This window comes from Sphingomonas sp. ID0503, from assembly GCF_048565625.1.
Lineage (GTDB): Bacteria > Pseudomonadota > Alphaproteobacteria > Sphingomonadales > Sphingomonadaceae > JBLZUR01.
Genome location: NZ_JBLZUR010000002.1, coordinates 1,302,132 through 1,358,517 on the forward strand (window position 1 = coordinate 1,302,132; position 56,386 = coordinate 1,358,517).

General features: G+C 66.9%; 52 protein-coding genes, 1 tRNA gene and 1 pseudogene (2 of these 54 only partly in view). 28 read left to right on the plus strand and 26 right to left on the minus strand.

Translation table 11 applies throughout. From position 1 onward, the window contains the following. The 3 genes in view from ACM608_RS07270 to ACM608_RS07280 are tightly spaced (at most 10 nt apart) and all read left to right on the plus strand, a layout consistent with a single transcriptional unit that may run on beyond the window. Positions 1–262: the end of a hypothetical protein gene (locus ACM608_RS07270; RefSeq protein ID WP_419682577.1), read on the plus strand. 1,517 nt of this gene lie to the left of the window's left edge; 262 of the gene's 1,779 nt are visible here — the last part of the coding sequence; its start codon lies off the left edge, out of view; it ends in the stop codon at positions 260–262. Continuing rightward, positions 259–1,161 (plus strand): tyrosine-type recombinase/integrase, encoded by a 903-nt coding sequence (locus ACM608_RS07275; protein ID WP_419682578.1) that lies wholly within the window; start codon positions 259–261, stop codon positions 1,159–1,161. Before ACM608_RS07270 ends, ACM608_RS07275 begins: the two co-directional genes overlap by 4 nt. Positions 1,162–1,171: 10 nt before the next feature. Next, the gene (locus tag ACM608_RS07280; protein ID WP_419682579.1) at positions 1,172–2,113 is read left to right on the plus strand and encodes an acetyl-CoA carboxylase carboxyltransferase subunit alpha; all 942 of its coding nucleotides are present in this window, start codon (positions 1,172–1,174) and stop codon (positions 2,111–2,113) included. 144 nt (positions 2,114–2,257) lie between these two features. On the opposite strand, the gene ACM608_RS07285 is transcribed toward ACM608_RS07280, so the two are convergent. Beyond that, on the minus strand, positions 2,258–2,425 hold the full coding sequence (locus ACM608_RS07285) for a Flp family type IVb pilin (RefSeq protein WP_419682580.1): 168 nt from the start codon (positions 2,423–2,425) through the stop codon (positions 2,258–2,260). A 108-nt stretch (positions 2,426–2,533) separates the two neighbouring features. Then, on the minus strand, positions 2,534–2,704 hold the full coding sequence (locus ACM608_RS07290; RefSeq protein ID WP_419682581.1) for a Flp family type IVb pilin: 171 nt from the start codon (positions 2,702–2,704) through the stop codon (positions 2,534–2,536). Positions 2,705–2,772: 68 nt separating this feature from the next. On the opposite strand from ACM608_RS07290, the gene ACM608_RS07295 reads away from it, so the two are divergent. Beyond that, a complete protein-coding gene (locus tag ACM608_RS07295; RefSeq protein WP_419682582.1) occupies positions 2,773–3,171 on the plus strand; it encodes a (deoxy)nucleoside triphosphate pyrophosphohydrolase in 399 nt (132 codons plus the stop codon). A gap of 125 nt (positions 3,172–3,296) precedes the next feature. Here ACM608_RS07295 and ACM608_RS07300 read toward each other — a convergent pair whose 3' ends face one another. After that, entirely contained in the window at positions 3,297–4,145 is an 849-nt protein-coding gene (locus ACM608_RS07300) for a class I SAM-dependent DNA methyltransferase (protein WP_419682583.1), read from the minus strand. A gap of 42 nt (positions 4,146–4,187) precedes the next feature. Between ACM608_RS07300 and ACM608_RS07305 the strand changes: the two genes are divergently transcribed. From ACM608_RS07305 to ACM608_RS07325, 5 genes are all read left to right on the plus strand, one after another. Continuing rightward, positions 4,188–4,931 (plus strand): double zinc ribbon domain-containing protein, encoded by a 744-nt coding sequence (locus ACM608_RS07305; protein ID WP_419682584.1) that lies wholly within the window; start codon positions 4,188–4,190, stop codon positions 4,929–4,931. Positions 4,932–5,000: 69 nt separating this feature from the next. Next, positions 5,001–5,258: a glutaredoxin 3 gene (grxC, locus tag ACM608_RS07310; protein ID WP_419682585.1), complete on the plus strand. Its 258-nt coding sequence runs from the start codon at positions 5,001–5,003 to the stop codon at positions 5,256–5,258. A gap of 2 nt (positions 5,259–5,260) precedes the next feature. After that, positions 5,261–6,082, plus strand: a complete 822-nt coding sequence (locus ACM608_RS07315) for a carbon-nitrogen hydrolase family protein (RefSeq protein WP_419682586.1) — start codon at positions 5,261–5,263, stop codon at positions 6,080–6,082. Further along, positions 6,079–6,501, plus strand: coding sequence for a DUF1178 family protein (locus tag ACM608_RS07320; RefSeq protein WP_419682587.1), 423 nt, complete (start codon positions 6,079–6,081; stop codon positions 6,499–6,501). The genes ACM608_RS07315 and ACM608_RS07320 overlap by 4 nt, the downstream gene beginning before the upstream one ends. A gap of 34 nt (positions 6,502–6,535) precedes the next feature. Beyond that, a tRNA-Arg gene (locus ACM608_RS07325) sits at positions 6,536–6,612 on the plus strand. A 6-nt stretch (positions 6,613–6,618) separates the two neighbouring features. Here the strand turns inward: ACM608_RS07325 and ACM608_RS07330 are convergent. The 6 genes from ACM608_RS07330 to ACM608_RS07355 all read right to left on the minus strand — a co-directional run bounded on the left by ACM608_RS07330 (position 6,619) and on the right by ACM608_RS07355 (position 15,432). Continuing rightward, the gene (locus ACM608_RS07330) at positions 6,619–8,622 is read right to left on the minus strand and encodes an autotransporter outer membrane beta-barrel domain-containing protein (protein ID WP_419682588.1); all 2,004 of its coding nucleotides are present in this window, start codon (positions 8,620–8,622) and stop codon (positions 6,619–6,621) included. A gap of 104 nt (positions 8,623–8,726) precedes the next feature. Next, a complete protein-coding gene (locus ACM608_RS07335) occupies positions 8,727–11,126 on the minus strand; it encodes a TonB-dependent receptor (RefSeq protein ID WP_419682589.1) in 2,400 nt (799 codons plus the stop codon). Position 11,127: 1 nt separating this feature from the next. Beyond that, entirely contained in the window at positions 11,128–12,051 is a 924-nt protein-coding gene (locus ACM608_RS07340) for a FecR family protein (RefSeq protein WP_419682590.1), read from the minus strand. A 48-nt stretch (positions 12,052–12,099) separates the two neighbouring features. Continuing rightward, entirely contained in the window at positions 12,100–12,609 is a 510-nt protein-coding gene (locus ACM608_RS07345) for a sigma-70 family RNA polymerase sigma factor (protein ID WP_419682591.1), read from the minus strand. Positions 12,610–12,634: 25 nt separating this feature from the next. Next, positions 12,635–13,834, minus strand: coding sequence for an NAD(P)/FAD-dependent oxidoreductase (locus tag ACM608_RS07350; RefSeq protein ID WP_419682592.1), 1,200 nt, complete (start codon positions 13,832–13,834; stop codon positions 12,635–12,637). After that, positions 13,831–15,432, minus strand: coding sequence for an NAD(P)/FAD-dependent oxidoreductase (locus ACM608_RS07355; RefSeq protein ID WP_419682593.1), 1,602 nt, complete (start codon positions 15,430–15,432; stop codon positions 13,831–13,833). Before ACM608_RS07355 ends, ACM608_RS07350 begins: the two co-directional genes overlap by 4 nt. An 84-nt stretch (positions 15,433–15,516) precedes the next feature. Between ACM608_RS07355 and proS the strand changes: the two genes are divergently transcribed. From proS to dnaE, 5 genes are all read left to right on the plus strand, one after another. After that, positions 15,517–16,833 carry a proline--tRNA ligase gene (gene proS / locus ACM608_RS07360; protein WP_419682595.1) on the plus strand — a complete coding sequence of 439 codons (1,317 nt, stop codon included), beginning with the start codon at positions 15,517–15,519 and terminating at the stop codon, positions 16,831–16,833. A gap of 115 nt (positions 16,834–16,948) precedes the next feature. After that, positions 16,949–18,199: a lipoprotein-releasing ABC transporter permease subunit gene (locus ACM608_RS07365; RefSeq protein WP_419682596.1), complete on the plus strand. Its 1,251-nt coding sequence runs from the start codon at positions 16,949–16,951 to the stop codon at positions 18,197–18,199. Between the two features lie 153 nt (positions 18,200–18,352). After that, positions 18,353–19,021 (plus strand): ABC transporter ATP-binding protein, encoded by a 669-nt coding sequence (locus ACM608_RS07370; protein WP_419682597.1) that lies wholly within the window; start codon positions 18,353–18,355, stop codon positions 19,019–19,021. Then, positions 19,018–19,530, plus strand: coding sequence for a hypothetical protein (locus ACM608_RS07375; protein ID WP_419682598.1), 513 nt, complete (start codon positions 19,018–19,020; stop codon positions 19,528–19,530). Before ACM608_RS07370 ends, ACM608_RS07375 begins: the two co-directional genes overlap by 4 nt. A 71-nt stretch (positions 19,531–19,601) precedes the next feature. Next, complete coding sequence (gene dnaE / locus ACM608_RS07380; protein ID WP_419682599.1) at positions 19,602–23,072, plus strand: DNA polymerase III subunit alpha; 3,471 nt, start codon at positions 19,602–19,604, stop codon at positions 23,070–23,072. Positions 23,073–23,084: 12 nt separating this feature from the next. Here the strand turns inward: dnaE and ACM608_RS07385 are convergent, their stop codons facing one another. Beyond that, positions 23,085–23,621, minus strand: a complete 537-nt coding sequence (locus ACM608_RS07385) for a GNAT family N-acetyltransferase (RefSeq protein ID WP_419682600.1) — start codon at positions 23,619–23,621, stop codon at positions 23,085–23,087. A gap of 59 nt (positions 23,622–23,680) precedes the next feature. Further along, on the minus strand, positions 23,681–24,760 hold the full coding sequence (locus ACM608_RS07390) for a PA0069 family radical SAM protein (RefSeq protein ID WP_419682601.1): 1,080 nt from the start codon (positions 24,758–24,760) through the stop codon (positions 23,681–23,683). 53 nt (positions 24,761–24,813) lie between these two features. Here ACM608_RS07390 and ACM608_RS07395 point away from each other — a divergent pair, with 53 nt between their 5' ends. Then, the gene (locus ACM608_RS07395; protein ID WP_419682602.1) at positions 24,814–25,155 is read left to right on the plus strand and encodes a VOC family protein; all 342 of its coding nucleotides are present in this window, start codon (positions 24,814–24,816) and stop codon (positions 25,153–25,155) included. Positions 25,156–25,233: 78 nt separating this feature from the next. Here ACM608_RS07395 and ACM608_RS07400 read toward each other — a convergent pair whose 3' ends face one another. Together ACM608_RS07400 and ACM608_RS07405 are read right to left on the minus strand one after the other, a co-directional pair. Continuing rightward, entirely contained in the window at positions 25,234–27,003 is a 1,770-nt protein-coding gene (locus tag ACM608_RS07400; RefSeq protein WP_419685127.1) for a transglycosylase SLT domain-containing protein, read from the minus strand. Positions 27,004–27,005: 2 nt separating this feature from the next. After that, positions 27,006–27,686 carry a uracil-DNA glycosylase gene (locus tag ACM608_RS07405; protein WP_419682603.1) on the minus strand — a complete coding sequence of 227 codons (681 nt, stop codon included), beginning with the start codon at positions 27,684–27,686 and terminating at the stop codon, positions 27,006–27,008. Positions 27,687–27,788: 102 nt separating this feature from the next. On the opposite strand from ACM608_RS07405, the gene ACM608_RS07410 reads away from it, so the two are divergent. After that, positions 27,789–29,462 (plus strand): hypothetical protein, encoded by a 1,674-nt coding sequence (locus ACM608_RS07410; RefSeq protein WP_419682604.1) that lies wholly within the window; start codon positions 27,789–27,791, stop codon positions 29,460–29,462. Then, positions 29,459–30,265, plus strand: a complete 807-nt coding sequence (locus ACM608_RS07415) for a 4-(cytidine 5'-diphospho)-2-C-methyl-D-erythritol kinase (RefSeq protein ID WP_419682605.1) — start codon at positions 29,459–29,461, stop codon at positions 30,263–30,265. The genes ACM608_RS07410 and ACM608_RS07415 overlap by 4 nt, the downstream gene beginning before the upstream one ends. Here the strand turns inward: ACM608_RS07415 and ACM608_RS07420 are convergent. The 6 genes from ACM608_RS07420 to ACM608_RS07445 form a co-directional block, all read right to left on the minus strand. Then, positions 30,262–31,455, minus strand: coding sequence for a class I SAM-dependent RNA methyltransferase (locus tag ACM608_RS07420; RefSeq protein WP_419682606.1), 1,194 nt, complete (start codon positions 31,453–31,455; stop codon positions 30,262–30,264). The genes ACM608_RS07415 and ACM608_RS07420 overlap by 4 nt on opposite strands. Continuing rightward, positions 31,452–32,822: an NAD(P)H-hydrate dehydratase gene (locus ACM608_RS07425; protein ID WP_419682607.1), complete on the minus strand. Its 1,371-nt coding sequence runs from the start codon at positions 32,820–32,822 to the stop codon at positions 31,452–31,454. Before ACM608_RS07425 ends, ACM608_RS07420 begins: the two co-directional genes overlap by 4 nt. Before the next feature lie 6 nt (positions 32,823–32,828). Further along, positions 32,829–34,550: a dihydroxy-acid dehydratase gene (gene ilvD, locus ACM608_RS07430; protein ID WP_419682608.1), complete on the minus strand. Its 1,722-nt coding sequence runs from the start codon at positions 34,548–34,550 to the stop codon at positions 32,829–32,831. Positions 34,551–34,581: 31 nt separating this feature from the next. Then, positions 34,582–35,304, minus strand: coding sequence for an N-formylglutamate amidohydrolase (locus ACM608_RS07435; protein WP_419682609.1), 723 nt, complete (start codon positions 35,302–35,304; stop codon positions 34,582–34,584). Positions 35,305–35,475: 171 nt separating this feature from the next. After that, positions 35,476–36,540, minus strand: a complete 1,065-nt coding sequence (locus ACM608_RS07440) for a 1,9-bis(guanidino)-5-aza-nonane synthase (protein WP_419682610.1) — start codon at positions 36,538–36,540, stop codon at positions 35,476–35,478. Between the two features lie 120 nt (positions 36,541–36,660). Further along, complete coding sequence (locus ACM608_RS07445) at positions 36,661–37,884, minus strand: type III PLP-dependent enzyme (protein WP_419682611.1); 1,224 nt, start codon at positions 37,882–37,884, stop codon at positions 36,661–36,663. 187 nt (positions 37,885–38,071) lie between these two features. Here ACM608_RS07445 and ACM608_RS07450 point away from each other — a divergent pair, with 187 nt between their 5' ends. Together ACM608_RS07450 and ACM608_RS07455 are read left to right on the plus strand one after the other, a co-directional pair. Beyond that, positions 38,072–39,025 carry a threonine ammonia-lyase gene (locus ACM608_RS07450; RefSeq protein ID WP_419685129.1) on the plus strand — a complete coding sequence of 318 codons (954 nt, stop codon included), beginning with the start codon at positions 38,072–38,074 and terminating at the stop codon, positions 39,023–39,025. Next, positions 39,022–39,195, plus strand: a complete 174-nt coding sequence (locus ACM608_RS07455) for a hypothetical protein (protein WP_419682612.1) — start codon at positions 39,022–39,024, stop codon at positions 39,193–39,195. The genes ACM608_RS07450 and ACM608_RS07455 overlap by 4 nt, the downstream gene beginning before the upstream one ends. Here the strand turns inward: ACM608_RS07455 and ACM608_RS07460 are convergent. Together ACM608_RS07460 and ACM608_RS07465 are read right to left on the minus strand one after the other, a co-directional pair. Next, positions 39,192–40,214, minus strand: a complete 1,023-nt coding sequence (locus ACM608_RS07460) for a phytanoyl-CoA dioxygenase family protein (protein WP_419682613.1) — start codon at positions 40,212–40,214, stop codon at positions 39,192–39,194. The two genes, ACM608_RS07455 and ACM608_RS07460, sit on opposite strands and share 4 nt — an antisense overlap. Before the next feature lie 68 nt (positions 40,215–40,282). Further along, the gene (locus tag ACM608_RS07465) at positions 40,283–40,939 is read right to left on the minus strand and encodes a GcrA family cell cycle regulator (protein WP_419682614.1); all 657 of its coding nucleotides are present in this window, start codon (positions 40,937–40,939) and stop codon (positions 40,283–40,285) included. A gap of 57 nt (positions 40,940–40,996) precedes the next feature. Here ACM608_RS07465 and ACM608_RS07470 point away from each other — a divergent pair, with 57 nt between their 5' ends. Next, positions 40,997–41,824 carry an ABC transporter permease gene (locus ACM608_RS07470; protein WP_419682616.1) on the plus strand — a complete coding sequence of 276 codons (828 nt, stop codon included), beginning with the start codon at positions 40,997–40,999 and terminating at the stop codon, positions 41,822–41,824. On the opposite strand, the gene ACM608_RS07475 is transcribed toward ACM608_RS07470, so the two are convergent. Both ACM608_RS07475 and ACM608_RS07480 read right to left on the minus strand, forming a co-directional pair. Next, the gene (locus ACM608_RS07475) at positions 41,814–42,752 is read right to left on the minus strand and encodes a cation transporter (protein ID WP_419682617.1); all 939 of its coding nucleotides are present in this window, start codon (positions 42,750–42,752) and stop codon (positions 41,814–41,816) included. The two genes, ACM608_RS07470 and ACM608_RS07475, sit on opposite strands and share 11 nt — an antisense overlap. Next, positions 42,749–43,195 (minus strand): hypothetical protein, encoded by a 447-nt coding sequence (locus ACM608_RS07480; protein WP_419682618.1) that lies wholly within the window; start codon positions 43,193–43,195, stop codon positions 42,749–42,751. Before ACM608_RS07480 ends, ACM608_RS07475 begins: the two co-directional genes overlap by 4 nt. A gap of 97 nt (positions 43,196–43,292) precedes the next feature. Between ACM608_RS07480 and ACM608_RS07485 the strand changes: the two genes are divergently transcribed. Beyond that, on the plus strand, positions 43,293–43,556 hold the full coding sequence (locus tag ACM608_RS07485) for a type IV toxin-antitoxin system AbiEi family antitoxin domain-containing protein (RefSeq protein ID WP_419685130.1): 264 nt from the start codon (positions 43,293–43,295) through the stop codon (positions 43,554–43,556). An 11-nt stretch (positions 43,557–43,567) separates the two neighbouring features. On the opposite strand, the gene ACM608_RS07490 is transcribed toward ACM608_RS07485, so the two are convergent. Both ACM608_RS07490 and ACM608_RS07495 read right to left on the minus strand, forming a co-directional pair. After that, a complete protein-coding gene (locus ACM608_RS07490; RefSeq protein WP_419682619.1) occupies positions 43,568–43,741 on the minus strand; it encodes a hypothetical protein in 174 nt (57 codons plus the stop codon). Between the two features lie 193 nt (positions 43,742–43,934). Further along, positions 43,935–44,227: pseudogene (locus ACM608_RS07495) on the minus strand (helix-turn-helix transcriptional regulator). Positions 44,228–44,601: 374 nt separating this feature from the next. Here ACM608_RS07495 and ACM608_RS07500 point away from each other — a divergent pair. The 6 genes from ACM608_RS07500 to ACM608_RS07525 are packed head-to-tail and all read left to right on the plus strand — an operon-like array spanning position 44,602 to position 53,635. Then, a complete protein-coding gene (locus ACM608_RS07500) occupies positions 44,602–45,198 on the plus strand; it encodes a hypothetical protein (RefSeq protein WP_419682620.1) in 597 nt (198 codons plus the stop codon). Positions 45,199–45,200: 2 nt separating this feature from the next. Then, a complete protein-coding gene (locus ACM608_RS07505) occupies positions 45,201–46,706 on the plus strand; it encodes a type I restriction-modification system subunit M (RefSeq protein ID WP_419682621.1) in 1,506 nt (501 codons plus the stop codon). After that, positions 46,706–47,992: a restriction endonuclease subunit S gene (locus ACM608_RS07510; RefSeq protein ID WP_419682622.1), complete on the plus strand. Its 1,287-nt coding sequence runs from the start codon at positions 46,706–46,708 to the stop codon at positions 47,990–47,992. The genes ACM608_RS07505 and ACM608_RS07510 overlap by 1 nt, the downstream gene beginning before the upstream one ends. Further along, positions 47,989–49,641, plus strand: coding sequence for a DUF6119 family protein (locus ACM608_RS07515; protein ID WP_419682623.1), 1,653 nt, complete (start codon positions 47,989–47,991; stop codon positions 49,639–49,641). Before ACM608_RS07510 ends, ACM608_RS07515 begins: the two co-directional genes overlap by 4 nt. After that, the gene (locus ACM608_RS07520) at positions 49,638–52,910 is read left to right on the plus strand and encodes a type I restriction endonuclease subunit R (RefSeq protein ID WP_419682624.1); all 3,273 of its coding nucleotides are present in this window, start codon (positions 49,638–49,640) and stop codon (positions 52,908–52,910) included. The genes ACM608_RS07515 and ACM608_RS07520 overlap by 4 nt, the downstream gene beginning before the upstream one ends. After that, the gene (locus tag ACM608_RS07525) at positions 52,910–53,635 is read left to right on the plus strand and encodes a M48 family metallopeptidase (protein WP_419682625.1); all 726 of its coding nucleotides are present in this window, start codon (positions 52,910–52,912) and stop codon (positions 53,633–53,635) included. Before ACM608_RS07520 ends, ACM608_RS07525 begins: the two co-directional genes overlap by 1 nt. Before the next feature lie 110 nt (positions 53,636–53,745). Here the strand turns inward: ACM608_RS07525 and ACM608_RS07530 are convergent, their stop codons facing one another. After that, positions 53,746–54,342, minus strand: a complete 597-nt coding sequence (locus ACM608_RS07530) for a TetR/AcrR family transcriptional regulator (protein WP_419682626.1) — start codon at positions 54,340–54,342, stop codon at positions 53,746–53,748. A gap of 122 nt (positions 54,343–54,464) precedes the next feature. On the opposite strand from ACM608_RS07530, the gene ACM608_RS07535 reads away from it, so the two are divergent. After that, on the plus strand, positions 54,465–56,386 hold the 5' portion of the coding sequence (locus ACM608_RS07535; protein ID WP_419682627.1) for a phosphoenolpyruvate synthase. Its footprint extends 586 nt past the window's final position; the window shows 1,922 of its 2,508 coding nt (coding positions 1–1,922); it begins with the start codon at positions 54,465–54,467; the stop codon falls past the right edge of the window.

Sequence of the window (56,386 nt, forward strand, 5' to 3'; positions counted from 1 at the left end):
CCGCTTGCCCGTCGCGGAGGTGCAGCGCTTTGACACAATCGGCCCGATCGTCGCCAGGAACCGCTGGACCGACGCGATCGACCTCGCCGCCGCGCGCGGCCAGCCGGGCACCGTCGCGATCCTCGCCGCCACCGGCCTGCAGGGGCGCAGTTGGGCGAGCATCCCGGCCGGCCATCTCTACCACATCGTTGCCGCCTTGCGCCGCACCGGGCAGGAGGGCGCCGCCCGGATGATCGCGGCGGAGGCGGTCGCCCGGTCATGACCGGCGGAGAGGATGGCGCGCTGATCGGCCGCTTCCTCGAAATGCTGTCCTCAGAGGCGGGGGCCGCGCGCAACACGCTCCTTGCCTACCGCACCGATCTGGAGGGCGCGTCGGCGTTGCTCGACGGTCGCCTCGGCGAGGCCGACGAGGACGCGCTCCGCAAGGTCGGCGATGCCTGGGGGGCGCTCGCCACCAGCACGGCCGCGCGCAAGTCCGCCGCCCTCCGCCGCTTCTTCGGCTTCCTGGTGGAGGAGGGGTTCCGCCCCGACGATCCCTCATCCGCGCTGCCGCGCCCCGGCGTCCGCCGACCGCTGCCCAAGGTCCTCGATCACGCGCAGGTGGACAGCCTCTTCGCAGTCGCCGAGGCGAACGCCCGCGATCGCGGCACCCTCAACGACGTCCGCCTGCTCGCGCTCCTCGAACTCCTCTACGGCTCCGGCCTCCGCGCCACCGAACTCGTCTCGCTCCCCCGCCGCGCCTTCAGGGGCGAGGAGCCGTTCCTGATCCTGCGCGGCAAGGGCGGGCGCGAACGGCTCGTCCCCATCTCCGGTCGTGCCCGCGCCGCCGTCATGGCTTGGGGCAAGTTCGTGCCCGAGGACTCACTCTGGCTCTTCCCCTCGGGCAAGTCGCATCTCAGCCGCGTCCGCCTCCACCAGATGATCGTGGCGCTCGGCGCGGAAGCGGGCATTCCGCCCGGCCGCCTCAGCCCGCACGTCCTCCGCCACGCCTTCGCAACGCATCTGCTGGAGGGCGGGGCGGACCTCCGCGCGCTGCAGTCGATGCTCGGCCATGCCGACATCGCCACGACGCAGATCTACACCCATGTCGATACTGCGCGGCTGGTCGATCTGGTCAACGCCAGCCATCCCCTCGTTGACGCGAAGCCGGACCGCCCGTAACCCGCCGCCCATGACGACTTACCTCGACTTCGAGAAGCCGATCGCCGAGCTTGAGACCCGCATCGCCGAACTGCGCGAGACTGCCGACGCCGGCACCGTCGACATCGCCAGCGAGATCGCCAAGCTCGACGCCAAGGCGAAGAAGCTCCTCCGCGACACCTATGGCAAGCTCACCCCCTGGCAGAAGACGCAGGTCGCCCGCCATCCGCAGCGGCCGCATCTGAAGGATTATATCGCCGGCTTCGTCAGCGACTTCGTGCCGCTGGCCGGGGACCGCGCCTTTGCCGACGACAAGGCGATCATCGGTGGCCTCGGCCGGATCGACGGCCGTCGCGTGATGGTGATCGGCCATGAAAAGGGCGACGACACCGCAAGCCGCCTCCGCCACAATTTCGGCATGGCCAAACCCGAGGGTTACAGGAAGGCGATCCGCCTGATCGAACTTGCCGACCGCTTCGGCCTGCCCGTGGTGACTCTGGTCGATACCTCCGGCGCGTTCCCCGGCGTGCAGGCGGAGGAGCGCGGGCAGGCGGAGGCCATCGCCCGCTCCACCGAGGCGTGCCTTGCCGCCGGCGTTCCGGTGGTCGCCGCGATCGTTGGGGAAGGGGGCTCGGGCGGGGCCGTGGCGCTCGCCGCCGCCAACCGCGTGCTGATGTTCGAACACGCCGTCTATTCGGTGATCTCGCCCGAAGGCTGCGCCTCGATCCTCTGGCGCACGGCGGAGAAGGCGGCGGACGCGGCCGAGGCGATGAAGGTCACCGCGCAGGATCTGGCCAGGCTCGGCATCATCGACCGCATCGTCGAGGAGCCCTTGGGCGGCGCCCACCGCGCCCCCGCCCAGGCGATCGCCGCCCTGGGCGAGGCGCTTGGCGAGGAGATCGACGCGCTCGCCACCAAATCCGCCGCCACCCTCCGCGCCGAACGCCGCGCCAAGTTCCTGGCCGCCGCCTAGAAGATCCTCCCCCGCAAGGGGGAGGTTGCGCCGAAGGCGACGGAGGGGGAGGACGGAGACCTGCTTGAGTCTCGCCGCCCAAACAGCAAAAAGGCGACGGAATCGCTCCCGCCGCCCTCTATTTAGCCGCTAAGCTCGGTAAGCTTAGGCGTTGTTCAGCTGGTCAGACACGTTGGAGAACGTGCCGGAAACCGAGCCGCCGATGCCCTGCATGCCGGCGATCGCGGCAACCGCGATCAGAGCCGCGATCAGGCCGTATTCGATGGCCGTCGCGCCCTTGTCGTTCTTCATGATCTTGCGAAAAATCTTCATGGCCGATCTCCTTGAAAGCAAACTCGTGCAACCCTGCCGCCGCCACGGCACCGTGGGTCGACATCACCTTCCTACGTTGTGGGAGTTGCAAAATGCTTAACGGCGAAATCAGGAGGCGCGGGTCGCTTCGGCCACGGTGTTATAAATATCGACGACTTGATCACCGAAGGTTCCGAGGCCGAGTATGAAGATCGAGCACATCAGGCTCACGATCAGGCCGTATTCGACCAGCGTAACGCCTTTCTCGTCGACGCGCAGGTTCCGAACAAATCTTTCCACCTCGGTAACCCTTCGCCACAATCTGCAGTCAACACTCGCACTAGTCTTGTATGGTTAAGGAAGCGTATATGCAGCTGATCCTGGTAAGCGCCGTGGCGATCGTCGATGCGGACGGCCGCGTGCTGGTGCAGCGGCGCCCGGAAGGGAAGCCGATGGCCGGCCTCTGGGAGTTCCCCGGCGGCAAGGTGGAGGGCGGCGAGACGCCCGAGGCCGCGCTGATCCGCGAGCTCCGCGAGGAGTTGGCGATCGAGGTCGATCCAGCCTGCCTCGCCCCCGCGACCTTCGCCAGCGAAGCGCTCGGCGAGCGCCACCTCCTGCTCCTCCTCTACGTCTGTCGCAAATGGCGCGGCACCCCCCAACCCCTCGCCGCCAGCGCCCTCGACTGGGTGAGGCCCGTGGCGTTGCACGCCCTAGACATGCCCCCGGCGGACAAGCCGCTGATCGGCCTGCTCGAAGCGCTCCTCTAAAATCCTCCCCATCAAAGATGGGGAGGGGACCAGCGAAGCTGGTGGAGGGGCGGCGGTGCAACCGCCGTCTTCGCGGCGGCCCCTCCACCATGCTTCGCATGGTCCCCCAGCTTCGCTAGAGAGGATCAGGGCTTGGCCTTCAACGCCTCCGCAAGCGACACCGTCGCACTCCCCCGCCGTGCCGGCTTCGGCTGCGACTCGGCCGGCGCCCAGCCGGTCAGCACCGCGATCTCGAACCGCTCCGTCACGCGCCCGTCCGGATCGGCCTGCGCCACGAACGCCTCCACCGCCGCCATCAAAGGCCGCCGGCTCAGCGCCTGCCGCCCGGGCAGCAGGTTCGTCGCCGCCATCGCCCGCAGATCCTCGACCAGCCGGAACAGCGATCCATAACGCAGGTTCAGCGTGAACCCGTCCGCCACGGGCATCGCGAACCCCGCGCGCCCGAGCAGGTCGGCCCCCGCCTGCAACGGGATCTGCGGATGGATCCGCGCCACCGCGCGCCCCTCCGCCATGTCCGCCGCCAGGAACGCCTCGCGTAGCCGCGGCGCGCTCCCGCCCGCGCAGAACCCGGCCAGGAACAGCCCGTCCGGCCGCAACAGCCGCCGCGCCTGGATCAGCGCACCCGGCAGGTCGTTGACCTGATCCAGCACGTTCGCCGACACGATCAGGTCGAAGCTGCCGGGATCGAAGGGCAGCCGATCCTCCTCCGCCTGCACCCCGCCCGCCCGCGACGCAAACACCGCCCCGGCATCGGCATAGGTCACCCGCCGCCCCGGAGCCTCTAGCGCCCGCCCCAGCGAACCGTCGCCACAGCCGAGGTCCAGCACGTCGGTAAACGTCCGCTGCACCCCCGCCAACCGGTCGATCAGATCCTCCGCGATCGCCTGCCGCAGGATGTCCTCGCCCTGCCCACGCGCCGCGCGGTCGCGGCGGAGCGCGCGCGCCTGTCGATCGAAGACTTCCGGACCGGTCACACGGGCGCTTGTGCGCGCGCGCCGCCCACGGGACAAGGCGGCATGTTCGCCACCCCCGTCATCCGCGCAGCGCGCCACGGCGTCGCCAAGGCGGTCGCCTTCGCGCTTCCCCCACGCTGCGCCGCCTGCGGCACGATCGTCGGCGGCGACCACCAGCTCTGCCTCGACTGCTGGAGCGCGCTCGACTTCCTCGACGATGGCGGCTGCCCGGTCTGCGCGAGGCCTGCCGACCATCCAGGGCAGGAGGGGCTGCACTGCGCCGCCTGCCTCGCCGACCCGCCGCCCTTCGATCGCCTGCGCGCCGGCGTCGCTTATGGCGAGGTCGCCCGCGGCATCGTGCTGAAGCTGAAATACGGTCGCCAGACCGGCCTCGCCGAGCTGATTGCCCGCCAACTCGCGCGATCGACCGACGGCCTCGCGCCCGACACTCTCGTCGCCTGCGTCCCTCTCCACCGCTGGCGAATCTGGAGCCGGGGCTTCAACCAGTCCGCCCTGATCGGCCGACGCGTGGCAAGGCGGCACGCCCTCCGCTTCGTTCCCGATCTGCTGGTACGAACCCGACGCACCCCGCCGCTCAAGGGCCTGAACCCGACGCAGCGCGCCCGCACCGTGCGGGGTGCGTTTGCCGTGAAGCCTCACGTGACGGTCAAGGGCGCGACGATCCTCCTCGTCGACGATGTCTACACCACCGGCGCCACCGTCCGCGCCTGCGCCGCAATCCTCCGCCGCGCCGGGGCCGCGCGGGTCGAGGTGCTGTGCTGGGCGCGCGTCCTTCGGGACGACTGAAGCATCCGGAAACATTGACATTCGTGCCCTGCGACAGCACCTCGGCCGCAACAGTCGAGGATAGCGGTCATGGCCAAGGTCGAAATCTACACGAAGGCGTTCTGCCCCTATTGTTCGCGGGCGATGAACCTTCTCGGGTCGAAGGGCGTGACTCCGGAGGAATACGACATCACCATGGGCGGGCCGCAGCGGGCCGAGATGATCCAGCGCGCCAACGGCCGCACCACCGTCCCGCAGGTCTTCATCGACGGCGCCCATATCGGCGGCTCCGACGATCTCGCCGCCCTGGACCGCGCGGGCAAGCTCGACCCGCTGCTCGCCGCCTGACCTTGCGCATCGCGCTTGCCCAGACGACCACCGGCATCGATCCGGTGGAAAGCGTCGACGCGCTCGCGCGGCTGATTGCCGAGGCTGCGGCGGGCGGCGCGAAGATGCTCTTCACGCCGGAGATGAGCGGCGTGCTCGACCGCGACCGTTCGCGCGCTGCGGCGAACATCGTCACCGAGGATGAGGATCGGGTCCTGCGCGCCGTCTGTTTCGCAGCGGCGGAGGCGGGTATCTGGGTCCATCTCGGCTCGCTGGCGCTCCGCGAGGGCGAGCGGCTGGTGAATCGCGGCTTCGTCATCGATGCGAAAGGCGCCGTCCGCGCCAGCTACGACAAGATCCACCTCTTCGACGTCGACCTGCCCGACGGCACACGCTGGCGCGAGTCGGCGAGCTATTCCGGCGGCGATCGTGCCGTGGCGGCGGATACCCCCGCCGGACGCCTCGGCCTGTCGATCTGCTACGATCTCCGCTTCCCCGACCTGTACCGCGCGCTGACCGATGCCGGCGCGAGGATCCTCTCGATTCCCGCCGCCTTCACCCGCCCGACCGGAGCCGCCCACTGGCACATCCTGATGCGCGCCCGCGCGATCGAGGCCGGCGTCTTCGTCGTCGCCGCCGCGCAAACCGGCACCCACGCCGACGGCCGTGAGACCTACGGCCATTCGCTGGTGGTCGATCCCTGGGGCGAGGTGCTGCTCGACATGGGAGAGGAGGCCGGCCTCGGCTTCTGTGACTTGGCCCTGGAGCGGGTGGAGGAGGTAAGGGGACGCCTGCCCGCCATCAACCACCGCCGTCCGATCGCTGCGCCGGAGGTGGTCGCATGATCGTCTTCGATCTCCGCTGCGACCCTGCCGGCCATGTCTTCGAGGCATGGTTCGGCTCCTCCGACGATTACGAAGGCCAGCAGGCGCGGGGCCTCGTCTCCTGTCCAATCTGCGGCTCCGGCACCGTCGGCAAGGCGGTCATGGCACCCCGTCTGTCCGGCACCGGAGAGGCGCCCGATCCGCGCGTGATGAAGCAGGCGCTCACCCTCCTCGCCAAGGCGCAGGCCGAGATGCTGTCCAAGTCCGAGGATGTCGGCACCGACTTCGCCCGCCGCGCCCGCGCCATCCACGACGGCGAGGAGGCGGCGAAACCGATCTACGGCCAGGCCACCGCGCCCGAGGTCCGCGACCTCCTGAGCGACGGCGTGCCGGTCGCGCCTTTGCCCCTGCCGGTACGCCCGCCCGAACGCGACAATTGACGATCGGGCGGCCTCGGGCCTACTCGACGCCCGTGCCCCGGTAGCTCAGCTGGACAGAGCAACGGTTTCCTAAACCGCAGGTCGGGAGTTCGAGTCTCTCCCGGGGCACCACCACCCTCAGAAATCGACCATCAGGGTGGCGCGCAGCGAGATCGCCGCCTGGCCCTGCTGCTCCTCGGCACCCGCCTCGCCCGAGATCTTCAGGCCGTTGCCGCCGCCGGTCGCGCGGATCTTACCGACCCAGCCGTTGGTCCGGTCTTCCGGCGTCAGGGTGAAGTCCTGCCCGCCGGCAAAACGCGCGGTGGTCTTGCCGAGTGACCCGCCGACAAGCTGACGTCGACCACCTTCCAGCTCGATCCGCATCCAGCCGCTCTCCCGATCGCCATCGCCGAACTCGTAGCCGATGGCGACGGTGCCAGAGACCGCCAGCTCGTCGCTGGTCCGCTTGTCGACGGAGAGGTCGAACGCAGCCCCGCCGCCCGTCTCCGCATAGGCCTTCTCGCTCAACCGGTAGTAGTCGATCGCGACGATCGGCCGCAGGGTGAAGCCGCCCAGCCAGATGTCGTAGCTCGCCCCGCCCGATCCGGACACGAGGTTGCCGTTCCAATTGCCCCGGCTGTTCAGCTCGACGCTTGCGCCCGTCCCGTCCGTGCCGGTGAACTTCCGCTTGCCTTTGAAATCGACATAGGCCCAGGAACCGCGCGCCCAGGTGGACAGGCTGCCCCAATTGGCGCGCCAGAACCCGGCGACCTCGTACTGGTTCGACTGCACGGAGTTGTCGGTCCCCCCGTCCGCGTCCTTGCCGTAGAGATAGGCGAGCGAGACGCCGAAATTGCCGGTCTTCTCCGTCTTGATCTCGCCGCCGGTCGAAATGCCCCAGCCGGAGACATCGTAAGACGCGGTGTCGCCCAGGCTCTTGGCGCGGCCCCAGCCGGCCTGCTGGATGAACCAGCCCCAGCCGCCCTCGTCCTTGAACGGCGCGTTCGGATCGGCAAGGAATCCCGCCGTCGCGCGCGATCCCATCGTCACCGCCTCGAACGTGCCGCCGGCATGGTCGGGCAGCATCTGGCGGACCTGACGCTTGAACTGGTCGCCGTCCACTGTGTTGAGGAACACGCCCGCCACCTTGCTGTCCTTGCCGAGCGCCGCATAGACCGCGTCATAGGCGGCCGCCTGCGACCGGTTGAGGCCGAGTTCGCCGGTGGTCTTGCGCTTCACGTCCAGGGCGAGTTCGGTCGCGCCGGCGACCACCACGTCGCTCCTGAACATGTATGGCAGGATCGCGTCCTCTGACGCGAGCTTGTCGCCGCCGGTGATGCTGCCCGCGCGGACGAAGGTATATCGGCCCTCGGCATTGGCGATACCCGCGATCTTCACCGCGACCTTCGCCCCTTCCGCGAAGCTGGCCGCGCCCGCCACCTGATAAAGCGTGCTCGTCTTGGTCGCGCCGTCGATCGTGACCCCGATCGTGCCGCCGGATGCGACCGACAGGGAGGCGATCGTCGCCGTCGTCTTGCCGATGTCCAGCCGCCCGCCGTTCACCGCGACGGCCAGCCCCGCCGCATTCTTCAGGCCACCCGTGAACGAAGCGGTCCCGGCGAGCGTCAGGCTGTCCGCCCCGCCGCCGAAGTCCATGTCGCCGGCATAAGCGGACGTGCCTTCCAGCTTCACCGTGTCGGCACCTGCGCCGAAGCTGGCGTCACCGCTCACCGCCGCGTCGCCCGACAAGGCCAGCGTGTTGTTCCCCGTCCCGAAGCTCAGCTTTCCGGCGACTGTGCCGTCCGCGACGTCGAAGCTGTCATTGCCGCTGCCCAGCAGGACGTCACCCTTGATCGAGGGCGCGTTGCCCGTGGTCACCGCCGTCTGGCGGATCTCCGCGCCGGTGGTGTTCGCCGACAGGTCGATGGCGGTGTTGGTCTTGCCGCCGCTTGCCGAGATCGAACCGGCATTGGTGACGAGCGCCAAAGTGCCGGATCGATCCACGATCCCAACGGCGGCACCGTTACCGCTCGCCGTCGCCGCGATCGCGCCGCTGTTCCGCACCGCGTTCACCGTCGCTCCGGCATCGATCGAGATTGCCGTCCCCTTTGCAGTCGTCGCATCGCCGCCCGATGCGGTCACCGAACCGGAGCAAGCAGCTGGCGCATGATGTGGTCTCTTCCCTTTCGTTGAAGGGAAGACGGGGCCGGACGGCGGGAACCTTGATTGTAATGTACGACGAACTTCTAGAACGCCGCGTCGAACCCTAGTCGCAGGGTCCTGGGTCTCAGCGGGGTGATCTGCCGCTCCGCCGTCATCGCGAAGGGGGTGCCGAGCGCGAAGCGGTTGCCCACCGTGTCGAACAGGTTCGTCAGGCCCAGAGTGACGCCGTACTCCGGCCGGCCCACCCGCGCGGTCAGCGCGGTGTCGAGGTAATTGCCCTGCTCCTCACCCAGCACCGGTCCGACGCCGAGCCGCGACTTGCCCGTGTAGCGGGCCCAGCCGTTGACGCGCAGGTCGATACCCTCGGTCAGCATCGTGCGGTAATCCGCGCCGATCCGAGCCGAGAGCCGCGCGACGTTGGGAATGCGGCCGAGCGGCTGGTTGGCCCGGTCGAAGGCCGCGCCTGCATCGACCATCGCCAGCGCATTCACCAGCGACTGGATGAACGCCGCCGACGGTTCGGTCACCTTGCTGTCGTTATAGGTCACCGACGCGTCCAGCGTCAGCCCGGCAACAGGCCGCCAGCCGAGCGCCGCGCTCGCCGAATAGATGCGCCCGTTGCCGATGTTGTTGGTGCTCGGCAGGCCGGAGGCGTCGATATAATCGGCCTGGATGTCGCGCCATCGGGCATGGGCGAAGCTGACGGTCAGGTCGAACGGACTGCGCCCGCTCTCGCCGATGCGGAACCCGGTCTCGATCGTGCGCACGCGGTCGTTCAGGAAACGCCGGACCAGATCGCCCTCGATCGCGAGGCCACCCGGCCGAAACCCCTCCTGATAGCGCGCGAAGATCACCGCCCCCGGCGCGGCGCGCAGCGAGACCGAGGCTGAGGGCAGCACCGTATCCTCCCTGCGCGCCGCGACCACGCCCGTGCTCCGGAGCAGCGCCGCGACGGTCGGCGTCACATCCTCGCCGACGCCCGACAATTTGGCATGGGTATAGCGCGCGCCCGCCGTCAGGGTCAGGATGCGGCGCAACTCGACGCTGCCCTCGCCGTAGACCGTGAACTCGCTGATCCGATTGGTGACCCCGGTGGTCGGCTCGGGCAGGCCCGGTGGACCGAGCGCGCGGCCGAGGAAGGTGCGATTGTTCGTGTAGCTCGCCCCTAGCACCCAGCCGTAACCGCCCCGTATCGGCCGCCACAGCCGGTTCTCGCTGGCGATCATCCGCGTCCGGTTGCGCTGCGCGAACACCCGTTCCGGCCCGTCCGGCATCGTCGCGTCGTAGCGTTCGTCCAGCGTCTGCCGGACGATCCCGGTCGAGGACAGGAACGACAGGTCGCCCCAGCTTTTCCCCACCACCACATCGCCCAGCCAGTAATCCGCATCGAAGCCGCCATCCGTCGGGCTCGCCCGTTCGAGATCGGGCAGGTCGCGATCGGCATATTGGCTATCGCGCCCATGATTGGTCTGCACGATGCCACCGAGATCGACCGTCCAGTCGTCGCCCGCGTCCACCCGCAGCGAGGCACGCCCCCCGGCAATCCGCGTCCGATTGATATCGCGACGGCCGCGCACCACGTCGTCGATATAGCCGCCGTCCTGAATACCGTAGCCGACCACCCTGAGCGCGGCGCGATCCTCGACCAGCGGCAGGTTGATCATCCCGCCCAGGTCGCCGCCGGGATCGCCATGCTGCGCGGCTGACAGCCCGCCCGACAGCGCGGCGGAAGGCCGATCCAGTGCCGCCGGATTGCGCACGATCCGAATGATCCCACCCAGCGATCCCGCGCCGTAGAGCGTCCCTTGGGGTCCTTCGAGCACCTCGACAGAGGCGATGTCGTAGAGCCTGAGGTCCGGGTCGGGCGCGTTGTAGGTCAGACGCATGTCGCCGAGATACTGGCCGACCGTCGCCTGCGTCGGCCCGGTGAAGCTGGAATCGGCGATGCCCCGGATGAACAGCTTGTTCCGCCCCGCGCCGAGATGGGTCGAGGACAGGCTGGCCAGCCGCGCGAGGATCGAGTCCATCCCCCGCTCGCCGCCAAAGGCGAGGTCGCGCCCCGACAGCACGCTCGCCATGCCGGAGAAGTCGCGCAGCAGCGTGTCGCGCTTGCTGGCGGTCACGACGATCTCCGCGCCGCTGTCGGATGGCGGGGGAGGGGGCGCACGCCGGACCTTCGGGGCGGGGCGCACGACGGCGACGATCCGCCAATTGCGGCCGCCGAGCGGCATGATACGCGCGCCCTCATCGGCAAGCATCCGGCGCAGCGCCGCCTCGGCGCTCATCCGTCCCCGCACCGCCCGAACCGGGCGCCGCCAAAGCCGCTCGTCCTCCACGGCCACATTGACCCCTGCTTGCCGGCTCAGCGCGGCGAGCGCGTCCCGCAGCGTCCCCGCCGGCAGGTCGAGCGCGGGCGTGGCCGCCGAAGCGGCACCGGCCGTGACGCTCAGCGTCAGGCTCAGGGCGATCAGGGTCTTGCGCATGTCAGCGCGGGGTCAGCACCCACTCCGTGCCGATGCGGCGCACACCGACGCCCAGGATCGGGCCGAGGCTGCTCACATCCTCATGGTCGCCCAGGCTGAGGACACCCCGGAAGCGCCGTTCCGCAACCTCGGGCGCGGCGCGGACCGGCTTTCCGGTATAGCGGGCGAGCTGCGCCGCCACCTCCGCCATCGTCTGGCCATCGTATATCAGGCGCCCCTCGCGCCAGCTCGCGACATCGCCGGGTGCCACCTGACCGCGCCGGATCGCCGTCTCCGCATCGAGTACGGTCAGCGACTGCCCGGCGTCGAGGCGCACCGCTTCCGCATCGGGATTGAACATCACCGCGCCCTCGGCGACCTGCACCTCTGTACGGCCGGCCATCCGGACGACGTTGAACACCGTCCCGACATCGACCAGCTCGGCATCGCCGACGCTGACCGTGAACGGGTCCGTCTCGTCGTGCGTGACGGTGAACACCGCCTCGCCGCGATCCAGTGTCGCCACGCGCTGGTCCTTGTGGTCCAGCGTCAGCCGCGTCGACCCGTTGAGCGCGATCTGCGTTCCGTCCGCCAAGGTCACGGAGCGCCGCTCACCCGGCCCGGTCTCGACCGCATAGGGCGACGCGCGATCCACGCTCGCCACGCCGATCGCCACCGCCAACATCGCCGCGATGCCGCCGCCCAGCCAGGCGCGACGCGCCACCTTCGGTTGCTGCGCGGCCGGCATGATTTGGCGGGGACGACGCTGGCTCAGGATCTCCCCGATCTCGGCCTCCGCCGCCGCCATCTCGTGATAGACGGGTGGGTGTGCGGCGTCCGCCTCCAGCCAGTTCTGGAAGCCTTCCCAGTCCGCGAACGCAGGGTCCCGCTGGCCGATCAGCCAGTCCAGCGCCTCGTTCTCGATCGTCGTTCTGTCTCGCGGCATGGTCACGCTCCACCAGACAGGACGGAGCGGAGTGCGGCGAGCCTTGTCTCAGCCCTCATCGAAACGCCTCCTGAGGTCGATCATCGCGCGATAGGCCTTGCGCAAATCCGCCTCGACGGTGCTGAGGCTCACCCCGAACTCGCGCGCAATGTCCTTCTGCTGGACGCCGTCGATACGATGGCGGCGGAAGATCGCAGCGGTACGCTCACCCAGCGCCTCCAACGCAGCGTCCGCATGCCGCAACTGGTCCCGCGCGATCACTGCCCGCTCGTCGGAGGGCACATCGGATTGGCCGGGCACGGTCGTCGACGCATCGTTCCAGGCAGCATCCCGCTTGGCCGCCTGCACGCTGGCGCGGTGGCGGTCGACCATCAGGTTGTTCGCCGCGCGGTAGAGGTAGGAGAGGGGGTTGGCGACCGGCCCGGGATCGGAAGCGGCGACCTTCAGCCACAGCTCCTGCAGCAGGTCCTCCGCCGCCGCCCCCGCGCCATGGGCTGCCAGAAAGCGGAGGAGCTGCGCCCGATGCGCCAGCAGCACGCCTTCCAACCCCTCAGCCATGCGCCGCCTATAGAACCAGCCGCGTTCAGGACAAAGCGGCGGCGGTGATCGCCTCGCCCGCCGCCCGCCCGCTCGCCCACGCCCATTGGAAATTATACCCGCCTAGCCAGCCGGTGACGTCCACCGCCTCGCCGATCGCATAGAGGCCCGGCACGCGCTTCGCCTCCATCGTGCGGGAGGAGAGGGCGGCGGTGGAGATGCCGCCCGCCGTCACCTCCGCCTTGGCGAACCCCTCGGTTCCGCTCGGATGGAACGACCATGCGCCAAGCCGGGCCTCCGCCGATCGCAGCGCCTTGTCGGTCATGCCGCCAAGCTCGCCCTCAAGCGCGAGCCGCTCCGCCAGAGCCTCGGCAAGCCGCTCCGGCAGATGCTGAGCCAGGACGCGCCGGAGCGTGGTGCGGGGCTTCACGCGCTTCTCTTCGATCAGCCACCCCGCCTCTTGTGAGACGGTGAAAGCGACGCTTATCGCTGTCCGATGCTGCCAGTAGGACGAGATCTGGAGCATGGCCGGACCCGACAGGCCGCGATGGGTGAACAGCGCCGCCTCCCGAAACCGCGCCTTGCCCCAGCCGACCTCGACATCGGCCGAAACCCCCGAAAGCGAACGGAAAAGCGCATCGTCCGGCCCGAGCGTGAACGGCACCAAAGCGGGCCGCGGATGCACCACCGGCAGGCCGAATTGGCGCGCGGCGTCATAGGCGAAGCCGGTCGCACCCATCTTCGGGATCGAAGGCCCGCCGGTCGCGAGGACGAGGGCAGGGGCCTCATACTCCTGTCCCCCCGCAGTCACGCGGAACACGGCATCGGCATTGGTGAGGCCGGTGACGGAGCGACCCAGACACCAATCCACTTCACCCTCGCCCTTGGCGCACTCGGCTTCCAGCATCGCCACGATCTGCCGAGCGGACCCATCGCAGAACAGCTGCCCCAGGGTCTTCTCGTGCCAGGCGATGCCATGCGCATCGACCAGCGCCACGAAGTCCTGCGCCGTGTACCGCCCGAGCGCCGACTTGGCGAAATGGGGGTTCTCCGACAGATACCGGTCGGCGGCGGTGTGGATGTTGGTGAAGTTGCACCGCCCGCCGCCCGAGATCAGGATCTTCTTGCCCGGCTGATCGGCGTGATCGACCAACATGACGCGCCTCCCGCGTTGCGCGGCCGTGGCGGCGCACATCATCCCCGCCGCCCCCGCGCCGAGGATGATCGCGTCGTACCGCCCGCTCACCGCCCGGTCATGCTGAGCGCCACCGCCTCGGCCACCTTGATCCCGTCGATCGCGGCGGAAAGGATGCCGCCCGCATAGCCCGCGCCCTCACCAGCCGGGAACAGGCCGCGCAGGTTCAGGCTCTGCAGATCCTTGCCGCGCGTGATCCGGACGGGGGAGGAGGTGCGCGTCTCGACCCCGGTCATCACCGCATCGGGATGGTCGTAATTCGCCACCTGTCGCCCGAACACGGGCAACGCCTCGCGCAGCGAGTCCAGCACGAACTCCGGCAGGCATTCGGCCAGATCGGTCATCGTCACCCCCGGCATGTACGACGGCACGACCTCACCGAGCTTGGTCGAGGGCCGCCGCGCGAGGAAGTCGCCGACCGTCTGCCCCGGCGCGAAGTACGACGACCCGCCCGCGACGAACGCCCGATCCTCGATCTCCCGCTGCAAGGTGATCCCCGCCAGCGGCCCGCCGGGATAGTCGCGCGCCGGATCGATCCCGACGACCAGCCCCGAATTGGCGTTGAACTCGGCGCGGGAATACTGGCTCATCCCGTTGGTGACGACGCGCCCCTCCTCGGATGTCGCCGCCACCACCCGCCCGCCGGGGCACATGCAGAAGCTGTAGACGGTGCGCCCGTTCTCACAATGATGGGCAAGGCTGTAGGACGCCGCGCCGAGATCGGGATGCCCAGCGCAATCGCCGAAGCGCGCGCGATCCACCCAGCTCTGCGGATGCTCGATCCTGACCCCGATCGAAAACGGCTTGGCCTCCATATGGACGCCGCGCGCGTGGAGCATCTCGAAGGTCGGCCGCGCGCTATGGCCCAGCGCCAGGACGACGTGATCCGCCTCCAGCACCGATCCGTCCTGAAGCACCAGCCCGCGCAGCCGTCCGCCCTCGATCACCAGATCGTCGACCCGCGTCTGCCAGCGATACTCGCCACCCAGGGCCTCGATGTCCCGGCGCATGTTCTCGACCATCGAGACGAGGCGGAAGGTGCCGATATGCGGATGCGCGTCGGTCAGGATCTCCGGCGGCGCGCCCGCCTTCACGAACTCCGCCAGCACCTTGCGGCCGAGGTAGCGCGGGTCCTTGATCCGGCAGTAGAGCTTGCCGTCGGAGAAGGTGCCCGCCCCGCCCTCGCCGAACTGGACGTTGGAATCCGGGTTCAGCTCGGCCCGCCGCCAGAGCCCCCAGGTGTCCTTGGTCCGCTCCCGCACCACCTTGCCGCGATCGACGATGATCGGCCGGAACCCCATCTGCGCCAGGATCAGCCCCGCGAACAGCCCGCAGGGTCCGGCCCCGACCACCACCGGCCGCGTTGCGCCCGCGGGCGCCTCGGCCACGAACCTGTACCCCATGTCCGGCGTCGCCCGCAGGTCCGGGTCACGAAAGAATCGCTCCAGCACAGCAGCTTCGTCGGCTAGGCTCACATCGACCGTATAGACCAGCCGGATCGCATTCCGCCGCCGTGCGTCGTTCCCTTTCCGCGCGATCGTGAAGCCGAGCAGCGCCTCGCGCGCCACTTCCAGCCGCGTGCAGATGGCACGGGCTAGGTCCTCCTCGCTATGATCGAGCGGGAGCAGAAGGCCGGAAAGGCGGAGCATGGCGCGCATTTAGGGGCGCTGGCGCTGTCCGGCAATTCCGCCTAGCGCCATCGCCGTCCCATAGGTTACGATTCGAGCGACCCGATGCGCCTTTCCCGCTACCTCCTCCCCGTCGCGAAGGAGTCCCCCGCCGACGCGCAGATCGTCAGCCACAAGCTGATGCTCCGCGCCGGTCTCGTCCGGCAGACCGCGGCGGGCATCTACGCCTGGCTCCCCCTTGGCCTGCGCGTGCTGCGCAAGATCGAGAAGATCGTGCGTGAGGAGCAGGATCGGGCGGGTGCGGTCGAGCTCCTCATGCCGACGCTGCAATCCGCCGATCTCTGGCGCGAGAGCGGCCGTTACGACGCCTATGGCCCGGAGATGCTGCGCATCACCGACCGGCATGAGCGCGAGATGCTCTACGGCCCGACCAATGAGGAGATGATCACTGCGCTGTTCCGCGATGCCGCGCGCAGCTACCGCGATCTCCCCCGCACGCTCTATCACATCCAGTGGAAGTTCCGCGACGAGGTCCGCCCCCGCTTCGGCGTGATGCGCGGGCGCGAGTTCCTGATGAAGGACGCCTATTCCTTCGACATGGACGAGGCGGGCGCGCGTCACAGCTACAACAAGATGTTCGTGGCCTATCTCCGCACCTTCGCCCGCATGGGCGTGCGCGCGATCCCCATGCAGGCGGACACCGGCCCGATCGGCGGCGATCTCAGCCACGAATTCATCATCCTCGCCCCCTCCGGCGAGAGCGAGGTGTTCTACCACGCCAACTGGGAAAAGCCGGTCGATTTGGGTGCGATCGACACCGAGGACGCCGGCGTGCTGCAGCAGGTCGTTTCCGGCCTCGTCGCCGACTATGCCGCCACCGACGAGAAGCGCGATCCCGAGCGCGAGGCGGCCACCGGCGACCTCCTCCGCACCTCGCGGGGTATCGAAGTCGGCCACATCTTCTACTTCGGCACCAAATACTCCGAGGCGATGGGCATGGCCGTGCAGGCAAAGGACGGCACCTCCGTCGTCCCGCATATGGGCAGCTACGGCATCGGCGTGTCGCGTCTGGTCGGCGCGCTGATCGAGGCGAGCCATGACGATGCGGGCATCATCTGGCCGGAAGAGGTCGCACCCTTCAAGGTCGGCCTCATCAACATGCGGGTCGATGACGAGACCTGCACCCGCGTCGCCGACGACATGTACCAGAAGCTGACCGGCCTCGGCGTCGAGGTCCTCTACGACGATCGTGACGAGCGGGGCGGGGCCAAGTTCGCGACGATGGACGTCATCGGCCTCCCCTGGCAGCTGGTGATCGGCCCCAAGGGCCTGGCCAGCGGCGTCGTCGAACTGAAGAACCGCCGCACCGGCGAGAAGCAGGAACTCTCGCTCGACAGCGCGCTCGAGAGGCTGACGGGGTGAATACAGCCACTCCGTTCGTGCTGAGCGTAGTCGAAGCACGGGTTACATGGGCATCGCTCGTTGCCCGTCCTTCGACTTCGCTCAGGACGAACGGGTCTCTTTCTAGGGACGGTCGGTGATCCTCAACCGCTACGAACGCATGATCGCCAAGCGCTACCTCCTCCCCGGCAGGGGCGAGGCGTTCATCGCGGTCGTCGCCTCGATCAGCCTCGTCGCCGTCATGCTCGGCGTCGCCGCGCTGATGATCGTGATGTCGGTGATGAACGGCTTCCGCGCCGACCTGATCGACAAGATCGTCGGGCTGAACGGCCATGCCGTCGTCCAGGGCTATGGCGGCAAGCTGCCCGACTGGCGCAATGTCGTCCGGCTGGCGAAGGACACGCCCGGCATCACCGGCGCCACCCCGCTGATCGAACAGCCGCTGATGGTGTCAAGCGCCGGCCGGGTCGAGCCGGCGCTGGTGCGCGGCATGCGGATCGAGGATCTGCGCGGCAACCCGCTGATCCGCGACAATGTCGTGGCGGGCCGGCTCGCCAGCGTCACCCCCGGCTCCGGCAATGTCGCCATCGGCGCGCGCCTGGCGGAACAGCTCGGCGTCGGCGTGGGGCAGCCGATCAGCCTCATCAACCCGGACGGGCAGGCGACCCCCTTCGGCACCGTGCCGCGTATCGTCAGCTACACCGTCTCGGCGATTTTCGAGGTCGGGGTCTACGATTACGACAAGGCCTTCGTCGTCCTGCCGATGCAGGATGCGCAGACCTTGCTGATGCTGGGCGACGCCGTCGGCATCGTCGAACTGGACACGGTGGACGCGGAGAGGGTGGGCCAGATCGTCGGCCCGCTGGCGGCGAAGGTCGGCAATATGGGTCAGGTCTCCGACTGGCGATCGATGAACGCCAGCCTGTTCGAGGCTCTGGCGGTGGAACGGGTGGCGATGTTCGTCGTCCTCTCGCTCATCATCCTCGTCGCGGTGTTCAACATCCTGTCCTCGCTGATCATGCTGGTCCGCGCCAAGACCCGCGACATCGCCATCCTCCGCACCATGGGTGCGACGCGGCTCGGGCTGGTCAAGGTGTTCATGACGGTCGGCTTGACGATCAGCACGCTCGGCACCGCCGCCGGCCTGATCCTCGGCTTCGTCTTCCTCTATTTCCGGCAATCGGTGGTGAACTTCATCCAGCTCGTCACCGGCCAGAACCTCTGGGACCCGTCGATCCGCTTCATCACCGAACTGCCCTCGCGCACCGATCCGCTGGAGGTGCTGGCGATCGTCGCCCTGGCGATCGGCTCCGCCTTCCTCTTCACGCTCTACCCCGCGTTCAAGGCCGCGAACACCGACCCGGTCCAGGTGCTGCGTTATGAGTAAGACGCCAAAATCCTCCCCATCGCAGATGGGGAGGGGGACCAGCGAAGCTGGTGGAGGGGCCGCCGCGAAGACGGCGGACTTCGCCCGCCGCCCCTCCACCACGCCGCTGCGCGTCGCGGTCCCCCTCCCCATGCTTCGCACAGGGAGGATGCAATGACCGTCCTCTCCGTCACCGACCTCCGCCGCAGCTTCGAACAGGGCGGCGCGCGCATCGACGTGCTGAAGGGCGTCAACCTCTCCGTCGCACCCGGCGAGATCGTGGCACTCCTCGGCCCCTCCGGCTCGGGCAAGTCCACGCTCCTCCAGGCGGTCGGCCTCTTGGAAGGCGGCTTCGAAGGCTCGATCCGCATCGCTGGCGAGGAGGCGTCGAAGCTCGACGGTGACAACCGCACCCGCCTGCGCCGCGACGCCCTCGGCTTCGTCTACCAGTTCCACCACCTGCTGCCCGACTTCACCGCCGTCGAGAATGTCGTCCTCCCCCAGCTGATCCGCGATGCGGAGACGGCGGCGGCACAGGCGCGGGCCGAGCATCTGCTCACCACCCTCGGCCTCGGCCATCGCCTCCACCACCGCCCCAGCCAGCTCTCGGGCGGCGAGCAGCAGCGTGTCGCCGTCGCCCGCGCGCTGGCCAACCGCCCCGCTCTGGTGCTGGCGGACGAACCCACCGGCAATCTCGACGAGGCGACGGCCGACGTGGTCCTCGCCGAGTTCCTCCGGCTGGTGCGCGGGGAGGGGAGCGCGGCGCTGATCGCCACCCATAACGAGCGGCTGGCGCAGAAGATGGACCGCCTCGTCCGCCTGCATGAGGGCGTGCTGGAATGAGGTCGGGCGCGGCCTTCGCCGGCGCGCTCTACCTCGCGGTCGCGATCCTGTGCGTCTTCGTCTCGGTGCGGCGACAGAAATCGAGCATCTGGCTGTGGATCGGCCTGATCGTCGCCGCGCTCGGCATCGCGCGCGGCTTCGACCTCAGCTTCCGTGTGGCGAACATCGTGCGTCAGGAGGCGGTGGACGAGGGCGCCTACGCCGCCCGGCGCTCGCTCCAATGGGCCTCGACCCGGATGCTCGTCCTCGGTCTGGCGGCAGTCGAGGTCGCGATCTTCTTCCTCTTCCGGCGTCTGTCGATCGCGGCGCGCGTCGCCATGGCCGCCGTCCTGCCGCTGATGGCCGTCGCGATCATCCGCATCATCTCGCTGCACGAACTGGATGTCTGGCTCAGCGACACCTCGGTCCTGTCGCTCAGCCGCGCCAAGCTGATCGAGACCGGCTGCCTCGGCCTGATTGCCTGGGCGGCCGGAACCTGGCTGGAACGGGCACCGCCGCGCAAGGCCTGACCCAGCGCCGCTGTGGATAAGCGCGGCGGCCGCCCTTCCCAGACTCGCCGCCTGTCCCCATAGTCACGGCCATGTCACATGCTCCCTTCGTGCCGCTCCGGGTCTTCTCGGCCTACACGATGCTGGAGGGTGCGATCGAGCCGAAGGCGATCGCAAAACAGGCGCGTAAGCTCGGCTTCCCCGCCGTCGCCCTGACCGACCGCAACGGCCTCTACGCCGCGATGGCCTTCTCCGACGGCTGCATGGGGGCGGGGGTCCAGCCGGTGATCGGCACCATGCTGGCGGTTGCCCGCCCCGGCACGCCGGAGGGCAAGCCGCCGATCATCGACTGGCTGGCGCTCTATGCGCAGGACACGACCGGCTACGACAATCTCTGCGCGCTCGTCTCCGCCGCGCATCTCGACCGCCCGATCGAGGTGGACGCGCATGTCACGCTGGAGATGCTGGACGGCCGCACCGAGGGCCTGATCGCGCTGACGGCGGCAGGCGAGGGGGCGGTCACGCGCCTGTTCGCCGAGGGTCAGGACAGCGCCGCGAACGCCTATGCCGACCGGCTGACAGCATTGTTCCCCGACCGCCTCTACATCGAACTCGCCCGGCGCGGGAATGCGGTGGAGGAGGCGGCCGAGGCGCGCCTGATCGACCTCGCCTACGGCATGGACCTGCCGCTCGTCGCGACCAACCCGGTCAGCTTCGCCGAAGCCGATTTCCACGATGCGCATGACGCCATGCTCTGCATCGCCGGCTCCGCCTATATCGACACACAGGATCGCCCGCGGTCCTCCCCCGACCTGTGGATGAAGCCCGCCGAGGAGATGGCGCGGCTGTTCGAGGATCTGCCCGAGGCGATCGCCAACACGCTCGTCGTGGCGCAACGCTGCGCCGTCGCGGCGCCGAAGCGCAAGCCGATCCTCCCCAGCCTCGCCGGCGACCGTGAGGCCGAGGCCGAACTCCTTCGCAAGGATGCGCGCGCTGGCCTTGAGGCGCGGCTCGAAAAGGCGGGGATCGCCGATGACGCCGCCCGCGAGACCTACTTCCAGCGCCTCGATTTCGAGGTGGACGTCATCGTCCGCATGGGCTTTCCGGGTTACTTTCTGATCGTCGCCGACTTCATCAAATGGGCGAAAGATAACGATATTCCCGTTGGCCCGGGTCGCGGCTCGGGCGCCGGCTCGGTGGTCGCCTGGGCGCTCACCATCACCGATCTCGACCCCATCAAGCTCAACCTGCTGTTCGAACGCTTCCTGAATCCCGAACGCGTGTCGATGCCGGACTTCGACATCGACTTCTGCGAAACGCGGCGCGGCGAGGTCATCCGCTACGTCCAGCAGAAATACGGCCGCGATCAGGTGGCGCAGATCATCACCTTCGGAAAGCTGAAGGCGCGCGCCGTCCTCAAGGACACTGGCCGCGTCCTGCAGATGAGCTACGGCCAGGTCGATCGCCTCGCCAAGCTCGTGCCGAACCATCCGACCGATCCCTGGACGCTGGAAAAAGCGCTGACCGGCGTGCCCGAGCTGGCGCAAGAATACCGCAATGACAATCAGGTAAAGCGGCTTCTTGATCTCGCGATGAAGCTGGAGGGCTTGCCTCGCCACAGCTCGACCCATGCCGCCGGCGTGGTGATCGGCGACCGGCGGCTCGACAAGCTGGTCCCCCTCTACCGCGATCCGCGCTCGGACATGCCCGTCACCCAGTTCGACATGAAGTATGTCGAGGGCGCGGGCCTCGTGAAGTTCGACTTCCTCGGCCTGAAGACCCTGTCCGTGCTGCAGAAGGCGACGCAGATGCTCGCCAAGCAGGGCATCGTCATCGATCTGAATGCGCTCGAATGGGATGACGAGGCGGTCTACGCGCTCCTGCAGAAGGGGGACACCGTCGGCGTGTTCCAGCTGGAATCGGAGGGGATGCGCCGCACGCTCGCCGCCGTCCGGCCGACCAATTTTGGCGACATCATCGCACTCGTCTCGCTCTATCGCCCCGGCCCGATGGACAACATTCCGATGTTCGGCGCTCGCAAGAACGGCCGGGAAAGCATTGAATATCCTCACCCGATGCTGGAAGAGGTGCTGAAGGAAACCTACGGCATCTTCGTCTACCAGGAACAGGTGATGCAGGCGGCCCAGGTGCTCGCCGGCTACAGCCTGGGCGAGGCGGACCTGCTGCGCCGCGCGATGGGCAAGAAGATCAAGGCCGAGATGGATGCTCAGCGCGCCCGCTTCGTCGAAGGCTGCGCGGCGCATGCGATCACCGAGGCGAAGGCCAACGAGCTGTTCGACTTGATCGACAAGTTCGCGGGCTACGGCTTCAACAAGAGCCACGCCGCCGCCTATGCGCTGGTCGCCTATCAGACCGCCTGGCTGAAGGCCCATCATCCCGTCGAATTCTACGCTGCCTCAATGTGTTACGACATGACGTTGACAGACAAGCTCTGCGTGTTCTTCGATGACATGCGCCGCATGGGCGTGGCGGCTTTGCCCCCGTCCATCAACCACAGCGAGGCCGAGTTCTCGGTCGAGCCGGTCGAGGGCGGCAAGGCCGTCCGCTATGCGCTCGGCGCGCTGAAGGGCGTCGGCGAAAAGGCGATGGAGCAGCTGGTCGAGGCGCGCCTCGCCGGCGGGCGCTTCGCCGGCCTTGAGGATTTCGCCGCCCGCGTCGATCCACGCCTCCTCAACCGCCGCCAGCTGGAGAGCCTCGCCGGTGCCGGCGCGTTCGACGACATCAACGACGATCGCGCGACGATCTTCGCCGCCGCCGAGACGATCCTCGCCCATGCCGCCAGCGCGCATCAGGAACGGCATAGCGGGCAGGGCGGACTCTTCGGCGGCGCGGACGAAGGCCCCGCCCCGATCCGCCTGCCCAGCGTCGAGCATTGGTCGATCGCCGAGCGTATGGCGGCCGAGAAGGACGCCTTCGGCTTCTACTTCTCCTCGCACCCCACTGAACGCTACCGCCATCTCGCGACTGCAAATGGCGCGCGCAGCTTCGCCGAGCTGGCGGCCTTGCCTGCCCCTGCCGAGGGTGCGCGGATCGGCGGCATGATGGCCCTGCTGGTCGAGGAGGCGCGCTGGCGCACCTCCGCCAAGGGCCGTCGCTACATGATGGCGACCGTCTCCGATCAGTCCGGCCAATTCATCGCCACCTGCTTCGACGACGATGCCTGCGAGGCGTTGGAGGGCGCCGCCCGCACCGGCAGCTGCGGCCTCGCCACCGTCGAGCTCGACCGGCGTCCGGGCGAGGACACGCCGCGCGTGGCGATCCGCCGCATCCAGCCCTTCGACGCGCTCGGCACCAACACCCGCCTCATCCTCGACATCGCCATCGCGGACGCCGGTCTGCCCGCCGTCCTCGCGGACATGCTCGGCGAGGTGAGGGGCGGGCGCGGCGACGTCTTCCTGCGCATCGATGGCGAGGCGGGCGAGGCGCTCGTTCATCTCGGCCGCAACTTCCTGCTCGATGCGGAACTGGCCGCCCGGATCGAACGCCTTCCCGGCGTCGAGTCGGTCAGATTGCGCGCGGCGGAGCTTTCCGCCGCCGCCTAATACGGCGCCCGCTCAGGCCGCCGCGCTGAGCGAGCTTTTGCGCTCGAACATGATGACCGACGCGCCCTTGTACACCGCCTCTCCGAAGCGGCGGAAGCCGAGGCGGTCCGCGACGCGGAGCGAGGGCTCGTTGAACGGATTGATGATGCACACGGTCCGCGCGCCGGGATGGGCGGCGTCGAAGGCTGCCAGCGCCGCCTTCGCTGCCTCGGTCGCGTAACCCTTGCCATGCGCCTGGCGCGCCAGGACCCAGGCCATCTCGTACCGGCCATCGAAATCGGCGCCGAGGCCGCGATGGAAATCCGCGATGCCCGTGTCGCCGATCACCGCGCCGGTCGCCTTCTCCTCGATCACGTACATGCCGTAGCCGAGAAGGTCCCAATGCCCGGCATAGCGGAGCAGCCGGTTCCACGCGTCCTCCGGCGAGGACGATCCGCCGATGAAGCGCATGACCTCGGAATCGCGGGAAAGCGCCAGGCTCGCGTCGAAATCCGACAGCCGGTGGCGGCGCAGGATCAGGCGTTCGGTCTCGATCTGCTCTTCTGCCACACTGTCCTCCGCCCGACCCTGCTCGCACGTTCCGCGCGCATGGATCAAGGTCGATCGGGTCAGAACAGTGACATCTGCCGCCCCGCCAGCGTCGGCGGCACGAAAAGATCGGTGCGCCCGCCCATCCGCTCGCGCTTGAAGCCATGCCGCGCGCAAGCGATGCGGAAACGCGTGCGCAGCAGTTCGGCCCAGGGTCCCCTGCCGCGCATCCGGCTGAAGAAATCGGGATCGTTGTCGCGGCCGTCGCGAAGGGACTGGATGATTGCCATCACCTTGCCCGCGCGGTCGGGGAAATGCGCGTCGAGCCAGGCGCGGAACAAGGGCGAGACCTCGTGCGGCAGGCGGACGGGCAGGAAGAACACGCCTTTCGCCCCCGCCGCCGCCGCCGCGTCGACCAGCGTCTCCATCTCGTGATCGGTGATCGCGGGGACCACCGGCGCGATCGACACGAAGACGGGGATGCCGGCCTCGCTCAGCGCCCGCACCGCCGCCAGCCGCTTTTCGGGGCGCGGCGCGCGCGGCTCCAACGTGCGCGCGATCTTCGGGTCCATCGAGGTGATCGACAGCGCGACCGAGGCGAGCCCGTCCGCCGCCATCGGCGCGAGCAGGTCGATGTCGCGGGTGACGCGATCGGACTTTGTGGTGATGGTCAGCGGGTGGCGGGTTTCGGCCAGCACCTCGATACACGCGCGGGTGATCTGCCATCTGCTCTCGATCGGCTGATAGGGGTCGGTGTTGGTGCCGAATGCGATCGGCCGCACCTCGTAATTCGGCCGGCCGAGCTCGCGGCGGAGCAGCTTCGCCGCATCGGGCTTGGCGAAGAGATGCGTCTCGAAATCGAGACCGGGCGACAGGTCGTGAAAGGCATGGGTGGGCCGGGCGAAGCAGTAGATGCAGCCATGCTCGCAGCCCCGATACGGGTTGATCGAGCGGTCGAAGCCGACATCCGGCGACTGGTTGCGGGTGATGATCGTCCGCGCCTGCTCGATGGTGACGGTGGTGCGGGGCGGCGGGGCCTCGCCATCGACCCCGGCGCGATCGTCCAGCCAGTCGCCATCGCTCTCCCGCGCGGGCAGGTTGAACCGCCCGCTGACCGCGTTCCCGGTCGCGCCACGCGCAGGAGGATGAGACTCGACCATTGACAAAGACTAGCATTTTGACCAGAACAAAGCAAGAACAATGGAGATTGTGCATGGCCAGGATCAGCTTTGTCGAACTGCCCGTTGCCGATGCGGCGGCGACCGGTCGCTTTTACGAGCAAGCCTTCGCGATGAAGATCACGGCCTATGGGCCGACTTATGCCTGCACGACGATGGGCGAGGGAGACATCGGGCTGCAGGCCGATCCGGCGGAAAAGACGTTCGCTCCGCTGCCCGTCATCCTGGTCGATGACCTCGAAGCGGTCGAGCAGGCGGTGATCGAAGCTGGCGGCACGATCACCAGGCAAGCGTTCTCCTTCCCGGGCGGCCGCCGCTTTCAGTTCCGCGATCCGGCCGGAAACGAGCTGGCTGTGGCGATCGAAGTCGCGGAATGAGTTCCCGCGCGTATACGCGTGTGTACGCGCGCGCGTTGAGGTGCGACCTTTGCGACTTTCCGAGGCCTTTTGGCCGGGTCAGGGCGCTCCGGCGGCGGGTGCGGCGTTGCTCGCGAACGCGCCCGCACCCTGGCGGCGAACCGCCGTCGCGCCGGGAAGGCCGGGGAAACGCGGCCACATGCCCTGCGCGATCGCGTCCAGGCTGGGCGATGCCGTCTCCGCCTGCGCCTGGTACATCCAGTAGTTGCGGAGGACGAGTGTGACGTAGCCGCGCGTTTCCGCATAGGGGATCGTCTCGATGAACATCAGCGGATCGCTCTCGTCGCGCGCGCCGGCGTTCCACCGCGCGATGGCACCCGGCCCCGCATTGTAGGCGGCGATGACCTTCGGCAGCAGCCCGCCCGTCGCCGATCCGTCACGGAGCTGTTCGAGATAGGTCTGCCCGCACTCCATGTTGAAGACCGGGTCCGCGAGATCGCCCGCCATCGCCGTGCCCCGCCGCTTCGCCATCAGTTGCACCGTGGTCGGCAGCACCTGCATCAGCCCGCGCGCACCCGCGCGGCTGACCGCATCGGTGCGAAAGGCCGATTCCTGAAGCGCATGGGCGAAGACGAGCGCGCGATCCACCCGCCAGCCGCCCTCGGGCAGCCAGTTGGGCGCCGGATAGCGGGCGGCGGCATCGGGGCGGGATCCGCTCGGCCCGTTATGCGCCAGCCAGATCTGCGTCGCCGGCAGGTTCAGCCGCGCGGCGACACGGAGCAAAGCGGCATGGTCCTGATCCGTCCCGATCCGCGCCTGATGCCGCAGGAACTGGTCGGCGAGACCCAGCTCGCCGATCTCCACCAGTGCGGCGGCGGTGCGGATGTTCGGGCGGTCCGCCACGGTGGTGAAGTCGGCGCGGATAAAGTCCGGCTTCGTCTCGGCGGCCGGCAGGCTCATCCCCAGAAGATGGCGGGCGAGCAGGCCGTAGAACGTCTCGCCCAGCCGCGCCGCGCTGCGCAGCCGCGCCTGCACCCGGTCCGCCCGCCCGCAGGCCATGTCCGCCCGCGCCGCCCAGAACAGGCCTGCCGACATCGTCTCGGCATCGCCGCCCCGGCCGGCCGCGAAGGAGAAGGCGTCGCCCGCCGCGGCGCAATCGCCCATCCGCCAGGCGGCGAGCCCCTCGCTCCAGGCGGCCGGCACGACCCACTCGCCCGATCCGCCGCGCGCCACCCGGGAGAGGCGCAACGCAGCGGCATCGTCGCCGTTCAGCAGATACGACCAGCCGATCCGCTGGCGCAGCTCGGTCAGCGCTGCGTCCCCGATGCCGCTCCGCCCGGCGAGCAGGGCCTCCGCCTCCGCAGGCCGGTCGTCCTTCAGCAGCGGCCTGATCTGCTGCAGCGCCTGCGCCCCGGCCGCATCGCCGGTGACGCTGCGCGCCGCCTCCCGTCGCGGCGCACCGGCAAAGCCGCTGAGCGCTCGGGGTTCCGGTATGGCAGGCAGGTCCGTAACGCCCCGCTTCCGGGCGATCGCCGCCAACCGTCCCCCCTCGGGCAGTTCGGGCGCCCGCTGCAACAAAGCGGCGATGGCCTCCGCGCTGGTAGAGGGCGCGCCGGTGCTCAGATACAGCTCGGCGAGCGCGGCCGGATGCAGCGGGCCGTCCTCCATCCCATCCAGCCGGGCCTTGGCGTCAGCCCATCGGCCCGCCCGAAGCGCCGCGAAGACCGCCACATATCCGCTTCGCTGCGACGGGGTGAGCTGCGCCGGCACCCGTTGCGCCGAGGGCACGGCACCTGTCACCACGATCGTCTCGGCCGGGGCGGACAGAGCCGGGGATGCGGCGGCCAGCATCACCGCGAGAGCAAGCATTCTCACTTCACCCGCTCCGCCGCGATCAGCCGCAGGTCCGCCCAGGCCTCGGCCTTGGCGGGCGGATGTTGAAGAAGGGTGCGCGGATGAAAGCTCGTCAGCACACGGACCGCCTGCCCCTCAATGTCGGCCGTGTGGAGGCGACCGCGCGTCTGCGGCACCGGCTCGCCCAGAAACAAGCGGGAGGGCACGTCGCCGAGAAGGACGAGAAGGCGAGGTGCGGCGAGCTGGACATGTCGGCGTGCGAGGCCACCGATCTCCGCCAGCTTGCGAGGGTCGATCCGCCCGGTGGTCGTCCGTTCGGCGCTCAGCGGTGCGAGGTAGACGTCGGCGCGGCTCAGCCCGATCGCCGCCAGCATCCGGTCGAGCAGCTTGCCCGCACGGCCGGTCAGCAGCGACGCTTCGTCATCCGGGTCTGGCATGTCGACGACGATCATCAGGCCGCAGGCGGGATCGCCGCTCGTACCGGGGAAGCTCGCCAGCGTCTCGGGCGCGGTGATGACGGGGGTAGGCTCGGCAACTTGGGCGGCGGCAGGCGTCACGTCGCGCAACCACTGCCGCGGCCCCTCGGCAACCGCGCAATCCACCCCGGCGGTCTCCCACCAGTCGATCACGCTCGCCAGCAATGCCGCTTCCCCCCGCATCGCCGGATAAGCCGCCACGCGCCCGCGCGCGTCAACCACGCGGCTCCGAAATGCCTGATGGATCGTTATCTCTGCGCGACGAGTTGTTTCCGTCGACCGGCCCCGCTTGCATGGGCACAGGCCTCAGCGCACAGGAGCAGCATGCCCTTCCGTCTCTCCGCGCTCCTCGCCTCCACCCTCATCGCCCCCGTCCTTCTCGCCACTACGGCCAAGGCCGTCCCGGTCCCCGCAGCGGGGCTGGAGCACGACTATGTCCGCGCACGCGCGGCGGCGATCGTCGGCGATCCCGGTGACGCCGCGAAGCGCTTCGCCGACATCCTGAAGGCGGTTCCGGGCGACCGGGGCACCGCCGTCCTGCTGTTCCGGCAGGCGATGCTGGCAGGCGACCGGCCGCTGGTCGAACGGGCAGCAAAGATCTTCGCCGCCGATTCGCAGCCACCGGCCGACATCGCCTGGCTGCTGCTCGCACAGGCGATCGAGGCGAAGCAGTGGAAGATCGCCGCCGGCTGGGCGGACCGGCTGGCGGGCGACCCCGCCTTCGCCTTCACCAGTTCGGTGCTGCAGGCATGGCTCGGGCTCGCCAACGGCAATGCCGATCCGCTCGCCTTGCTTCAGGCCGGCAAGACCAAGGGCGCCGAGTCTCCCTATGTCGCGGAGCACCGGGCCTGGCTGCTGCTGGCCCTCGGCAAGAAGGAGGAGGGGGTCACCGCTGTCCGCGCGCTCGCCGACAACCCATCTGCCCGCTCGGTCCGGCTGAGGCTCGGTGCCGCCGCCGAGCTCGTCAAGCTGGGCGATCGCACCGCCGCCGTGGCGTTGCTGCAAGGAGAGGGCAGCGCTCTGGCGCGGGCCCGGAGCATCGTTGCGGCGGGCGGAGACCTGCCCGGCGCGGTCGGCGACGCGCAGGCCGGGATCGCCGAACTGATGATCCGCGTCGCCGCCGATGCCGCGCGGGAGCGGGCGAATAACGTCGCGCTGACACTCGGCCGCACCGCGACGTTCCTCGACCCCGGCAATGCCGAGACCTGGCTGGTGACCGCCGAAATCCTCGGCAATCTGGAGAAACCCGACCTTGCTCTCACTGCGCTTGAGCGGATCGCGCCAGAGGACCCGTTGCGCGATGTCGCCGATGCGAGCCGCGTACAGATGCTCGCCCGCGCCGACCGGCGGGATGAGGCGCTGGCGATTGCGCAGGCGGCGGCAGTGAGGCCCGAGGCGACCGTGGCCGACCACATCCTCGTCGGCGACCTTCTCTCCGCGCTTGACCGCGATCGGGAGGCGGCGGCCGCCTACGGCTCCGCGCTTGCCCTGGCGGAGAAGACGCCGGGACGCAGCGATCTCTGGTCGATCTACCTGATGCGCGGCGGCGCGCTGGAGCAGGCGGGCGACTGGAAGGCGGCGGAGGCGGATCTGGCGCAGGCGGTGAGGCTCGCGCCGGAGCAGCCGGTGGCGCTGAACTATCTCGGCTACGCCAAGCTCGACCGCAAGGAGGATGTCGCGAACGCCCTGCGCATGGTCGAGAAGGCGAGCGCGCTGGCGCCCGACAGCGCCGCGATCACGGATTCGCTCGGCTGGGGCTACTATCTCACCGGCAACCTGCCCGGCGCCATCGTCAAGCTCGAAGCGGCTGCCAAGGCAGAGCCGGCCGACCCGGACATCAACGACCATCTCGGCGACGCATATTGGGCGGCCGGCCGGCGGTTGGAAGCGCGCTATGCCTGGCGCGCCGCTGCGATCTATGCGGAAGGGGAACGGCGCGATCGCATTCGCGCGAAAATCGACTTCGGCCCGAGCAACGGCGTCACCGCGCAGCGATGATCCTCGCCGAAACCGCCTACGCCAAGATCAACCTCGCCCTCCACGTCCGCCGCCGGAGCGCGGACGGCTACCATGAGATCGAGACGATCTTCGCCTTCGCCGAAGATGGCGACACGCTGACTGCCGAGGCAGCCGATCAACTCACCTTGGAGATCGACGGCCCGCTGGCCGAGGGTTTGGCGGAAGAGGAGGACAACCTCGTCCTGCGCGCGGCGCGAGGACTGGGGCAGGGAAGGGGTGCGCGAATTCGCCTGACCAAGCGCCTGCCGATCGCCGCCGGGTTGGGCGGCGGATCGGCCGACGCGGCGGCGGCCCTGCGTCTCCTCTCCCGGCTCTGGAGTGTGGATGTGCCGGACGGCCTCGCCGAGAGCCTCGGCGCCGATGTGCCCGCCTGCCTGCTGTCGCAAACCAGCTTCGCGGAAGGCCTCGGTCACCCCGTCACCCCGATCGACGCGGCGGACCTTGCCGGAATGCCGCTGCTTCTCGTCAACCCGCGCCGCCCTCTCGGCACCGCACCGGTCTATCGCGGCTGGGACGGTGACGATCGCGGACCGCTTGAGAGAGGCGACCCGCTGGCTGCTGCGAAGAAGGGTCGGAACGATCTGGAGCCCCCTGCTCTCAGGCTGGAGCCGATAATCGCCGACGTTCTGGAAGCGCTCGAAGGGGCGACGCTGTCGCGCATGTCGGGTTCCGGCGCGACCTGCTTCGCGCTCTACGCGGATCAGGCTGACCGGGATGCGGCGGCGGCGCGCATCGCGGCGCAGCATCCAGACTGGTGGCAAATGGCCACGCGGCTTCGCTAAGCTTGCTTGAGGAACAGCCCTACCAGCTCGACATGCGTCGACCAGCGGAACTGACCGACCGGCAGTATCCAGTCGAGCCGATACCCGCTTGCAAGCAGCGCCTTGGCATCGCGGGCGAAGGTTGCCGGGTTGCACGACACGTAGACGACGCGTGCGACACCCGATGCGGCGATCTCCGGCGACTGTTCCTTCGCCCCCGCACGCGGCGGATCGAGGACAACGGCGTCGAAGCGGCCGATGTCTTTGGCGGGGTAGGGGCGACGGAACAGGTCGCGGTGATCGGTCAGCACCGGCTTCCCGCTCCGTCCCGCCGCCGCCTTGAGCGCGAGGATGGCGTCACGCGCACCCTCCGCCGCGAGCACCTTGGCCGGCAGCGACAGAGCGAAGGTGCCGAGGCCGGCGAAGAGGTCCAGCACGGTCCGCACCTCGCCGACGCCTTCGCGTACGGCCGCTACCAGCGCAGCCTCACCATCTGTGGTCGCCTGAAGGAACGCGCCGGGGGGAAAGGGCACGGGCACATTGCCGAGCGTCACCGTCACCCCCTCCGGCTCCCATCGCGTCTCCGGGCCGAGGCCGTCGTCGATCGAGATGCGGGCAAGGTGATGCGCCTGTGCGAACGCGGTCAGCGCCTCGTGTGCCTGCAGCCCCTCCGCCGCAACCCCGCTCAGGATGAGGTCGACGCCCTGATCGGTCAGGGTCATCTGCACGTCCGCCGCGCGCCGTTCCGGGATCATGTCGGCCAACAGGGGACGCAGCGGCGCCACCAGAGCGAAGAGCTCCGGGCGAAGGATGTGGCATTCGGCAAGATCGACGATCCGGTAGCTCGCCTGCTCGTTGAAGCCGATGATAACCTGCCCGCCCCGCCGCTCCGCGCGCAGCGAGGCGCGGCGGCGGCTGCGGGGCGGGGAGAGGTGCGGCGTCCTGATCTCGGGAGCGGCGATACCCTGCGCCGCCAGCGCCTCCTCGATACGCTGGGCCGTGAAGGCGGCACGGGTGGGTTCGTCGATGTGCTGCAGCTGGCACCCGCCGCAAGTCGGAAAGTGGCGGCACGGCGGCACGGCGCGGAACGGGCCGGCCAGGACCGCACCGTCGTCCGTCAGGCGATCACCGGGCGCGGCGGGGGGGACGTAACGGCCGTCCTCCGTCACGCCGTCCCCGCGTGCGGCAAGGCTCGTGATCTCGACGCTCACAGGCAGGCGGTCGCCGCCGCGGGCAGATGGATGACGAGGTCGTCGGCGATCAGGAACGGCCCCGCCCGCCGCGCTGCCTCGGCATGGAGCCACAGCGCCGCCTGCGCCGCCTCAAACGGGTCGCGCCCTCCGGCGATCAGCGCGCCGATGATGCCGGCAAGAACGTCGCCGGTCCCGGCGCTGGCCAGCCAACTTGGGGCGAGGGGTGCTACCGCAGCGCGGCCATCCGGATGCGCGACCACGCTGGCGGCACCCTTCAGCAGGACGACCGCACCAGAGGCGGCGGCCGCCGCGCGCGCCTGGTCGATCGCGGATCCGGGCATGTCCCCGAACAGTCGCGCGAACTCGCCAGCGTGGGGTGTCAGTATGGCTTTGTCGGTCAACCGGGTATCTGACGGAAGTAGCATGAACGCATCGGCATCGAGCACGAGCGCCTTGCCGCTGGCGAGCGCGGCCGTCAGCTTGTCGCGGGCGCTGGCGTCATGACCCAGTCCAGGGCCGATGACCACGCAACCTGTTCGCCCGTCGTCCAGCACGTCGGCGGACCAGGTCCGGCGCACCAGCGCGTGAGGACCGCCCTGCTCGCCGCCGCCGATCAGTTCGACATAGCCGGCACCGGCGCGCTGCGCGGCGGTGGCGGCGAGCATGGCCGCACCACCCATCACGCCTGCGATAACCGCGACCTTTCCCCGCGTGTACTTGTGGTCGAGCGGCGAAGGTGCGGTCAGCCGGGGGCGTTCGATCAGCGTCGTGCGGACGTTTTCGAACGTAAGGCCAAGGTCGGCCGTTTCGATCTGACCGCAGAGGAGTGCCGAGGGCAGGAGGAGGTGCGCGGGCTTCAGAGCGCCCAGTGCGACGGTGACGTCGAAGGGAGGGACGTCGGACAGGATGGTCCCGTGATCGGTAGCGACACCGCTCGGCAGGTCCACGGCCAGGCGCAGGTCGGCGGCCGTGGAGAGGCGCTCGATCTGTTCGCTAGTCGAGGGTTCCAGGGGTCTTCTCAGACCAGTTCCGAACAAGGCATCGACCAGTATGGGGGCCGGTGCGACATCCTCGAGTTGTTCTACCGGGCCGATCCAGGCACGCCGCGCGGCGCGTGCCGCATCGCTGCTAGGCTCCGCAAGAGAGGCGACGCGGACCGGAATACGGCGCTGCGCCAGATAGCGGGCGGCGACATAGCCGTCGCCGCCATTGTTGCCCGGTCCGCAGAGGATAAGCACCGCCCGCCCGTTCGCACGCCCGGCGACGGCATCGGCCACCGCGCGGCCGGCGCGCTCCATCAGGCTCTCGACCGTCTCCCCGCGCGCGATCGCCGCATCCTCGGCCGCACGCATCTCCGCCGCTGTCAGAACTGGGCGCGCGGCCATGGCCTATCAGATGTCGGCGAAGACGTGACGCTCCGCCTTCGCGCCCGGATGCGTCAGCGCGCCCTTGGAGGCCGGGCCGACATTCTGCGCGTAACGCCACAATGCGCCCGACTGATAATCGTTGATGCGTGGCTGCCACGCCTCGCGACGCTTGGCGAGGACCGCCTCCTCGACCAGCAGATCGATGGTGCCGGCTTCGGCATCGATCGCGATGCGGTCGCCGTTCTCGACCAAGGCGATCGGCCCGCCGACTGCGGCCTCCGGCCCGACATGACCGATGCAGAATCCGCGCGTGCCGCCGGAAAAGCGGCCGTCGGTGATCAGCGCGACCTTCTCGCCAAGACCCTGCCCGTAGAGGGCAGCGGTGGTGGACAGCATCTCGCGCATCCCCGGTCCGCCGCGCGGACCCTCGTAGCGGATGACGACCACATCGCCGTCCACGATGCTGTTCGCCTCGACGGCGGCAAAGGCATCCTCCTCCCGCTCGAAGACCTTGGCGGTGCCGGTGAACTGCAGCCGCTTCATGCCCGCGACCTTCACGATCGCGCCCTCCGGGGCGAGGCTGCCCTTCAGGCCGACGACACCGCCGGTCGCCGTGATCGGCGTCTTCGCGTCATAGATGACCTTCTGGTCCGGGTTCCACATCACCTGATCGATGTTCTCGCCCAGTGTCTTGCCGGTGACGGTCAGGCAGTCGAGGTGCAGGAATCCCTCGGCGGCGAGTGTCTTCATCAGCATGTAGATGCCGCCCGCCTCATGCATGTCGCGCGCAACATACTGCCCGCCGGGCTTCAGATCGGCGATGTATGGCGTGGTCTTGAAGATCTCGGCGACGTCAAACAGGTCGAACTCGATGCCGCACTCATTGGCCATGGCGGGGAGATGGAGCGCGCCGTTGGTCGATCCCCCGGTCGCCGCGACGATCCGCGCCGCGTTCTCGAATGCTTCGCGCGTGCAGATGTCCCGGGGCCGCAAATTGGTGCGGATGAGTTCCACGATCTGCTTGCCGGCGGCGACCGCCACTTCCTCGCGGCTCTTGTAAGGGGCAGGCGCCATGTTGCTGTTCGGCAGGGACAATCCGATCGCCTCGCCGACGCAGGCCATGGTGTTGGCGGTGTACTGGCCACCGCAGGCGCCGTGGCCGGGGCAGGCCGCCTTCTCGATCGCGGTCACCTCGGACAGCGGGCACTTGCCGGCGGCATAGCGGCCGACGACCTCGAACACGTCGATGACGGTCAGGTCCCGATCCTGATAGCGGCCGGGGAGGATCGAGCCGCCATAGACGAAGATCGACGGCACGTTCAGGCGCAGCATCGCCATCATCATGCCGGGCAGCGACTTGTCGCAACCCGCGAAGCCGACCAGCGCGTCGTAGCAATGGCCACGCACCGAAAGCTCGATCGAGTCGGCAATCACCTCACGGCTGACCAGGCTGGATTTCATGCCCTGATGGCCCATGGCAATGCCGTCGGTCACGGTGATGGTGTTGAACCGACGCCCCATGCCGCCATTGGCGTTCACCGAGTCTCGCGCAATCTCCGCCTGGAAGTCGAGGGTGGTGTTGCACGGCGCGCTGTCATTGCCGGCGGAGACAACGCCGACGAACGGACGGGCGATCTCCTCCTCAGTCAGGCCCATCGCATAGTAATAGGAGCGATGCGGTGCGCTTTCCGGGCCGACCGAGACGTAGCGGCTGGGCAGGCGGGACTTGTCGATGGTCTGTGTCATGGCGAGGCGTCTCTAGGCCCCGCCCTCGGGATCACGCAAGCGCGGCGAGCGTCTCCGCGATGATAGGGCCGAGGCGATCTGCCCATTCGATCACGCCCGTGCTTTCACTGATTAGGTCCTGCCGTACTTCAAGGCCGAGATAGGGGATGCCATTGCCTTCGCCGTGACGGTTCATCGTCGCGTTCAGGACCTTGCCTGAATAGGGGAGGTTGTCGCCTGTCACGATGCCCTCGGCCTCCAGCAAGGGGATTGCAACGCGGGCCGCACGGTCGTCGGTGTTGTAGAGGACGCCGACCTGCCAGGGTCGCGGTTCGTCGGAGGTGGCCAGCCGCGGCGTGAAGCTGTGAAGCGACAGGAGCATCGCCGGGCGCCGAGCCGCGATCTCAACGGCGAGTCTATCGTGATAGGGTCGCCAGAACCGCGCGATGCGATCCGCGCGCCCGCTATCATCAAGGGCGACGTTGCCACTGATGGCCCGGCCGTCGCTGGTCGCAGGAATGAGGCCGTGGGCATCCTCCTCCCGGTTGAGGTCGATCACCAGCCGCGAGAGGGTGGCGAGGAACGCCGCGCAGTCAAGACGGGCGCAGAGTGCCGCCGCGAGAGGAGCAACGCCGATGTCGACGGCGACATGCTCGGTCATCACCTCGTCAGGTAGGCCGAGGGTGATGTCGGAAGGGACCCGGTTGGATGCATGATCGCCGACGATCAGAATGGGAGTGGTCGCGTCGGCGTTGAGGATTGTGAAGGGGAGCATCGGCCCTAGGTGGCGTTCGCATGCTTCAAAGTCACGCATGAACGAATGTATCGAGCGCAAGGCCGATCGCCGCCAATTCCGACGTTCACGCAGTCTTCACGCACTGGAGGTGGGGTTCATCCAACCAGCGCGTCACCCCAGCCCCGGCCGGGGTGACGCGCTGGTAGTATATTATGCCGCATCGTCGAAGATCTTCGCCCAACGGCGCTCGGCGCGGTTCTTCCAGTGCTCGCGATGGTAAGCGTCCGAAGCAAGCAGGGGGACGACCGATCCGGCCTCGGCGAACACCATCTGCTCGATCGCGGTGTTCACCTTGCCCCAGCTCGCCGCCTCCTGCAGCGTGGAGGAGGAGCAGGCACCGTCGCGCACGTCAGCCACAGTGATCTGGACGGCGTATTTGTGGACGGCGACGTCCTCATGGCCGAGGATCTCGGCGCAGACGACGGTGTCCTGGATGAAGTTCTTCGGCACCCCTCCGCCGATCATCAGCAGGCCCGTGGCACCCGCCTGAACCTTGATCTCGGTCAATTCGCGGAAGTCCGCAATCGAATCGAGCGTCATGTAGCGGCGACCCGCCTTCATCGCGTCGACCTGATGCTTGACCAGACCAAAGCCCGCCGACGAGTCGGTGAATGCCGGGCAGAAGATCGGCACGTCATGCTCGTAGGCGAGCTTGACAAGGCTGTTCTCCTTCTTGCCGTGCTCGACCAGGTACTTGCCCATCTCGCGGATGAAAGCGCGAGACGAATAGGGGCGCGGCTCCAGTGTCTCGGCGATCTCGAAGATCGTGTGGTCGACGTGCTGGAGGTTCTCCTCGTCGATATAGGTATCGTAGATGCGGTCGATGTAGAGCGAACGGAGCGTGTCGTCGTCCGGCACCTCAAGCGCCTGATAGTGCTTGTGGCCGAGGCCTTCGAAGAAATCCATGTCGACGATCGATGCGCCGGTGGCGACGATGCCGTCGACCATGTTGTTGCGCACCAGTTCGGCATAGGCGTCCATGCAGCCGCCGGCCGAGGTCGATCCCGCGATAACCAGGAAGATCGTGCAATCCTTGTCGGCCAGCATGTCGTTGTAGATGCGGGTCGCTCGGGCGAGATCGCGGCTGGTAAAGCTCATCTTGCCCATAGCGTCGATGATCGGGCGCGCGTCGAAGCTCTTGATGTCGACATGCTCAACGACGGTCGAAAGCAGCTCGGCCTTGCGGGTGTCATTGACAGGGGCTTCGGTGGTCATTCGATTCTCCAACACGATACGTCACCCGGCCGAGGCCGGGATGTTCGAAGCGGGACCATGCCCGCGCGGTCACAGATGCCGGCTCACACCGGCAAGACGAGTAAGTAAGACGGTCGCGCGTTACAGCTTGACGACGTTCGACGACAGGCGGCGTTCCGCGGCACCGCGATACTGGCTCGCCATCGGCTCGTCGGTGACGATCTCGGTCTCCCCGGCGGTGAAGCCGTTGAAGCCGGTCCGCATCGCGCAGCCATAGGCGCCGAGCATGCCGATCTCGACATAGTCGCCGGCCTTGACGTCGCCGGGCAGCATGAACGGACCTGCCATATGATCCATGTCGTCGCAGGTCGGCCCGTAAAAGCTGAACCCCATGTCCCGAACATCGCTCTCCGGCTCGCGCAACAGGCGGACGGGGAAGCGCCAGCCGATATGGGCCGCGTCGAACAGCGCACCATAGGCACCGTCGTTGATGTAGAGTTCGTCGCCACGACGCTTCTCCACCCGCACCAGCAGGCTGGCATATTCGGCACAGAGCGCACGACCCGGCTCCGCCCAGAGTTCCGCCGAATAGGAGATCGGCAGGCTCTCGAAGCTGGTGTGGATCGCGTCGAAATACGCCTCCATCGATCCCGGCTCCATACCCGGATAGATCGAAGGAAAGCCGCCACCGACATCGACGACGTCGACGGTGACCGCAGCCTCGACGATCGCCGCGCGCACGCGGTCCATCGCCTTAACATAGGCCTGCGGGGTCATCGCCTGGCTGCCGACGTGGAAGCAGATGCCGAGAGCATCCGCCGCCTGGCGAGTTGCGAACAGCAGTTCCTTGGTCTCACCCGGCACCGCGCCGAACTTGGAGGCGAGGCTCAGCTTCGAGTCCTCGGACGAGACCTTCAGGCGGACGCAGAGGGTCAGGTCCTCGGCACCGCGGGTCGCCGCCATAATCTTCTCCAGTTCCTCGATCGTATCGAGGGAGAAGGTGCGGACGCCGTGGCGGAAATACGCCTCCTCGATCGCCTCCTCGGCCTTCACCGGGTGCATGAAGCAGAGCGTCGCCTCGGGCAGGAGCCCGCGCACGAGCCGGACCTCAGCGATCGAGGCCACGTCGTAATGCGTGACGCCGCTCTCCCAGAGGAGCTTGATGAGGTCGGGCGACGGATTCGCCTTAACCGCATACATGGTCCGACCCGGAAACTTCTCCACGAAGAAGCGGGCGGCCCGGCGGGCGGCGTGCGGACGAACGAGGGTAACCGGCTGAACCGGACGTCGCTCGGCGATATCAAGACCCGTCAGGGCCTCAACAGTGGTGGCAGCTAGCCCCAGCGCGCGATGATGCTTGTGCAATTCAAGGGACCTCCAACGCCACGAGGTCAAACCCCGCGGTCTTCAGTTAAGAAAATCACTGCCTTGCGGTGGAAGTCCCATGGGGCAGCGGAGGGCGCATATAGAAACGCGATTTTCCTGTGTAAAGACCGTTGGACCCCTGCATCCGTCGATCGGTCGCAAAACAGTGTTACGGTGAGCCAAGTTGTTGAACGAGCAAGGCAATTATGAAGCGTCCAACGCCGGGATCGTCCGCGCGTTGCATGTCCTTTCCGGTGTTGCGACGAAGACGCCGATTCTTCCGGTGGATGGGCCGGCCGGCCGATTCTGGCTGAAGCCGGAATCGCTGCAGCCGGTGGGCGCGTTCAAGCTCCGCGGTGCCTATCATCGCCTCGCCGCGCTGTCGGAAAAGGAGCGGGCGGCGGGGGTCGTCGCCTTTTCCTCCGGAAATCATGCGCAGGGTGTGGCCTGGGCGGCGAGGAAGCTCGGCATACGTGCGACGATCGTGATGCCGGCCGATGCGCCGCGCGCGAAGCGGCTTGCGACCGAGGCGCTGGGGGGCGAGGTCGTGCCCTACGACCGCGCGACGGAGAGCCGGGAGAGGATCGCGGCGGCTCTGGCGGCGGAGCGGGGCGCGGTGCTGGTGCCGAGCTTCGACGATCCCTGGGTGATCGAGGGACAAGGGACGATCGGGCTGGAAGCAGCCGGGCAGATGGGACGGGCGCCGGCAAGGGTCGTCGTGCCGTGTGGCGGAGGCGGTCTTGCGGCGGGGATCGCCCTTGCGATTCCGGGTAGTGAGATCGTCGTCGTCGAGCCGGAAGGCTGGGATGAGATGGGTCGATCGCTGCTCTCCGGCGCGATCGTCGAGGTTGGGCCGAAGCCACCGACGACCCGCTGTGATGCGCTTCAGACGATCCGGGTCGCGGATCGGACGTTCAGTGTCCTCCAGGATGCCGGTGCGCGGGGGGTGGCGGTGAGCGAGGAAGAGATCGAAGTGGCGATCCGCTTGGCTTTCGATCGGCTGCAACTGGTGGCGGAAGCCGGCGGGGCGGTCGCGCTTGCCGCGATGCTGGCGGGCAAGGTGGACGTCGTGCCCGAGACCCTGGTCATCCTGTCCGGCGGGAATATCGACCCAGCCGATTTCGCGGAGATCATCCGATGACCACCTTCGCCGCCGCCATGCTCGGCCTCGCGATGATCGCCGCCTTCGTCCTGATCGGTGCGGGCGGGCGGATGATCTACAGGGGCGGAGACAGGAAGCGCGGGCTGCTGATGATCGTCATGGCGCTGGTGCTGCTGATGAACGTCTTGATCCTGGCACTGCCCGTCTAGCGTTCCGCCGGTGTCTTTGGCCCCACGTCACGCCAGGGGTGTCCCTTCCAGCCGCGCGCGTGGAGCCAGTCGCGCCAAGCCCAGTTCCATCCGATCCGCCGCTCCGCGAGACCGGCTGTGCTGAGCGGGTCGAGGCCGGCGAAGGGCAGGAACGGGTTGCGCCGGCCGTAGGCCCAAATCTCGACGCGCGTACTCGGCCGAACGGAGGGGCCGCGCGCGTGGAAGCCGAAGGTGTCGCCGACGACCAGTGTGTTGGCGGGAACGGCGAAGGCGCGCGGAGCGGAGAGGCCGAGCGACGGCAGGTCGCTCTCCGCGATGCGGAAAGAGCCGCGTGCGGAGAGGCGATCGACGCCGCCGGGCGCTTTCAGGCTCATCGCCTGCTCCCAGGCCAGTCGCGCGGGCGTGAGGCGGTGGGAGCCGGGGACATAGGTGAAGGGACCCTCGTCCTCAGCCACGTCGGTCAGGAAGAGCCATGCCTTCACCGTCGGGTGGAAGGTGTCGGCGTGAAAGGCGGTCTGCGGGTCGGGCTCTGCATCGCGGACGTGACTGAGGATGGATTGAACGTAGACGAGCGGCTCCTGATCGAAGCTGCCCGCGTAACGGATCAGGCCGCGCCAGACCGGATCGGCGAGGGGCGCGCGCAGCGCCGGTACGTCTCGGATGTAGGCTGGATCAACGGCGAAGCGGCGGGTGATCGTGTCGCCCTGCACCATGTCGCGGGCGGGCGCGCGGCGGGCCAGCACCGCGTCGCGCAGGGTGGAGAAGAGCGCCGGTGGCAGGAAGTCGCGCTTCTCCACGAAGCCGTCACGATCGAACGCGGCGCGGTCTTCGGGGGAGAGTAGGTGGGCCAAGTGGGAGCGACGCCACCCGGCGAGGTTATGGGCGAGTGCGACCCGGCGGGTATGGAGACCACGCCGGTTGAGCGCGGGCGAGCCGATCAGCGGATTGTCGCGGAACGACTTGGCGCCGGTGGCGAGCTGCGCGGCGTAGAGCGGGTATAGAAGAGCGCGCGCGTTCACCGCTTCGGTTTAGGATACGGCGCGCCTCTCGTCACCCCGATCGATGTTCGAGGTGACGAGTCCGAACCTTACCTGACGCGAGGGCCGCCGAAGGGGAGCGGCGGCGGGGGGCGGCGATCGCGGCGGGGGAGCTGCGCCTGATAGGCGACGCTGCAATGCGCCACGCAATAAGGAAAGCCCGGGTTCACCTTGTCTCCGCAGAAATGGAAGTCCGGCTCACCGGGATGTCCGAGCGGCCATTTGCAGATCTTGTCGTTGAGATCGAGGAGCGAGGTCTTGCCGGCCATGTCGGCGCTCGGCTTGGCCGGGACCAGCCGACGCGGCGGGGCGGGGGTGGCGGGCGGCTGCTGCTCGCTCGGGTTCTGCCGTTCGAAGCCGCCGGGGCCGATGGAACGCATCATGGTCGGTGCGGGCGTCGCCGGCGTGGGGCTGATCGAAGGAGGCGGTACAGGCGCCGGAGCGGGCGCGGGCTGGACCGGACGCTCCAGGGCCTCCACCTTCGGTTCGGCGGCGATCTCGACGGCGGGCGCGGGTGCCGGCACGGACGTCTCGACCGACTCGCCACCACGCACCGGGGAGGGACGCGCTTCCAGCCCAAGGCGATGCGCCTTGCCGATGACCGCGTTGCGGCTGACGCCGGTCAGTTCCTCGGCAATCTGGCTGGCGGTCATGCCCTGGCCCCAGAGCGTCTTCAGTCGCTCGATGCGCTCGTCGGTCCAACTCATGCAGTCTTCCTCGGTTCGTCTTGCGGCCGCAGTCCGCAGCCGATAGGCGAGCGGACCATGAACGACCAGCCTTCAAATTGGGTAGCCCGCAACCCCGGCGAAAGCGCACTGGGCGCAGTCAACTGGGTGGGGCTTCGCGCGCTCTATATCAAAGAGGTGCGGCGGTTCTTCAAGGTCCAGCTCCAGACGATCTGGGCGCCGGCAGTCACCACGCTGCTGTATCTGGTGATCTTCACGGTGGCGCTGGGCCGATCCGGGCGGATGGTGATGGGCGTGTCCTTCGCCGATTTCCTGGCGCCCGGCCTGATTGTGATGGGCATGCTGCAGAACGCCTTCGCCAATTCGAGCTTCTCGCTCCTGGTCGGCAAGATCCAGGGGACGATCATCGACTATGTCATGCCGCCGCTCTCCACAGCAGAGCTGATGAGCGGCCTGATCGCCGCATCGGTGACCCGCGCAGTTCTGGTCGGACTTGCCGTGTGGTTCATCATGCTGTTCTGGCCGGGAGTGCATGTCGGCGTGTACCATCTCTGGGCGGTGGTCTGGTTTGGCCTGATGGGATCGATCATGCTGTCGCTGCTCGGGCTGCTGACTTCGCTCTGGGCGGAGAAGTTCGATCATGCCGCGGCGGTGACGAACTTCGTGGTTGTGCCGCTGTCGCTGCTGTCGGGCACGTTCTACTCGGTCGATCATCTGCAGCCCGCCTTTGCCGCGATCAGCCATGCCAACCCGTTCTTCCACGTGATCTCCGGCTTCCGCTACGGCTTCCTGGCGCAGGCGGATTCACCGGTCGCGATCGGCTCCGCGGTGCTGCTGGCGGTCAACCTGGTACTGGCGGTCGTCACCTATGTGCTGCTTCGTCGGGGCTGGCGCATCAGGAACTGACGGTGCCGTCATCTTTTACCGGCGGGGCGAAGCTGACTTGCGCCAGCCGCCAGACGCGCTTCTCGTCGCCGGGCCAGTGCTCCGCCAATGCGAAATCATCCGGCGAGTGCGCGCCGTGGATTTCGGCACGGATCAGCCGGCCTGTTTCCCGCAGCCGGACGTCGCTGCCGGGATAACGGGCGGCGAGTTCACGACCGAGCGCCTGAGCGTCCTCGGACAGATCCGGTGAAGAGAGGGCGCGCGGCGCGCCGTCGATCAGCTCCGCCGTGGAGGATCGCAGCGCCTTCAGTCCGTCGTGGATGACGTCGATCGATATGATCGCCGCCGCGACCGAGTCCGCCCACCACCAGCCGAGACCCAGGCCGGTCACGCCGGCAAGGCCGGCCGCGCCCGTCATCCAGTTCGCCTTGTTCATCAGCGCGTCGGTGTGGAGGAGCTTGTCGTTGAGCTGCTCGGCAAGCGGCAGCTGCTTGCGGCCGATAATCAGCGGCGGGACCAACGAATAGGCCTGCGCCACGAGCATCAGCCAGCCGAGCCAGATGTCGTGCCCCAGGATCACGATCGAGCCGACGGTGGCATGCTCCATCGAGGCGAGCGCCGTCACGGCATTGTAGAGCAGGAGCGCGCCAACCGCAGTCAGCGCGACGGCAGCGACGAAGAACCCGAGGCCATTCACGCGGTCGAAGCCGAAGGGGTAGCGTCGGGAACAGCCCCATTTCCGCTCCATATGCGCCGCGATCAGGAACATGATCGGCGGAACCAGGCCAAGCGAGTCCTCGACCCAGGCGGTCTTCATCGTCTCGCTCTGGCCGAGCGCCAGGCCCATCACGATGATGATCGTGATCGTCCAGAAGATGTGCCAGCGTTCGAGCCGGATCGCCTTTGCGAACGCGTCTTGAAGTTCAGCGGGAATGCGGTCGCGGCTCACCGTCCCCCGGTCCTCTGAGGAACAGTGCGGCTGGCTCTCTCGACGGTCATGATCCACCGGTTCTCGCCGTTCCTGGCGGCGGCTCGCAGCTCCAATTGCGCGTCGTCGGTGCGGGATGTCGCGAGCGGCGGGGCGAGGGCAATCTGGTTTTCCCAGGGACTCGACTTAGTAAAACGGCCGATCGCTAGGTCCAGCTTTCCCTGATCGAGCGCTTCAAGGACTGTCTCGCCCGTGCCTTCGCGCCATGCCGGCCGTGCTCCGGTCGTCCGTGCGATCGCCTGAAGAAGTGCACCGACCTCCGGCGCGGCGCGGACCGAGGGATCCACTGCGGCGACCGTGAAGGTACGGGTCCTCGCGATCCGATCAGAGGTGCCGGCGGGGTCACGCGGGAGCGAATCACAGGCGGACAGGAGGACAAGGCAGAAGACGAGCGCGCGCTTCATTACGCGAGCATAACAGCAGCCCCAGGGGCAGGTTCCAAGCTGATGAGGTCTGGAATGGCTCCCCGGGACCGACGAAAGCCAGAACTACGAACTGCCGATTGCCGTCGAACGTTCGCCACAGCTTCCGACCCGCAGAAAACGTGATCGGGATCGTGAGGAGCGCGTTCGCCAGGCCGGCGGGCCGAAGCCCTCGCTTCGAGATAAGGCATACGCGCTCGCTCGCGAAAGAGCCACCGTGAAGACCAGCGATTTCACCGCCATTGGTATCCCAAGACACTACCTTGCGTGGATGTGCGAGGAGGGCCTGCTGGTGAAGGTGGGCTATGGAGTCTATCGCGCCGCGGATCGCGACGCTGCGTGATCTGGCTCGACCTACAGGTCGATATCGCGCGGAAGTTCGCGGTCGCGTGTCAGGTCGACGTCCGCTCCAACCAGCGGTGATCGCAAAAGTGCGGCGACGATGCTGCCTTTGCCGTCGAGAGCCTCGTTAATCCGGGTTCTGATGCGATCGGCGTCACAGTCTCCTTCCGCGAGCCTTTTCGCCAAGGATCGGATCATGTCGCGATCGCTCTCCAATCCTGCAACCTCGTATTGGACAGTCTCGGTTTGCGATGTCGTACTCGCGGCCGATCTCCCCTCACATACTCGCCATCGGCGCCGGCCAGGCTAGGTGGTCGTTCGGTCGTTGCGACCAACGCCCGCGGGTAGAAGGCTACCTCCAACCCGCGGGCCAACCGGACTATGCCTTTTCGGTCATATCCTCCAGTTGCTTGAGCGGCCTTTCCAGCACTGCGCGCCATTTGGCGGGATAGACGACGTCAGGTCCGGACTCCGAGGTCGAGTATCGCAGCCCTTTGTCGGCCCATGCCTGTAGATCGGAAAGCGCATAGACGACCCGTCCGCCGATCTAGCGATAGACCGGACCGGTTCCATAGGTGCGATGCTTCTCGAGCGTCCGAGCGAAAGCGCCAGGAAGCACGAGGCCTCCTTGGTGACAAGGAAGCGCGGCGGAATCGTAGGTAGATGGCTCATTTTTATTTCCTCATTTCCTCCCGTCGCAGATGACGGATGCAGCGAGGAGCAGGCAGAGCAGGCCGGCTGCAATAGATCGGGATGCCTTATTTTGGGCGGCAGCGGTGCCGTTCTGATCGAAGCCGCTGGCTTGGCGATCGCCGCACGTTTAATAGTCGGGGATACTGCGTATATCGAGATTCTACCTGCTGTGGCGGCGCGGCGGCTTTAGAGCACATGAGCTGCAATGCCCCCTAGCAGGGGCGTGTCTCTTCCGATCCGTCCTGAAATTGAAGAGGCCCCGCTTGCCCGGAGCTAGAATCGTATTGCAATAACGAGCTTCATGCACTTCGAGCTTGACGGCCGACCAAGTTCGTGCACATAACGAGTGCATGATGGCGCATCGTGCAAAAAAAGCCTTGTTATCGGAAGTTGCCGAAATTTCGGCGGGCCATCCCTTACGGTCGGGAGTGGATGGATTTCCCTTGGGCGACGTCGGTGTCATCCAGATGCGGAATGTCGATCCTGAGACAGGCATCGACTGGGGGAATGTCTCCCGCATCGAACTTCCGCCGGCGAGGCGGACTGAATTCTTGACCTCCCAGGATGTTATTTTTTCTCCGCGGGGCGTCCGTACCTATGCTGTGCCCTTGGATCCACCGCCGTTTCAGACGGTATGCTCTCCGCAATTTTTTGTCCTGCGGCCTCGCGGGACTGAACTGGATCCCCGCTTTTTGGCATGGCAGATCAACCAAGCCCCGACGCAGGAATACCTACAGCGTGAGGCAACGGGCTCGCATATTTTGAACATCCGCCGCGAGGTCATCGAGCGCTTGGAGATCGTGATCCCCTCGCGCTCCCAGCAGGCCGCGATCGTCGCCTTCGCCGATGCCGCCGCGCACGAGAAACGCCTGCTCACCGGTCTTATCGAGAACCGACAGCAACAAATGAACGCGCTTGCCGCCAGGTTGCGCGCGTACGACGAGGAGTAGAAATGCCCAAGGCCATCAAACAAGAAGACATCAACCGCGCCGTCTGGGCTGCCTGCGACACCTTCCGCGGCACGGTCTCGGCAGACATCTACAAGGACTACGTTCTGACGCTGCTGTTCCTCAAGTACATCAGCGACGTCTGGCAGGACCATTACGACGGTTACCAAAAACAGTACGGCGATACCCCCGATCTGATCGCCGAGCTGATGCGCAGCGAGCGGTTCGTCCTTCCGGAGGGCGCCAGCTTCTATGCCCTCTACGACCGGCGCCACGAGCCCGGGAACGGCGAGCGCATCGACAAGGCGCTGCACGCCATCGAAGACGCTAACATCGGCAAGCTGCGCGATGTCTTCCAGGACATCAGCTTCAACTCCAACAAGCTGGGCGAGGAGAAGCAGAAGAACGACCTCCTGCGACATCTCCTGGAGGATTTCGCCAAGCCCGAGCTGAACATGCGCCCTTCGCGCATCGGCAACCTCGACGTGATCGGCAATGCCTACGAGTTCCTGATCAAGAACTTCGCGTCGGATGCTGGGCGCAAGGCTGGCGAGTTCTACACGCCCCCCGAAGTGTCAGCCCTGATGGCCGAGATCATGGACATGACCGAGGGCGAGGAGGCTTGCGATCCCGCCTGCGGCTCCGGCTCGCTCCTGATGAAGTGCGGACAGCGAGTGCAGGCGAAATACGGGACCAAAAAGTACGCCCTGTACGGCCAGGAATCGATCGGCAGCACCTGGGCGCTGGCCAAGATGAACATGTTCCTCCACGGCGAGGACAACCACCGGATCGAGTGGGGCGACACGATCCGTAATCCCAAGCTGCTCGACGGCGAGGATGCGCTGAAGCACTTCGACGTGGTGGTGGCCAACCCGCCATTCAGCCTGGACAAGTGGGGCCACGACACAGCCGAGCACGACCGCTTCGGCCGCTTCCGGCGGGGCCTGCCGCCCCGCACCAAGGGAGACTACGCCTTCATCCTGCACATGGTGGAGACCATGAAGCCGCGTACCGGGCGCATGGCGGTGGTCGTGCCCCACGGCGTCCTGTTCCGAGGCGGCAGCGAGGGTGTGATCCGCCGCAAGCTGATCGAGGAGAACCTCCTCGAAACGGTGATCGGCCTGCCGGAGAAGCTGTTCTACGGCACCGGCATCCCGGCGGCGATCCTGGTCCTACGCAAGGCCAAGGCCGATCGGAACGTCCTGTTCATCGACGCTTCGCGCGAGTTCAGGTCGGGCAAGAACCAGAACCAGCTGACCGACGGCAACATTCGCAAGATCGTCGAGACCTGCCACGCCCGCGCCGAGGCGCCGAGGTACGCTCACCTGGCGACGCCGGAGGAGATTTCAGGCAACGACTTCAACCTCAACATCCCGCGTTACGTCGACACCTTCGAGGAGGAGGCGGAGATCGACCTGGTCGCCGTCCGCGCCGAGAGGCTGCGCCTGAAGGAGGAGTTGGAAGAGCTGGAGGGGAAGATGGAAGGCTACCTCAAGGAGCTCGGCTACTGATGACCGAAGTCTCCAAGGCCTCTGCCTACCCCAAGTCGGTGCAACCTGGCCTGCCCCGCCTCGGCGTCACGCCGCCGGGATGGTCGCGCGGGCCGCTCTCCGAGCATCTGTTCGAAGAGGCACGGCCGGTGAAAATGGCCGATGACGAAATCTATGACCTTGTGACGGCGAAGCGTTCGCGTGGCGGCGTCGTGCTGCGCGAGCGGCTGAAAGGCAAGGAAATCGCGGTCAAGAGTCAGTTCCGGCTCAAGGCCGGGGACTTTTTGATCTCGAAGCGCCAGATCGTGCATGGGGCGTGTGGGATCGTGCCACCCGAACTCGACGGCGCCATCGTGTCGAACGAGTATGCTGTGCTCCGGGCGCGCCCCTCGTTGAACCTCCAGTTCCTGAATTGCCTGGCCCATTCGATCTACTTTCAGCAAACCTGCTTCCACTCCAGCATCGGCGTTCACGTCGAGAAGATGATCTTCAAGCTCGAAGACTGGCTGAGGTGGGATTTCGATCTGCCGCCTGCTCGCGATCAGCGCCGGATCGCAGAAATCCTCGCCACCTGGGACCAGGCCATCGGGACCGTTGAGGCCCTGATCGCCAACGCCCGCGAGCAGAAGGCGGCGCTGATGCAGGCGCTGCTGAGCGGCGAGCGCCGCTTGCCGGGGTTCACCGGAGCTTGGTCCACACAGCGCCTCTCCGATGTGGCGGATATCATCGTCTCAAACGTCGACAAGAAGTCTCGTCCAGGCGAGCGCGCGGTGCGTCTCTGCAACTACACAGATGTCTACGCCTCAGACCGTATCGAGAGCGATCAGGCGTTTATGCCTGCCACGGCGTCGAGCGCTCAGATTGAGCGGTTTGGGTTGTGCGTTGGTGACGTCGTGATCACCAAGGACTCTGAAACACCTGGGGACATCGCCGTTCCGAGTTACGTCGCATCGACCAGTCCGGACTTGGTGTGCGGCTATCACTTGGCGATCCTCCGTCCCAGGACCGCAGACGGCCAGTTTCTGAAGTATCTACTGGAACAGCCGGTCAGCCGGCAATATTTCGCGTCCCGCGCCAATGGGGCGACGCGGTTTGGGCTGACGGTGGGCGCAATCGAGGAGACCCCGGTCACAATTCCGCAGTTGGACGAGCAGCAGGCCATCGGCGAAGTCGTTCGCGTAGCGGAATTGAGCTTGTGCCGCCTGACCGCCCAGCTTGCCGACCTTCGTCAGGAGAAGGCCGCGCTCATGCAGCAACTGCTGACCGGAAAGCGACGGGTTGGCGCGCCGCAGAGCGAGGCAGCATGAGTAAGGGGGGCAACAAGAGCCGGTCGTTCTCGATCTTCCTGCTGAAGTCGGAGGTGAAGGCGCCAGTGGATGCGCTGAAAGCCGGGCACGCTCTTAAGGACACCATCAAGGGCGAGGGGCTACCGGAGGGAGCGATCCTCTACGTCCTCGACACCGACCCCCGGCCGATCTGGTGGGCCGGCTACTTCGGCTTGGCCGCCAAGCTGGAGCAGATGTCCAAGGGCGCGTTGGTGTTCCTTCCCGTCAAGGGCCGTTGGTTCGCGCTCTCCTTCGGCCACGTGAGCCACTACCTCGAAGACGAAAAGTACGAGCACGACTTCGGCCTGCGGGTCACGCTGAACGCTGTCGATCCCGACCTGATCCGCAGCACCGACATCCTGCAGCCCAGCGGCGCCAAGCGCCAACGCATCCAGCTTCCCGCGCCCGGCGACCTGACTCTATTCGATTTCGACCAGGACAGCACGATCCTGAAAAGCCTGACCGGCAAAGTGAAAGATCCGGCCCTGAAGGACCTGTGCCGCAACATCACGGGCGCCGCGAATGTGAGGATCAGTACGGACAAGGCGTCCGGCGATCTATCGGCCGTGTGCGCCACACTGCTCGATCTCTACGGCAAGAGCACTTACGCCACGAGTTTCCCGGCTCTGCTGAACGTGTCGCCGGTGCGCGATCCGGCGATTAGCAAGGTGCTCAACGGAAAGCTGCTCGACGCGCTGCATGCCAAGGACGACGGCGTCGTGCTGACCGTCCCGGAAATCCAGGACTTCAATTCCAATTTCGGCGTGAGCTACGCTGGCGCCGGTGGTGGCAAGGTGTCAGACGATGCCGATATAGACGACTACTTCCGGTACCTCGACGACCATGACGAGGACCCCGCGGCACTGACGCTGGACGACCTCAAAAAGCACCGCCTTCTCGTCACCAACGAAGACGGGTCACTCACCCACGCGGAATACAAGATCTTGCGGTGTCTCCTGTTCGATACGGATCACAATGGCGTGGCCTATCACCTGCGCGAAGGCCAATGGTACGAGGTCAAGCAGTCGTTCATCGACGATCTGAAGGCCTATCTCGATCCCAAGATCACGGCCACGACCTTGCCCAACTACAACCACACGAGCGAGGGCGCCTACAATAAGGCGGCGGCCACAGCCGCGCGCTTGTGCCTCGACACCACGAGCATCGCGCCGGCTGGACAGAAGGCCGTCGAGCCCTGCGACCTGTTCGAAGTGGTCAATGGCGCCGCGGTGCTTCATCACGTCAAGCTGAAGACCCTGTCGGGTTCGTTGAGCCACCTGTTCAACCAGGGCGTCAACGCGGTCTGGCTGATTCGTGACGAGCCTAAGGCGAAGGTCAAGCTGAAGGCGCTGCTCACAAGCAAGGCGCCCGCTGGTTCAGACGCCGCGTTTCACAAGCCGCTGGACGACGACACGCTGAAGGTCGTGTTCGGTGTCGTTACGACTAAGGCGCCTGGCGACAAGTCCAAGAACCTGCCGCTTTTCTCGCGCATCAGCTTGCGGCGCGCGTTCAAGGATCTCCAAGTCATGGGCATCGAGGCCGAACTGTGCTTCATCCCGGATAAATCCCCGCCCAAGGCGGCTAAGGCCAAGACGCGCAAGCCGCGAACTAAAAAGGCCGCCACGCCGTGACGCGAACCCCCGATACCGCTGAAATCTATTCCTCCCACGTCCCGGCGCTCGCGACGCTTGTGACCATGGGCTGGGGCTACATGCCGCCGGCCGAGTGCATGGCCGAGCGCGGCGGCCCCCAGGGCGTGCTGCTGGTGCCAATGCTGGTGGAGGAGCTGCGGCGGCGGACCTTCGAGTACAAAGGCAAGACCTATCCGCTATCGACTAACGCCATCGACCAGATCGTGCGCGAGCTCTCCTCGCCCGCGCTGAACGAGGGCCTGCTGACCGCCAACGAGCGGATCTACAACGCCCTGACCCTTGGCGTGACCGTCACCGAGTTCGTGGACGGCAAGCGTCACAGCGTCACCGTGCCGATCGTCGATTGGAGCCGGCCCCTAGCCAACCGCTTCACGGTTACGGAGGAGGTAGAACTGCTCGCCACGAGCGGAGTGCATACCCGCCGGCCAGACATCGTCGGCTACGTCAACGGCATTCCGCTCCTTGTGATCGAGGCTAAGCGGCCCGACAGCGGCAACCCGAACAAGGCCATGGTGGACGAAGGCATCAGCCAGATGATCCGCAACCAGGGCCAGGACGAGATCCCAGAGCTGTTCGCCTATGCCCAGCTGCTGGTTTCCATCGGCATGACCGATGGTCTTTACGGCACAACACGGACGCCCAAGAAGTTTTGGGCGCGTTGGCGGGAGGAGGTGCTGGACGAGGCGCATTTCAAGGCGATCAAGAATCAGGCGCTCGAGACCGACCCACGCGAGGCTCTGCTGCGTAATCGCCTATCCGAAGTGAAGGCGCACTTCGCCAGCCTATGGAGCGAACAGCAGGAGGTCACCGGCCAGGACCGGCTGCTGATCAGTCTGTGCTCGCCCGAGAGGCTGCTCGACTTCACTCGCACCTTCATGCTGTTCGACCGCAAGGCAGGGAAGATCGCGGCGCGTCACCAGCAGTATTTCGGCATTAAGGCGTTGCTCGAGCGGGTTCGCACCCTGCGCCCCGACGGCGGGCGCGAGGGCGGGGTGATCTGGCACACCACCGGTTCGGGCAAGAGCTTCACCATGGTGCTGCTTTGCAAGGCGCTCTTGCTGGATGAGGCGCTCAAGAACTGTCGCGTGGTGGTGGTGACCGACCGCCGCGACCTGGAAAAACAGCTGGCTGGCAACTTCCTGACCGGCGGTGCCTTCGGCTCGGGCCTGGCGGATAAGGACGGCGCTAAGGCCAAGGCATCGTCTGGCCGCGACCTAGCGCGCCGCATCGGCAAGGGTGCCGAGCGGATCATCTTCACCATCATCAACAAGTTCGCCAGCGCCTCGAAGCTGCCCGAGTGCCACAACGACAGCGCCGACATGATCGTGCTGGTCGACGAGGGCCATCGCAGCCAGGGCGGCGAGAACCACGAGCGGATGCGCCAGGCCCTCCCCAAGGCCAGCTACATCGCTTTCACCGGCACGCCGCTGCTGAAGGACGACAAGACCGCGAGCAAGTTCGGCCGGATCATCCACGCCTACACCATGCGCGACGCGGTCAGCGACGGCACGGTGACGCCGCTGCTCTATGAAGAGCGCCGGCCAGTCCTCGACATCAACGACGCGGCCATCGACAAATGGTTCGAGAAGATCACGCTGGGCCTCTCCGAGAAGCAGCAGAGCGACCTGAAGGCGAAGTACGGCAAGAAGGGGCCGGTCTATGGCTCCGGCAACCGGATCGACCTGATTGCGTGGGACATCGCCGTCCACTTCAAGACCAACTTCAAGGACCTGGACCTGGGCCTGAAAGGCCAGATCGCCACCGACAGCAAGCTTTCGGCCATTCGCTACAAGAAGGCGCTGGACGCCACGGGCCTGGTCAGCAGCGCCATCGTCATCTCCTCGCCCGACACCCGCGAGGGGCACGAGGAGGTGGACGAGTCCGAGCTGCCCGAGGTTTTGCAATGGTGGAAGGACACCGTCACGGGCAATCCAGAGGACTACGAGAAGGCCGTCATCGAGGACTTCTCTACCGAGGGTAAGCCCGATCTGCTGATCGTGGTCGACAAGCTGCTGACCGGCTTCGATGAGCCGCGTAATGCGGTGCTCTACATCGATAAGCCACTGAAGCAGCACAACCTGATCCAGGCCATCGCCAGGGTGAACCGCCTGCACGAGCAAAAGAAGTTTGGCCTGTTGATCGACTACCGCGGCATCCTTGCGGAGTTGGATTCGGCACTAACCCAGTACCAAAACCTAGCCGACCAGACGCAGGGAGGCTTCGATATCGACGACATCGACAGCCTCTACGCCAACGTCAGCACCGAGTACAAAAAGCTGCCGGCCCTGCACGAGACGCTGTGGGCCATCTTCGCGAGCGTCCGCAATCGTAGCGACATCGAACAATACCGCCAGGTGCTGGTGCCGCGCTATGTGGACGACGAGCCGGGCGTGTCGACCGACGTCCACCAGAAGGTGCGCGAGGACTTCTACGAGGCTCTGACTGCGTTCGGGATGACCTTGCGCACCGCGCTGGCCACCCGTTCGTTCTTCGAGGACGGCGCCTTTTCCGAGGCTCAGATCGCCGCCTACAAGCGCGACCTGAAGTTCTTCTCCAATCTGCGCCGCATGGCGAAGCAGGACGCCCACGAGACCGTCGATTTCAACGCTTACGAGAACCAGATCCGCAAGATCGTTGACCGCTACGTGATCGGCGAGGACGTCGTGTCCGACGGCAACCTGCTCGTCGTTAACGACCTGTCCAAGCAAGCACCGGAGGAGTGGAGCGAGGAGAAAACCCGGAACGAGACAGACATCATCCGCACACGCCTGACCCGCACGATCGAGCAGGACCTAGTCGAAGATCCCTATGCCCAGCGACACTTCTCGGAGCTGCTGAAAGCCGCTATCGCCGAGGCCTCGGCACTGTTCGATCACCCGCTCAAGCAGTACGCGATTTTCAAGGACATTGAGGAACAGGTCGTCGAGCGGAAAGTCGACGGCACGCCGGCCGCACTCAACGCCAAACGCCACGCCACTGCATACTTTGGCATCATCCGCTTAGCCGTCGGCGAGGGGCGCGCGTTGGGTCCCGACATTGACGCTTTCGCTGCCGCAGCGCTGGACATCGACGGCATGGTGCAGACGGCTGTGGCGGAGAACTCGCTCAACCCTGCCAATGTCGAAGCCGCGATCCGTAAAGCGGTTCTTCCTCGGCTGTTCTCGCTCACAGGACTGGACCTCGCTCGTTCTATCACCGACCAAGTGGTCGAGGTGACCCGAGTGGGCCTGTCGCGGGACGCCGCGTGATGCGCCTGACGCTTCGCTACGGCGCCCGCACGGCCGAATATGACGTCCATGAATCCGCGCGCCTCACTGCGAAGTTGCGCATTCACGTTGAGCCAGGCGGCGCTTTCACGGTGGAGGCTCCAGTCGGCACGCCCGAGACGAAGATTCGCGCCGGCGTCCAGAAGCGCGCGCGTTGGATCATGGACCACATCGAGCGCTTTGAGGACTACCGACGTCACGCCCTGGCGCGCGACTACTCCAGCGGAGAAACGCACTTCTACCTCGGCCGCCGCTACAAGCTGAAGGTCATCGCCGACCCCAGTGCCAAGCGCTCCCTACGTCTCATCGCTGGCCGCCTGGAAGTGATCGCGCCCAAAGGGGACGCAACCGACGTTCGGCTCGCCCTACAACGCTGGTATCGACAAAGTGCTCTGGCCTATTTCACCTCGCGCATCACCCGTATGGCCGTCGACCTGCCATGGATAGACGTCGCGCCCCCGATTAAGCTGCTCACAATGAAGCGCTACTGGGGTAGCTGCTCACCGAAAGGTGCCGTTACCCTGAACCCAGCTCTGATCAAGGCGCCGGCCCACTGCGTTGAGTATGTCCTTCTCCACGAGCTTTGCCACCTCGCCGAACATAACCACAGCCCGCGCTTTTACGCACTTCTCGACCGTCACATGCCGGATTGGCGCGCGGCGAAGGGCGAGTTGGACGGGTTGTCTGAGATGCTTTTGGTAACCTGAAGGGGCTTCTGCCTGACACCTTGGCCGATGGCCGGGCGGCGAGCCGATGCTGTTCCCCCACGGTCGCAAACGCGGGCGTGGCGCCTGCGAGAAAAAGCTCAACAGCAATCCTAATCAGCATTTTTCCCGTCTCCCGATGAAGGCGAATTTGTAAATTTCGGCGGCCCAACGCACAGGCCGTCGATGTAAAAGTCGAGATGCCGGTGAGCCAGGGCGCGCTCTTCGTCCGCCGGCAATCCCAACGCCAGCGGACGCGCGAACCGCGTCAACGCGAACACAATGTCACGTTCGGATAGGTCATCGCGAAGCGCGCCGCTTCGCTCCGCGCCCTCAACAAGCCGTTTCATCAACGTCACTGCGCGGATCCTCAGATCGGGCCAGTCCGGCTTTTGCAGTAGCGGACGAATGATGTTCACGGCCCCGATTCCGTTATCGAGCGCGGCGTGCATGTACCGGCGGAGTGAATCGACACCGTCAGGAACGGTTTCGACCAGGTTCTCTCCGTCGCTGATGCTCCTTTCCAGCACATGGCGGGCGGCGGCATGAAGAAGCGCCTCCTGGTCCGGGAAGTGTCTGTAGAGGGTGCCGATTCCAACACCGGCGCGCTGGGCGACGGCATCTCGCGTGGGCTCTCCACCCACTTCGAGGACAAGTTCGATCGTCACCTCGACGAGCCGCTGTCGGTTTCGCTGCGCATCCGCTCGCATTGCAAATCCTGACCCCTCTTCAGAGACGCGCTTGACAAAAATATAAACGGAGCATATTCCTCCGTTTATAAGAATGTCAAGGCGAATGGGACGCTACAGGATCCATGGAATTTTCGGTTTGCTTGCAGAAGATTGATCGCGGCCAGGTCTCTCTTGTTGGTGGAAAGGCGGCGAACCTCGGCGACCTCGCGAAGGTCAATGGCATCATCGTGCCGAAGGGGCTCTGCGTGACGACGCATGCTTTTTCAGCGATCATCGAACGGTCTGCTGGACTGACCGCTGCTGTGCAGCGGCTTGATGAATCCGGTACCGAAATCAAAGCGCGGTCCGCCGAAATCCGCACGTTGATCGAGCAGGCGGCGCTTCCGCCTCCTCTCGTGGGCGCCATTTCCTCCTTCCTGCATGAGAATGGCGACGTTGCCGCCTGGGCGGTGCGTTCCAGCGCCACAGCCGAGGACATGGCAGACGCCTCGTTTGCCGGTCAGCATGAGAGCTATCTAGATCGGCGCGGCATCGAGAGCGTTTTGGCCGCGATTAAATCCTGTTGGGCCTCGCTCTATACGGAACGGGCGGTGATCTATCGCCAGCGAAACGGGATCGACCATCGCGGGGTCACGATGGCGGTGCTCGTGCAGCGGATGGTGCCGGCCGAGGCTTCGGGGGTGATGTTCACCGCCGACCCGGTGTCGGGCGATCGGACGGTTGTTGCAATCGAGGCTGCTGCCGGCACCGGTGAGGCGCTCGTCTCGGGTGCCGTGGTTCCGCAAGGGATCAAACTTCGTGCCGGAGAAATCTTCGCCAGGACTGGACACGGAAACACAATCCTCAGCGACGGGCAGGCGCGCGAACTCTCGGCCATCGGCAGACGGATCGAAAAGCATTTCGGCGCGCCGCAAGATATCGAGTGGTGTCTGCTCGATGGCGTATTTTCCATCGTCCAAAGCCGACCGATCACCACGCTTTTCCCGATCCCGCCGCGGCAAGAGGGCGATCGGCACGTCTATCTGTCAGTGGGTCATCAACAGATGATGATGGATGCGATGAAGCCGCTCGGCTTATCGGTCTGGCAGATGCTGGCGGCTCGTCCCATGCACGAGGCGGGCGGGCAGTTGTTCGTCGATATCACCGAGCAACTCGCGTCTCCCGCGAGCCGTGCCGCCCTCCTGAGCATGCTCAACCGCGATCCCCTCATCCGCAGCGCGCTCGAGGATCTTCTGGCGCGCAGCTTCGTGGCTTCACAATCGGCTCCGCAGGCAAGTTCGCCCCCGGCGGAGAGCCAGCTGGCGCAGGCAGCGCATGCCAACCCGCTTCCCGACGCTCCTGACCCAGCGATCATCGGCGCGTTGATCTCGCAAAGCGAGATCGCCGTCGAGGAGGCGAGGCAAGGCCTTGACGCAAGGTCCGGGAACGCGCTGTTCGACTTCATTGCCGAGGATCTTGCCGCGCTCAAACGGCAGCTCACCGACCCGCAGAGCATGCAGGCTCTGATGGCCGGCATCAATGCGACCTGGTGGCTCAACGACCGTCTTGAAGAGTGGCTTGGCGAGAAAGGCGTCGTCGACACGCTTTCGCAGTCGGTCGACAACAACATCACCTCGCGCATGGGGCTCGATCTTCTCGAAGTCGCGGATGCAATCCGGGCTTATCCCGCGGCTGTTTCCTTCCTGCGCGCCTTTGATGAAGGCGTGTTGCTTGCCGATCTCAAGCAGGTTGAAGGGGGCGCCGAGGCGCTTGCCGCCGTCGACGGCTATCTCGCCCGCTACGGTATGCGCTGCGCCGGCGAGATCGACATTACGCGCACTCGCTGGCGCGAGCAGCCCGGACTTCTGGTCCCGATGATCCTGGCCAATATCGATCTCTTCCCGGTGGGCGAAGCGAAGCGGCGCTTCGATGTCGGACTTGCGCGCGCGAAAGCCGCTGAAGAAGACGTGCTGCAGCGCCTCCAAGCGCTTACCGGCGGAGCCGAAAAAGCGGCGCAGACGAAGCGCGCCATCGACATCATGCGGACCTTCATCGGATACCGCGAATATCCGAAATACGGGTG

Excerpts from the sequence above, each read along its gene's own strand:
- ilvD (WP_419682608.1), bottom strand. The coding sequence starts at position 34,550 with ATGACACAGACCATCGACAAGTCCCGCCTGCCCAGCCGCTACGTCTCG.
- ACM608_RS07375 (WP_419682598.1), top strand. The coding sequence starts at position 19,018 with ATGAGGTCGGGCGCGGCCTTCGCCGGCGCGCTCTACCTCGCGGTCGCG.
- dnaE (WP_419682599.1), top strand. The coding sequence starts at position 19,602 with ATGTCACATGCTCCCTTCGTGCCGCTCCGGGTCTTCTCGGCCTACACG.
- ACM608_RS07530 (WP_419682626.1), bottom strand. The coding sequence starts at position 54,342 with ATGCGAGCGGATGCGCAGCGAAACCGACAGCGGCTCGTCGAGGTGACG.
- ACM608_RS07525 (WP_419682625.1), top strand. The coding sequence starts at position 52,910 with ATGCGCCTGACGCTTCGCTACGGCGCCCGCACGGCCGAATATGACGTC.
- ACM608_RS07410 (WP_419682604.1), top strand. The coding sequence starts at position 27,789 with ATGCCCTTCCGTCTCTCCGCGCTCCTCGCCTCCACCCTCATCGCCCCC.
- ACM608_RS07285 (WP_419682580.1), bottom strand. The coding sequence starts at position 2,425 with ATGAAGATTTTTCGCAAGATCATGAAGAACGACAAGGGCGCGACGGCC.
- ACM608_RS07320 (WP_419682587.1), top strand. The coding sequence starts at position 6,079 with ATGATCGTCTTCGATCTCCGCTGCGACCCTGCCGGCCATGTCTTCGAG.
- ACM608_RS07335 (WP_419682589.1), bottom strand. The coding sequence starts at position 11,126 with ATGCGCAAGACCCTGATCGCCCTGAGCCTGACGCTGAGCGTCACGGCC.
- ACM608_RS07280 (WP_419682579.1), top strand. The coding sequence starts at position 1,172 with ATGACGACTTACCTCGACTTCGAGAAGCCGATCGCCGAGCTTGAGACC.
- grxC (WP_419682585.1), top strand. The coding sequence starts at position 5,001 with ATGGCCAAGGTCGAAATCTACACGAAGGCGTTCTGCCCCTATTGTTCG.
- ACM608_RS07295 (WP_419682582.1), top strand. The coding sequence starts at position 2,773 with ATGCAGCTGATCCTGGTAAGCGCCGTGGCGATCGTCGATGCGGACGGC.
- ACM608_RS07345 (WP_419682591.1), bottom strand. The coding sequence starts at position 12,609 with ATGGCTGAGGGGTTGGAAGGCGTGCTGCTGGCGCATCGGGCGCAGCTC.
- ACM608_RS07510 (WP_419682622.1), top strand. The coding sequence starts at position 46,706 with ATGACCGAAGTCTCCAAGGCCTCTGCCTACCCCAAGTCGGTGCAACCT.
- ACM608_RS07465 (WP_419682614.1), bottom strand. The coding sequence starts at position 40,939 with ATGAGTTGGACCGACGAGCGCATCGAGCGACTGAAGACGCTCTGGGGC.
- ACM608_RS07425 (WP_419682607.1), bottom strand. The coding sequence starts at position 32,822 with ATGGCCGCGCGCCCAGTTCTGACAGCGGCGGAGATGCGTGCGGCCGAG.
- ACM608_RS07440 (WP_419682610.1), bottom strand. The coding sequence starts at position 36,540 with ATGACCACCGAAGCCCCTGTCAATGACACCCGCAAGGCCGAGCTGCTT.
- ACM608_RS07340 (WP_419682590.1), bottom strand. The coding sequence starts at position 12,051 with ATGCCGCGAGACAGAACGACGATCGAGAACGAGGCGCTGGACTGGCTG.
- ACM608_RS07505 (WP_419682621.1), top strand. The coding sequence starts at position 45,201 with ATGCCCAAGGCCATCAAACAAGAAGACATCAACCGCGCCGTCTGGGCT.
- ACM608_RS07480 (WP_419682618.1), bottom strand. The coding sequence starts at position 43,195 with ATGAAGCGCGCGCTCGTCTTCTGCCTTGTCCTCCTGTCCGCCTGTGAT.
- ACM608_RS07435 (WP_419682609.1), bottom strand. The coding sequence starts at position 35,304 with ATGCTCCCCTTCACAATCCTCAACGCCGACGCGACCACTCCCATTCTG.
- ACM608_RS07515 (WP_419682623.1), top strand. The coding sequence starts at position 47,989 with ATGAGTAAGGGGGGCAACAAGAGCCGGTCGTTCTCGATCTTCCTGCTG.
- ACM608_RS07395 (WP_419682602.1), top strand. The coding sequence starts at position 24,814 with ATGGCCAGGATCAGCTTTGTCGAACTGCCCGTTGCCGATGCGGCGGCG.
- ACM608_RS07355 (WP_419682593.1), bottom strand. The coding sequence starts at position 15,432 with ATGCTCCGCCTTTCCGGCCTTCTGCTCCCGCTCGATCATAGCGAGGAG.
- ACM608_RS07500 (WP_419682620.1), top strand. The coding sequence starts at position 44,602 with ATGGCGCATCGTGCAAAAAAAGCCTTGTTATCGGAAGTTGCCGAAATT.
- ACM608_RS07370 (WP_419682597.1), top strand. The coding sequence starts at position 18,353 with ATGACCGTCCTCTCCGTCACCGACCTCCGCCGCAGCTTCGAACAGGGC.
- proS (WP_419682595.1), top strand. The coding sequence starts at position 15,517 with ATGCGCCTTTCCCGCTACCTCCTCCCCGTCGCGAAGGAGTCCCCCGCC.
- ACM608_RS07470 (WP_419682616.1), top strand. The coding sequence starts at position 40,997 with ATGAACGACCAGCCTTCAAATTGGGTAGCCCGCAACCCCGGCGAAAGC.
- ACM608_RS07400 (WP_419685127.1), bottom strand. The coding sequence starts at position 27,003 with ATGCTTGCTCTCGCGGTGATGCTGGCCGCCGCATCCCCGGCTCTGTCC.
- ACM608_RS07275 (WP_419682578.1), top strand. The coding sequence starts at position 259 with ATGACCGGCGGAGAGGATGGCGCGCTGATCGGCCGCTTCCTCGAAATG.
- ACM608_RS07415 (WP_419682605.1), top strand. The coding sequence starts at position 29,459 with ATGATCCTCGCCGAAACCGCCTACGCCAAGATCAACCTCGCCCTCCAC.
- ACM608_RS07305 (WP_419682584.1), top strand. The coding sequence starts at position 4,188 with ATGTTCGCCACCCCCGTCATCCGCGCAGCGCGCCACGGCGTCGCCAAG.
- ACM608_RS07455 (WP_419682612.1), top strand. The coding sequence starts at position 39,022 with ATGACCACCTTCGCCGCCGCCATGCTCGGCCTCGCGATGATCGCCGCC.
- ACM608_RS07390 (WP_419682601.1), bottom strand. The coding sequence starts at position 24,760 with ATGGTCGAGTCTCATCCTCCTGCGCGTGGCGCGACCGGGAACGCGGTC.